Source organism: Aeromonas sp. QDB62, assembly GCF_027705695.1.
GTDB lineage: Bacteria > Pseudomonadota > Gammaproteobacteria > Enterobacterales > Aeromonadaceae > Aeromonas > Aeromonas allosaccharophila.
In genome coordinates this window covers 29655-83411 of record NZ_JAPDCD010000021.1, presented here as the reverse complement: position 1 = coordinate 83411, position 53757 = coordinate 29655, and the positions used below count along the sequence as shown (strand labels likewise).

Annotated in this window: 48 protein-coding genes and 2 tRNA genes; 29 read left to right on the top strand and 21 right to left on the bottom strand. The window is 60.3% G+C overall.

The features are described 5' to 3' along the window. Positions 1-117: 117 nt before the first annotated feature. The 3 genes from dksA to thpR all read right to left on the bottom strand — a co-directional run bounded on the left by dksA (position 118) and on the right by thpR (position 1984). Positions 118-567 (bottom strand): RNA polymerase-binding protein DksA, encoded by a 450-nt coding sequence (gene dksA / locus OKC27_RS12275; RefSeq protein WP_005335644.1) that lies wholly within the window; start codon positions 565-567, stop codon positions 118-120. A 119-nt stretch (positions 568-686) separates the two neighbouring features. After that, positions 687-1430, bottom strand: coding sequence for a DNA/RNA nuclease SfsA (gene sfsA, locus OKC27_RS12270; RefSeq protein ID WP_270806323.1), 744 nt, complete (start codon positions 1428-1430; stop codon positions 687-689). Further along, positions 1427-1984 (bottom strand): RNA 2',3'-cyclic phosphodiesterase, encoded by a 558-nt coding sequence (thpR, locus tag OKC27_RS12265; RefSeq protein ID WP_270806322.1) that lies wholly within the window; start codon positions 1982-1984, stop codon positions 1427-1429. Before thpR ends, sfsA begins: the two co-directional genes overlap by 4 nt. A gap of 174 nt (positions 1985-2158) precedes the next feature. On the opposite strand from thpR, the gene hrpB reads away from it, so the two are divergent. The 3 genes from hrpB (at position 2159) to gloA2 (ending at position 7506) form a co-directional block, all read left to right on the top strand. Continuing rightward, entirely contained in the window at positions 2159-4618 is a 2460-nt protein-coding gene (gene hrpB / locus OKC27_RS12260) for an ATP-dependent helicase HrpB (RefSeq protein ID WP_270806321.1), read from the top strand. 109 nt (positions 4619-4727) lie between these two features. Then, the gene (gene mrcB, locus OKC27_RS12255) at positions 4728-7046 is read left to right on the top strand and encodes a penicillin-binding protein 1B (RefSeq protein WP_042656628.1); all 2319 of its coding nucleotides are present in this window, start codon (positions 4728-4730) and stop codon (positions 7044-7046) included. A 58-nt stretch (positions 7047-7104) separates the two neighbouring features. Continuing rightward, positions 7105-7506, top strand: a complete 402-nt coding sequence (gloA2, locus tag OKC27_RS12250) for an SMU1112c/YaeR family gloxylase I-like metalloprotein (protein ID WP_270806320.1) — start codon at positions 7105-7107, stop codon at positions 7504-7506. Positions 7507-7584: 78 nt separating this feature from the next. Here the strand turns inward: gloA2 and OKC27_RS12245 are convergent, their stop codons facing one another. Both OKC27_RS12245 and OKC27_RS12240 read right to left on the bottom strand, forming a co-directional pair. After that, a complete protein-coding gene (locus tag OKC27_RS12245; RefSeq protein ID WP_058052527.1) occupies positions 7585-7905 on the bottom strand; it encodes an SMR family transporter in 321 nt (106 codons plus the stop codon). After that, positions 7893-8294: an SMR family transporter gene (locus OKC27_RS12240; protein WP_042063140.1), complete on the bottom strand. Its 402-nt coding sequence runs from the start codon at positions 8292-8294 to the stop codon at positions 7893-7895. The genes OKC27_RS12245 and OKC27_RS12240 overlap by 13 nt, the downstream gene beginning before the upstream one ends. A gap of 158 nt (positions 8295-8452) precedes the next feature. Between OKC27_RS12240 and OKC27_RS12235 the strand changes: the two genes are divergently transcribed. The 3 genes from OKC27_RS12235 to ppa all read left to right on the top strand — a co-directional run bounded on the left by OKC27_RS12235 (position 8453) and on the right by ppa (position 11776). After that, on the top strand, positions 8453-9334 hold the full coding sequence (locus OKC27_RS12235) for a LysR family transcriptional regulator (RefSeq protein ID WP_042079961.1): 882 nt from the start codon (positions 8453-8455) through the stop codon (positions 9332-9334). A gap of 110 nt (positions 9335-9444) precedes the next feature. Next, positions 9445-11025: a DUF3369 domain-containing protein gene (locus OKC27_RS12230; RefSeq protein WP_270806319.1), complete on the top strand. Its 1581-nt coding sequence runs from the start codon at positions 9445-9447 to the stop codon at positions 11023-11025. A 220-nt stretch (positions 11026-11245) separates the two neighbouring features. Beyond that, positions 11246-11776 carry an inorganic diphosphatase gene (ppa, locus tag OKC27_RS12225; RefSeq protein ID WP_033137821.1) on the top strand — a complete coding sequence of 177 codons (531 nt, stop codon included), beginning with the start codon at positions 11246-11248 and terminating at the stop codon, positions 11774-11776. A 27-nt stretch (positions 11777-11803) separates the two neighbouring features. Here the strand turns inward: ppa and OKC27_RS12220 are convergent, their stop codons facing one another. Then, positions 11804-12151 (bottom strand): hypothetical protein, encoded by a 348-nt coding sequence (locus OKC27_RS12220; protein ID WP_270806318.1) that lies wholly within the window; start codon positions 12149-12151, stop codon positions 11804-11806. 139 nt (positions 12152-12290) lie between these two features. On the opposite strand from OKC27_RS12220, the gene OKC27_RS12215 reads away from it, so the two are divergent. The 10 genes from OKC27_RS12215 (at position 12291) to OKC27_RS12170 (ending at position 21593) form a co-directional block, all read left to right on the top strand. Continuing rightward, entirely contained in the window at positions 12291-13181 is an 891-nt protein-coding gene (locus OKC27_RS12215; RefSeq protein ID WP_270806317.1) for a hypothetical protein, read from the top strand. Positions 13182-13401: 220 nt separating this feature from the next. Further along, entirely contained in the window at positions 13402-13944 is a 543-nt protein-coding gene (locus OKC27_RS12210; RefSeq protein WP_197927730.1) for a YtfJ family protein, read from the top strand. 44 nt (positions 13945-13988) lie between these two features. Beyond that, positions 13989-14288 carry a DUF2607 family protein gene (locus OKC27_RS12205; RefSeq protein WP_270806316.1) on the top strand — a complete coding sequence of 100 codons (300 nt, stop codon included), beginning with the start codon at positions 13989-13991 and terminating at the stop codon, positions 14286-14288. 31 nt (positions 14289-14319) lie between these two features. Further along, entirely contained in the window at positions 14320-14904 is a 585-nt protein-coding gene (locus OKC27_RS12200) for a DUF2796 domain-containing protein (RefSeq protein ID WP_270806315.1), read from the top strand. Positions 14905-14908: 4 nt separating this feature from the next. Next, positions 14909-15598 (top strand): ABC transporter ATP-binding protein, encoded by a 690-nt coding sequence (locus tag OKC27_RS12195; RefSeq protein ID WP_005354693.1) that lies wholly within the window; start codon positions 14909-14911, stop codon positions 15596-15598. Next, positions 15592-16839: an ABC transporter permease gene (locus OKC27_RS12190; protein ID WP_270806314.1), complete on the top strand. Its 1248-nt coding sequence runs from the start codon at positions 15592-15594 to the stop codon at positions 16837-16839. Before OKC27_RS12195 ends, OKC27_RS12190 begins: the two co-directional genes overlap by 7 nt. Positions 16840-16870: 31 nt before the next feature. Continuing rightward, positions 16871-17347, top strand: coding sequence for a DUF3299 domain-containing protein (locus OKC27_RS12185; RefSeq protein WP_111807076.1), 477 nt, complete (start codon positions 16871-16873; stop codon positions 17345-17347). A gap of 104 nt (positions 17348-17451) precedes the next feature. Continuing rightward, positions 17452-18312, top strand: coding sequence for a TIGR03899 family protein (locus OKC27_RS12180; protein ID WP_111807073.1), 861 nt, complete (start codon positions 17452-17454; stop codon positions 18310-18312). A 258-nt stretch (positions 18313-18570) separates the two neighbouring features. After that, a complete protein-coding gene (locus OKC27_RS12175) occupies positions 18571-20208 on the top strand; it encodes a methyl-accepting chemotaxis protein (RefSeq protein ID WP_270806313.1) in 1638 nt (545 codons plus the stop codon). Positions 20209-20777: 569 nt separating this feature from the next. Further along, positions 20778-21593, top strand: a complete 816-nt coding sequence (locus OKC27_RS12170) for a nucleotide-binding protein (protein ID WP_270806312.1) — start codon at positions 20778-20780, stop codon at positions 21591-21593. 425 nt (positions 21594-22018) lie between these two features. Here OKC27_RS12170 and cysC read toward each other — a convergent pair whose 3' ends face one another. The 5 genes from cysC to cysG form a co-directional block, all read right to left on the bottom strand. Beyond that, positions 22019-22609, bottom strand: coding sequence for an adenylyl-sulfate kinase (cysC, locus tag OKC27_RS12165; protein WP_270806311.1), 591 nt, complete (start codon positions 22607-22609; stop codon positions 22019-22021). Positions 22610-22856: 247 nt separating this feature from the next. Then, positions 22857-24581 carry an SLC13 family permease gene (locus tag OKC27_RS12160; protein WP_270806310.1) on the bottom strand — a complete coding sequence of 575 codons (1725 nt, stop codon included), beginning with the start codon at positions 24579-24581 and terminating at the stop codon, positions 22857-22859. 4 nt (positions 24582-24585) lie between these two features. Continuing rightward, the gene (cysN, locus tag OKC27_RS12155) at positions 24586-26013 is read right to left on the bottom strand and encodes a sulfate adenylyltransferase subunit CysN (RefSeq protein ID WP_270806309.1); all 1428 of its coding nucleotides are present in this window, start codon (positions 26011-26013) and stop codon (positions 24586-24588) included. A gap of 12 nt (positions 26014-26025) precedes the next feature. Then, the gene (gene cysD / locus OKC27_RS12150) at positions 26026-26958 is read right to left on the bottom strand and encodes a sulfate adenylyltransferase subunit CysD (RefSeq protein ID WP_320109984.1); all 933 of its coding nucleotides are present in this window, start codon (positions 26956-26958) and stop codon (positions 26026-26028) included. Positions 26959-27029: 71 nt separating this feature from the next. Continuing rightward, positions 27030-28478, bottom strand: coding sequence for a siroheme synthase CysG (gene cysG / locus OKC27_RS12145; RefSeq protein ID WP_270806307.1), 1449 nt, complete (start codon positions 28476-28478; stop codon positions 27030-27032). 197 nt (positions 28479-28675) lie between these two features. Here cysG and OKC27_RS12140 point away from each other — a divergent pair, with 197 nt between their 5' ends. Together OKC27_RS12140 and OKC27_RS12135 are read left to right on the top strand one after the other, a co-directional pair. After that, positions 28676-29599 (top strand): SPFH domain-containing protein, encoded by a 924-nt coding sequence (locus OKC27_RS12140; RefSeq protein WP_058052545.1) that lies wholly within the window; start codon positions 28676-28678, stop codon positions 29597-29599. Next, positions 29596-30051 (top strand): NfeD family protein, encoded by a 456-nt coding sequence (locus tag OKC27_RS12135; RefSeq protein WP_234664588.1) that lies wholly within the window; start codon positions 29596-29598, stop codon positions 30049-30051. The genes OKC27_RS12140 and OKC27_RS12135 overlap by 4 nt, the downstream gene beginning before the upstream one ends. 69 nt (positions 30052-30120) lie before the next feature. Here the strand turns inward: OKC27_RS12135 and OKC27_RS12130 are convergent, their stop codons facing one another. Next, positions 30121-32226: a methyl-accepting chemotaxis protein gene (locus OKC27_RS12130; protein WP_270806306.1), complete on the bottom strand. Its 2106-nt coding sequence runs from the start codon at positions 32224-32226 to the stop codon at positions 30121-30123. Positions 32227-32365: 139 nt separating this feature from the next. Here OKC27_RS12130 and nadA point away from each other — a divergent pair, with 139 nt between their 5' ends. Next, positions 32366-33439, top strand: coding sequence for a quinolinate synthase NadA (gene nadA / locus OKC27_RS12125; protein WP_270806305.1), 1074 nt, complete (start codon positions 32366-32368; stop codon positions 33437-33439). 70 nt (positions 33440-33509) lie between these two features. Here the strand turns inward: nadA and OKC27_RS12120 are convergent, their stop codons facing one another. Next, complete coding sequence (locus OKC27_RS12120) at positions 33510-34376, bottom strand: D-hexose-6-phosphate mutarotase (protein ID WP_163128957.1); 867 nt, start codon at positions 34374-34376, stop codon at positions 33510-33512. An 86-nt stretch (positions 34377-34462) separates the two neighbouring features. After that, on the bottom strand, positions 34463-35458 hold the full coding sequence (gap, locus tag OKC27_RS12115) for a type I glyceraldehyde-3-phosphate dehydrogenase (protein ID WP_040099300.1): 996 nt from the start codon (positions 35456-35458) through the stop codon (positions 34463-34465). A 346-nt stretch (positions 35459-35804) separates the two neighbouring features. Between gap and malQ the strand changes: the two genes are divergently transcribed. The 4 genes from malQ (at position 35805) to msrB (ending at position 42865) form a co-directional block, all read left to right on the top strand. Beyond that, the gene (gene malQ / locus OKC27_RS12110) at positions 35805-37994 is read left to right on the top strand and encodes a 4-alpha-glucanotransferase (RefSeq protein WP_270806304.1); all 2190 of its coding nucleotides are present in this window, start codon (positions 35805-35807) and stop codon (positions 37992-37994) included. Between the two features lie 82 nt (positions 37995-38076). Further along, positions 38077-40254 carry a 1,4-alpha-glucan branching protein GlgB gene (gene glgB / locus OKC27_RS12105; RefSeq protein WP_182938243.1) on the top strand — a complete coding sequence of 726 codons (2178 nt, stop codon included), beginning with the start codon at positions 38077-38079 and terminating at the stop codon, positions 40252-40254. Beyond that, the gene (gene glgX, locus OKC27_RS12100) at positions 40254-42410 is read left to right on the top strand and encodes a glycogen debranching protein GlgX (protein WP_270806303.1); all 2157 of its coding nucleotides are present in this window, start codon (positions 40254-40256) and stop codon (positions 42408-42410) included. Before glgB ends, glgX begins: the two co-directional genes overlap by 1 nt. A gap of 68 nt (positions 42411-42478) precedes the next feature. Further along, positions 42479-42865 carry a peptide-methionine (R)-S-oxide reductase MsrB gene (gene msrB / locus OKC27_RS12095; RefSeq protein WP_058052553.1) on the top strand — a complete coding sequence of 129 codons (387 nt, stop codon included), beginning with the start codon at positions 42479-42481 and terminating at the stop codon, positions 42863-42865. Between the two features lie 73 nt (positions 42866-42938). On the opposite strand, the gene chrA is transcribed toward msrB, so the two are convergent. Next, positions 42939-44108, bottom strand: a complete 1170-nt coding sequence (gene chrA, locus OKC27_RS12090) for a chromate efflux transporter (protein WP_410487635.1) — start codon at positions 44106-44108, stop codon at positions 42939-42941. Between the two features lie 64 nt (positions 44109-44172). Further along, positions 44173-44637: a nucleotide triphosphate diphosphatase NUDT15 gene (locus OKC27_RS12085; protein ID WP_270806301.1), complete on the bottom strand. Its 465-nt coding sequence runs from the start codon at positions 44635-44637 to the stop codon at positions 44173-44175. 210 nt (positions 44638-44847) lie between these two features. Here OKC27_RS12085 and OKC27_RS12080 point away from each other — a divergent pair, with 210 nt between their 5' ends. Continuing rightward, on the top strand, positions 44848-45075 hold the full coding sequence (locus OKC27_RS12080) for a hypothetical protein (RefSeq protein ID WP_270806300.1): 228 nt from the start codon (positions 44848-44850) through the stop codon (positions 45073-45075). A 160-nt stretch (positions 45076-45235) separates the two neighbouring features. Continuing rightward, positions 45236-45553, top strand: coding sequence for a hypothetical protein (locus tag OKC27_RS12075; RefSeq protein ID WP_042062015.1), 318 nt, complete (start codon positions 45236-45238; stop codon positions 45551-45553). Between the two features lie 203 nt (positions 45554-45756). Here the strand turns inward: OKC27_RS12075 and OKC27_RS12070 are convergent, their stop codons facing one another. After that, complete coding sequence (locus OKC27_RS12070; protein ID WP_005304871.1) at positions 45757-46233, bottom strand: Lrp/AsnC family transcriptional regulator; 477 nt, start codon at positions 46231-46233, stop codon at positions 45757-45759. Between the two features lie 489 nt (positions 46234-46722). Between OKC27_RS12070 and OKC27_RS12065 the strand changes: the two genes are divergently transcribed. Beyond that, complete coding sequence (locus tag OKC27_RS12065; protein ID WP_213392572.1) at positions 46723-47541, top strand: Cof-type HAD-IIB family hydrolase; 819 nt, start codon at positions 46723-46725, stop codon at positions 47539-47541. Positions 47542-47592: 51 nt separating this feature from the next. Here OKC27_RS12065 and OKC27_RS12060 read toward each other — a convergent pair whose 3' ends face one another. Next, positions 47593-48156: a DUF2799 domain-containing protein gene (locus tag OKC27_RS12060; protein WP_270806299.1), complete on the bottom strand. Its 564-nt coding sequence runs from the start codon at positions 48154-48156 to the stop codon at positions 47593-47595. 207 nt (positions 48157-48363) lie between these two features. Between OKC27_RS12060 and OKC27_RS12055 the strand changes: the two genes are divergently transcribed. Further along, entirely contained in the window at positions 48364-49203 is an 840-nt protein-coding gene (locus tag OKC27_RS12055) for an isopenicillin N synthase family dioxygenase (RefSeq protein WP_270806298.1), read from the top strand. Positions 49204-49414: 211 nt separating this feature from the next. Continuing rightward, the gene (locus OKC27_RS12050; protein WP_270806297.1) at positions 49415-50728 is read left to right on the top strand and encodes a sodium-dependent transporter; all 1314 of its coding nucleotides are present in this window, start codon (positions 49415-49417) and stop codon (positions 50726-50728) included. 3 nt (positions 50729-50731) lie between these two features. Here the strand turns inward: OKC27_RS12050 and OKC27_RS12045 are convergent, their stop codons facing one another. Next, a complete protein-coding gene (locus OKC27_RS12045; protein WP_270806296.1) occupies positions 50732-51451 on the bottom strand; it encodes a substrate-binding periplasmic protein in 720 nt (239 codons plus the stop codon). A gap of 429 nt (positions 51452-51880) precedes the next feature. Between OKC27_RS12045 and OKC27_RS12040 the strand changes: the two genes are divergently transcribed. Continuing rightward, the gene (locus OKC27_RS12040; RefSeq protein WP_111807032.1) at positions 51881-53194 is read left to right on the top strand and encodes a sodium-dependent transporter; all 1314 of its coding nucleotides are present in this window, start codon (positions 51881-51883) and stop codon (positions 53192-53194) included. 393 nt (positions 53195-53587) lie between these two features. On the opposite strand, the gene OKC27_RS12035 is transcribed toward OKC27_RS12040, so the two are convergent. Both OKC27_RS12035 and OKC27_RS12030 read right to left on the bottom strand, forming a co-directional pair. Continuing rightward, a tRNA-Val gene (locus tag OKC27_RS12035) sits at positions 53588-53663 on the bottom strand. 17 nt (positions 53664-53680) lie between these two features. Beyond that, positions 53681-53756: transfer RNA gene (locus tag OKC27_RS12030), tRNA-Lys, on the bottom strand. Position 53757: the final 1 nt, after the last annotated feature.

Below are 53757 nucleotides of genomic sequence, written 5' to 3'. Positions count from 1 at the left end.
TCCGAAACCAATCAACAGGTTTCGGATTTTTACACATCAGGAGGATCGGTCAATGGATCCTTAACTGATCGGCATTAAGCCCGCGAGCTCCCTTTTTCATATACCAGAGGGTCGGGATCAACCGGCCATCTGTTTTTCCTTGATCTCGGCCAGCGTCTTGCAATCGACACAGAGGTCGGCAGTCGGACGGGCTTCCAGACGACGGATACCGATCTCGATACCGCAGTGTTCGCAGTAACCGAAATCATCGTCTTCAAGCAGCTGCAAGGTCTTCTCGATCTTCTTGATCAGCTTGCGTTCACGGTCGCGGGTACGCAGTTCAAGAGCGAACTCTTCTTCTTGCGCGGCACGATCCACGGGATCCGGGAAGTTGGCAGCCTCGTCTTTCATATGGTCGACGGTACGATCAACTTCCTGCATCAGTTGGTTGCGCCAGGCACCCAGGATCTTGCGAAAATGCGCCTTTTGTTGGTCATTCATGTACTCCTCACCCGGCTTTTCCTGGTAAGGCGCGACACCCGCAATGGCCAGGGGGCCCAGAGATTTCCTGTTTTCGCCTGTTGGCATGCCCTGTCTCCTAATTCAGCACGCTACCCGTGCCATCCATAAATTGAGGGCGACATCTATAGCAGAAGGGTAACGGGTAAGCAAACGAGCCGTACCAATAATGTTACCCACTCCAATATTTATGCACTCCCCTCGGGTAACAGGTGACCAGATTCAAATGGGATGAAACCTTGGGCCACCATGCCATGCACCCCAACATGGGGCCGATAGCATAAAATTTCAACCCCCGCCGCAATTGACTGCTCAATTAGCAGACTATAGTGCGGATCTATATGGGTTGCAGGGCGCATCCGGCTTATTCCGGAGTGCAACACCATAAAGAGCAGCACGGCTCTGTGGCCCGCCGCTTTCATCGCCATCAGCTCGCGCAAGTGCTTGGCACCACGGGCGGTGACCGCATCGGGGAAGTAACCCATGCCCAGTTGATCACGCTCGTCGAGCAGGGTCACCGATTTTACCTCGATATAACAATTGCCCTTCTCGTCATCTTCCAGTAGCAGATCGATGCGACTGTTCTCTTCGCCATATTTCACCTCGGTGCGCAACCGGCTGTAACCCGCCAGCGAGGCGATGGCCTCCTGCTCGATAAGCTCGCGGGCGATCTGGTTGGCGCGCGCCGTATTGACGCAGATAAAGTGGCCCGCCGGGCTCTCGGCGATCTCCCAGCTGTTGGGCAGTTTGCGCTTGGGGTTGTCGGAGGTGGAGTACCAGACCCGGGTGCCCGGATCGGCGCAGCCGGTCATGGCACCGGTATTGGCGCAGTGGATGGTGATGACCTCGCCGTTATCGAGTTGCACATCGGTCAGAAAGCGCTTGTAGCGGGCCACCAGCTGGCCCGATTGCAGGGGGGGATCAAAGATCACGGGTTTGCCCTCCGTTGGTCTTCATTATCCAATCCCTCTTTGCTTCTTGCCCGCAGCGGCCAGCAGGCGAGCGGCTCGTAGCGTACCCCGTCCGGGGTCGAGATGGATTGATAGAGGCAGAACTCATCGGCCTGCAGCAGAAAATCGGGGGCAGGCAGGGATGCAGGAGCCTCGCCCGCCTTGCGCGACAGGGTGACATGGGGGCGATAACCCTGCTCGCCATTGCCAAGACGCAGCTTCTCACCGTGGCGGCGCAGCGCCCGGGCCAGCACGTTCAGCTCGTTTGGCCACTCCTTCGGGCCAATCCAGGCGGCCTTGGCCCGACTGAACCAGCCGGTCTCATCCAGCCTGATGGCAAGCGGCGGACAGTGCTGGCGCTCCACGGCGGCGATCAGGCGGCGGGTGGTCACCTCGTCCGCCTCCCCCAGAAAGGCCAGGGTCAGGTGGAGGTTGGCTTGCGGCACCGGCTGACCGGGCCAGGGCTGCTGATCGCGCCAGGCGATGAGCTCGGGAGCGAGCTCCTTGACGGGCAGGGCAAAGAAGAGTTTGGCCATGTGGTGATAATGCCTTTTTCACGCTCATTGGATGGGCCCATTCTATGGCAGCCATCCGGCCATGTCTCGCCAGCCGCCCGAGTGACCATCTCCGCACATCCACTCACGGTGGCGCGGGTGGCTGTGGCAGAATAGGCGCCGTTTTACCGGTTGCTACAGAAGGTGCTCATCGCTTTGTCCCAGCTCCCCATCGTTTCGGTATTGCCCGAACTCTTTGCCGCCCTCGACAGCCACAGCAGCGTGATCTTGCAGGCGCCCCCCGGTGCGGGCAAATCGACCCTGCTGCCGCTGGAGCTGGTGCGCCAGAACCGGCTGCCCGGCCGTATCATCATGCTGGAGCCAAGGCGGCTGGCAGCGCGCAATATCGCCAGCTTTCTGGCGCGCCAGCTGGGGGAGAAGGTGGGCGAGCGCATCGGCCTGCGGGTTCGCGGCGAGAGCCGCACCAGCGCAGCGACCCGGCTCGAGATCGTCACCGAAGGGGTGCTGACCCGGATGTTGCAGCAAGACCCTGAGCTGACCGGCGTCTCGCTGGTGATCTTCGATGAGTTCCACGAACGCAGTCTGCACGCCGATACCGCGCTCGCCTTCGCCATCGAGAGCCAGCAAGGGCTGCGCGATGACCTCAAGCTCTTGGTGATGTCCGCCACTCTGGATGGCATGGCACTCGAGACCTTGTTGCCGGATGCCCCTGTGGTTCGCTCCGAGGGGCGCGGTTTTCCCATCGACTACCACTACCGCCCCGCCAACCGCCAGCAGTGGCTGGAGCCGCAGGTCGGTGCCGTGGTGCTCGAAGCGCTGGCCGCCCACCGCGGCAGCCTGCTGGTCTTTCTGCCGGGACAGGGGGAGATCGAGCGACTGGCGCAATGGTTACAAGGGGGGCTGGCAGACAAACTGCCGGATGATGTGACCCTCGCCCCCCTCTACGGTCGCCTCGACATGGCGGCGCAGCAAGCGGCCATCGAACCGGCGCCTGCGGGCCGCCGTAAGCTGGTGCTCACCACCAATGTGGCGGAGACCTCCCTCACCATCGAGGGGATCTCGGTGGTGATCGACAGCGGGCTGGAGCGACGGGCCTCGTTCGCTCTGAAAAGCGGCGTCACTCGACTGGAGACCCGTCAGATAGCCAAATCCTCCGCCACCCAGCGGGCCGGTCGCGCCGGTCGTCTCGGCCCCGGCGTCTGCTACCGGCTCTGGAGCAGCGAGGTGCAGGAGCGGCTCGCCGAGCAGAGCCCACCAGACATTCTCACTCAGGAGCTGACCGGCCTGCTGCTGGACGCCGCCCAGTGGGGGGCAAAGGTGGAAGATCTGCCGCTATTGGACATGCCTCCCGCCGCCGCGGTGGCCAGCGCCCAGCGGCTGCTGGTGGCCCTTGGCGCCATAAAGCCGGAGGGTGAGCAACAACTCACTCCCGCTGGCCGTGCCATGGCCGCCTTCGGTACCCACCCTCGCCTCGCCCGCATGCTGCTGCGCGCCCGCGAGCTGGAGTCAGAGGGTCTGACAGGGATTGTCGCCGATGCCGCATATCTGGTGGCGTTGCAGGAAGAAGATCTGCGAGGATCGGAGCGCCTCTCGGTGTTGTTCCATCGCCGTCAAAGCGCCCTGCGCCAGAGCGCGGCCCGCTGGTTTGAACGGCTTGGCGCCCGCCCTGCCACTGCGCAGGGTCAGTGGCTCGGGCTGCTCTGCGCCCTCGCCTGGCCGGATCGCATCGGCAAACTGCGCAGCGGCAGTCGCTATCAACTCAGTGGTGGGGTGAGCTGCGATCTGGTAGAAGGTCATCCCTGTCAGGGACAAGCAGCCCTTATCGCCATCGAGATGGGGCAGAACGATCGCGGCAGCCGCATCTTTATCGCCGAACCGGTCGATCTGGACGAGCTGGTACGCCTGCTGCCGGAGCTGGTGAGCGAACGGCAGTGGTTCGACTGGGATGAACGGGAAGAGCGGGTGCGCGCCGAACGCCAGCAGGTGATCGGCGAGCTGGTGCTGAGCCAGCGACCGCTGACCGAACTCTCTGACGAGCAGAAAGGGCGCTGCCTGCTGCAAGGCATTCGCCGCAAGGGGCTGCATGTGCTGCCGTGGGACGAAAGCAGCGAAGGGCTGCTGGCCCGTCTGCGCTGCGCCCGCGACTGGCTGCCCGATGAGGGGTGGCCCGCAATGGACGAGGAAGACCTGCTGGCCACGCTGGAACAGTGGCTGCTGCCAACGGTGAGCGGCATGACCCGGCTGGAGCAGCTGAAGAAGCTCAACCTCGGTGACATCCTGCGCCAATCCCTGCCCTGGCCACTGCCCAAGCGGCTGGACGAGGCGCTGCCGAGCCACTTTGCGGCCCCCACCGGCAGCCGGGTGCGGATCCGTTATCAGCCGGGGCAGGCACCGGTGATCCCGGTGCGTATTCAGGAGATGTTCGGACAAGGTTCGACCCCCTGCGTGGCCGATGGCCGGGTGCCGCTGGTGGTGGAGCTGCTCTCCCCCGCCCAGCGGCCGCTGCAGATCACCGCCGATCTGGCCGCCTTCTGGGCAGGCTCTTACGAGCAGGTGAAAAAAGAGATGAAGGGGCGCTATCCCCGCCACTACTGGCCGGATAATCCGCTGGAGGCGATGCCGACCAGGGTCACCAAGAAGAAGATGGGGATATAGGTTCGATGAACGAAATCTCACCGACCATTTGATGGATAATCGGCCGCGATCGTTCGATTACGCCGCGATGGCAACACAACGAATAATGATGAACAGGTAAAGAGGAACCATGGCAACCCAACGACGCAAGAGCCCTCCCAAGAAGGCCGCTCCCAAACGCACCATCTGGCGCAAGCTGTTCTGGCTTGGCTTCAAGCTCTCCCTGGTGGTGGCGGCCTTTATGGTGGTGTTCGGCATCTATCTGGATACCAAGGTGCGCGAGCGCTTCGATGGCGAGAAGTGGCAGTTGCCGGTGATGGTCTACAGCCGCCCGCTGGAGCTCTACCCCAGCCAGCGCCTGTCGCGAGACCAGATGCTGCGCGAGCTCAACATGCTGAGCTACAAGCAGGTGCGCCAGCCTCACACGCCGGGTGAATACACCATCAACGGCAACCGCATCGAGCTTATTCGCCGTCCGTTCGAGTTCTATGACGGCGCCGACGGGGCCCGTGGCCTGCGCCTCACCTTCAACGGCCCGCGCCTTGAGGGGATCCAGTCGCTGGAGAACCAGCGCCAGCTCGGTTACGCCCAGATGGACCCGGTGCTGCTCGATCGCCTCAATACCGAGGATCGGGAAGATCGCCTGCTGGTGCGCATCGCCGAGGTGCCCGACAGCCTGCTGGTGACCCTGCTCACCACCGAAGATCGCGACTTCTACCAGCATGGCGGCGTCTCGCCGGTGGCCATCATGCGTGCCATGTTCGCCAACCTGATCGCGGGTCGCACCGTGCAGGGGGGCAGTACCCTCACCCAGCAGCTGGCCAAGAACTTCTTCCTGACCCGTGAACGCAGCCTGTGGCGAAAACTGCAGGAAGCCTATATGGCGGTGCTGATCGACTATCGCTACAGCAAGGACGAGATCCTCGAGTCCTATATCAACGAGGTCTATCTGGGGCAGAACTTCTCGCAAGGGGTCTACGGCTTCGGGCTTGCCTCCTACTTCTACTTCGGCATTCCGGTCAACGAGCTGGATATCGATCAGGTCGCCCTGCTGGTCGGTCTGGTGAAAGGCCCCTCCTATTACGATCCCTGGCGCTTCCCGGAGCGGGCCAAGACCCGCCGTGATCTGGTGTTGAAGCTGCTGATGGATCACGGCAGCCTGACCCAGGCCGAATATGAGCTGGCCAGCCGTCAGCCCCTTGGCATCATCGCCCGTGGCCAGATGAGCTATGGTCGCACCCCGGCCTTTATGGGGCTGCTCAAGCGGGAGATCCAGAGCCGCTTCGGCGCCGATCTGCTCAAGCAGTCTGGCCTGAAGATCTTCACCAGTCTCGACCCCATCGCCCAGCATGCCGCCGAGCGGGCGGTCGAATCGGGCCTCGCCGATATCGAAAAACTGCGCGGTAAGAAGAAGCTGGAGGCGGCCATGGTGGTCTCCGACTGGCACAAGGGCGAAGTAGTGGCACTGGTGGGTGGCCGCGATCCCCGCTATGCCGGGTTCAACCGGGCGCTGGATGCCCGCCGCCAGATCGGTTCTCTGGTCAAACCGGCGGTCTACCTCACCGGCCTCTCCAACGGCCTGACGTTGGCGACTCCGCTCAAAGATCAGCCGATCCGCATTCGCGGTCAGGATGGTCAGGTCTGGACGCCGCAAAACTACGATCGCAAGTTCCGCCAGAGCGTGCCGCTGATGGATGCGCTGGCCAGCTCCCTCAACGTGCCGACCGTTAATCTGGGTCTGCAGGTCGGGCTGGAAAAAGTGGTCGATACCCTGCACAAGCTGGGGGTCCAGCAGGAGATCCAGCCCTATCCGTCGCTGGTGTTGGGGGCGGTAGCCCTCTCGCCGATGGAGGTGAACCAGATGTATCTGCCCATCGCCAATCAGGGGCTGACCCAGCCGCTGTCGGCGATCCGCGCCGTGGTCAAGGGGGATGGCAGCCTGCTCTATCAGCATGATCAGACCGCCAAGCGGGTCACCGATCAGCAAGCAAGCTGGCTGACCCTGTTCGCCATGACCAAGACGGTGAGTCAGGGCACGGCCCGCGCGCTCAGTGCCAAGTTCCCCGGCGCCACCATGGCAGCCAAGACCGGCACCACCAACGAGCTGCGCGACTCCTGGTTTGCCGGGATGGACAACAACGAGCTGGTCAGTATCTGGGTCGGGCGCGACGACAACACCCCGGCGGGCTTGACCGGTGCCAGCGGCGCGCTGCAACTCTTTAGCGGCTACATGAGCCAGCGCGGCGTCAACAGTCTGGGATTGAAGATGCCGGAAGGGGTCACCTGGGCCAACTTCTCCCGCGCCAGCGGCACCCGTGTCACCAGCGACTGCCCGGGCAGCCTGCAGGTGCCGGCCAAGGCATCCACCATGGGCTCCCCGGCCGGTTGCGCCAGCAGCGCGACGCCACGCAGTGCGCTGGATGACTGGTTCGGCGGTTTCTTCAACTAGATCAACGACACGGGCAGCGCAGGCTGCCCGTTCACTATGCTGCTGACAAGGAAACACCATGACCTTTCCGCTGTTTGACGCCATCCACCATGTGGCCATCATCGCCAGTGATTACCCACGCTCGCGCCACTTCTACCACGAGGTGCTGGGGCTGCCCATCATCGCCGAGACCCTGCGCGAGGCGCGCCAGTCGTGGAAACTGGATCTGGCCCTGCCGGACGGCAGCCAGCTGGAGCTGTTCAGCTTCCCTGTCACCCCCAGCCGCCCCTCGACGCCCGAGGCGTGCGGCCTGCGCCATCTCGCCTTTCGGGTCAGCGACCTCGACCGGGTCATCGCCCACCTGCTGGCCCATCAGATCGCGGTAGAGCCGGTGCGGGTGGACGAGCTGACCGGCAAGCGCTTCACCTTCTTCGCCGACCCCGACGGTCTGCCGCTGGAGCTCTACGAAGCGCCGCGCTGAGCCTGCGTCGGCCAAACAATCGGCCAAACAAAAAGCCGCCCGGCGAAACCGGACGGCTTTGTCATCTATGAAGCGCTATCAGGCGGTGGTCAGCATGGCGACGGCCAGCGCCATCACCACCATCCCGGCCCAGCCGATGGGCTTGAGTCGCTCACGGAAGATGAGCAGACCGCCAAGTGCGGTACCCAGAATACCGATGGCGCCCCAGGTGGCGTAGGCCACGGCAAGGTCAATCTTGCCACTGCTCACCGCTTCGGAGAGCAGGGTGAAGGCGCCCAGCACCAGCATAATCCCCAACACGCCCCACCCTTTGTAGCGAAAACCCCGCGAGCGGTTGATCGCCATATTGGCACCGATATCCAGCAAAGCCGCGCCAAGCACGATAATTAACGGGTGCATACCGCCTCCTTGCTGTTACGGGTGACTCTCCTGCGCACCGGTTCATCCCCGGTTTCCCCCATGGTCACCATAACAATACCCACTATTGCCAGCGCCAGACCGCTCAGCTCCTGAGCGTTCAGGTCGTAATCGAGGAACAGCACGGAGACGATGGTGATCAGTGCAATCCCCAGCCCCTCCCACAACGCGAAGGCAATACCAATGGAGATTGTTTTGGCGGCTTGAGCCAGTAGTAGATAGGAGAGGGTGATCAGGGCCCACATCGGCAGATAGTTCAGCCATCCTGCGGCATCCTCGGGGATCATCGCCATACTGGATGTCCCCGCCACTTCGGTGAGGATGGCCCCCGTCAAGAATATGCGTGCTAAAAGCATGCGACTGATTAACATAGAATTTTCCTTCTGTTGCTGCGACGGGAGAGATGATAGCCGCAGTCGCGGCTCGGTCAGGAATCGCTGAGCGTCGAATTATCAGACGCTGACGGTTTGCCTTGTTATCCGCGGGCGGGCTAAGGTAATGCCAGAACACTCCGTCATGACCCATCTTCATGAAGCTCTATCAGATAGAACTCTTTGTAGAATCAGCAAACAGTGGTTCCCTCGCCAATACCGCCAGACGACTTGGCAAAAGCCGCAGCGCCGTCAGTACCGCCATCGCCTCCCTTGAGGTGGAGCTAGGCGTCGAACTTTTTGAACGCGGCGCCAATCAGAGTCGCCTGACCGAGATCGGCGAGCTGGTGCTGGATGACTGCAAACGGCTGCTGCAGGCGGCCAACAGCCTCAAGCTCAAGTGTGAACACTACGCCTCCGGCGCCGAGGTGGCACTGCGGGTTGCGCGCGATGACGCAATCCCCGAGCCGGTGTGGCGCGAGATGCTGGCCGCCTTGCGCAGCCAGTTCCCCGGTACCAGTATCTCGCTGGTGCTCGCCTCCCCACCCGAACTGCCTGCGCTGGTGGAAGAGGGTTTCGTCGATGCCGCCTTTGGCCTTATCACCGAGGATCAGGAGCGCAGCGGCCTCAATATCGACCTGCTCAACCCGATCCGCACTCTGATGGTGGTGGCCCCCAGCCATCCGCTGGCCAGCCTGAAGCGGGTGATGCAGCAGGATCTGACCGACCACACCCAGGTCACCCTCTCCTATGTGGATGAATTCTCGGTCAAAAGCCTGCTGCCCATCGGCGGCCAACACATCGGGCTCTCCAGTTTCGAACTGATGCGCGATGCGGTACTCGACGGACTTGGCTGGGCGGTGCTCCCCTCGCCGCTGATCCAGAGCCAGCTGCGGCAGGGCTCCCTACTGACCCTGAAACACAAGTTCAGCCTGCAGTGGCGAGACTACGGCGTCTATCTGGCGGAAAATGCCTACCACGGCAAGGTGCTGGCCTGGTTGAAAAAGTCGATCCAGGCGTATCTGGAGCCTTTTGAATAGAGTAAAAAGAGACAGAGCCCGCTCACGTTCTACAATTATCCGGGTGATCCGACCGGATGTGATCGTGCATACTGTTCACATACTCATTGAGCGCCGGAGGCGTAACCGATATGAGCAGTGCCCAAGACAAGGACGATATCTGGCTGGACGACGACATCATCGAACTCGATGATGAAGAGGTCGTGGTCCCCAAGGCACTCAACCCCTGGCAGGTGCTGATCGTCGATGACGAGCCTGACATTCATCACGCCACCCGCCTGGCCCTCTCCAATATTCACTACAAGTCGCGCCCGCTTGAACTGCTCAATGCTTACAGCGGCGCCGAAGCGGGTCGCATGCTGGAAGCCAATCCCAGAATTGCCCTGATCCTGCTCGATGTGGTGATGGAGACAGAAGATGCCGGTCTGCGACTGGTACACCGGATCCGCAACGAGATGCGCAACTCGCTGGTGCGGATCGTACTGCGTACCGGCCAGCCCGGTCAGGCCCCCGAACAGCGGGTGATCCTCGATTACGACATCAACGACTACAAGACCAAGACCGAGCTGACGGTGCAAAAGCTCTACACTACCGTCATCGCCTCCCTGCGCTCTTACGAAACCCTCAGCGCCATCGACAAGAGCCGCCAGGGGCTCGGCAAAATTCTGGAAGGGGCGGGCGATCTCTATCATCTTCATTCACTCAAGGAGTTCGCCTCCGGTGTGCTGAAACAGATCAGCGCCATTCTCGATGTGGGCACCGAAGGGGCCATCTGCGCCGAGCGGCGTCCCGATCAACATGGCCTGGAGATCCTGGCCGCGACCGGTGACTACGAAGGGCTGCTGGAAGAGCAGCTCCTTGAGGACTTTCCGGCACTGCACGAGTCGGTGATAAAGGCGTTGAACGAACGCTGCAACCGCTTCGAGCATCCGCAGGACTCCCTCTATATAGCCGCCCAGAACGGGCGCGAGTTCGTGCTGAGCTTCACTCCGACCCAGCCTCTCGACCCACTCGAATGCGATCTGCTGGATGTCTTCTGCCAGCGCATCTCGGCGGCCTACGACAACCTCTACCTCTATAACCAGCTGCTGCGCGCCCAGGAGGCCACCGTGGTGGCGCTGGCGGCGCTGGCGGAGTTTCGCGACTCCGATACCGGTGAGCATGTGCTGCGGGTGCAAAAACTCTCCGATGCACTGGTGGAAGAGCTGCAACAGATGGCTGTATATCCCGAGCAGCTGACCCCGGAGTTTGTCGAGATGATAGGCATGGCCTCCATCCTGCACGACGTGGGCAAGGTGGGCACCCCGGATCATATCCTGCACAAGCCCGGCCGTTTCGACCCGGAAGAGCGGGCCATCATGGAGCAACATGCCGATATCGGTGCCAATATTCTGTACAAGGCGGGCGAGATGGTGGAGGGAACCAGCTACCTCTCGCTGGGAGCCGAGATCGCCCGGGGCCACCATGAGCACTTCGATGGCAAGGGCTATCCGGAACAGCTGGCTGGCCAGCAGATCCCGCTGTCGGCGCGGATCGTGGCGGTGGTCGATGTGTTCGACGCCCTGCTCAGCAAGCGCCCCTACAAGGAGCCCTGGACGCTGGCGCAGACCATGGAGTATATCCAGTCCCGCTCCGGCACCCAGTTTGACCCTCAAGTGGTGGCAGCCCTGTCGCGGCTGGTCAATGAGTCGAGGCTCCCCTACTCGCTCTGATCCACCTGTTTCACTCGCCACTCACCATGCTCTGCCGATGACCAAGATCACCGGCAGGGCATCAAAACTGCCGCTTTGTTGCATCCAGAACACATCAAAGCACCGTAAACCGGAAACATATCTCTTCTTTGGCCGCGATATCCGCTGAAATATGGTCATTTAACATCACATCGCTATAATATCGGCCTGCAAACCTGATACTAACAACGAAGGAAATATCATGAGCCTGAACCTGGTACCGGCCGGCAAGAGCCTGCCCGACGATATCTATGTCATCATCGAAATCCCGCAGAATGCCGACCCGATCAAATACGAAGTAGACAAGGACAGCGGCGCAATTTTCGTCGATCGCTTCATGTCTACCCCGATGTTCTATCCGTGCAACTACGGCTACGTGAACGCGACGCTCTCTCTGGATGGTGACCCCGTCGACGTACTGGTTCCAACCCCCTACCCGCTGCTGGCAGGCTCCGTCATTCGCTGCCGCCCGGTTGGCGTGCTGAAGATGACCGACGAGTCTGGCGAAGATGCCAAGATCGTTGCCGTGCCGCACTCCAAGCTGACCAAGCAATACGACCACATCCAGGATGTGAACGATCTGCCGGAACTGCTGCGCGCCCAGATCCAGCACTTCTTCGAGCGCTACAAAGAGCTGGAAGCGGGCAAATGGGTCAAGGTGGAAGGTTGGGGCGACAAGGCCGCTGCCGAAGCCGAGATCAAGACCTCTGCCGAGCGTTACGCTGCCAAGTAAGCGTTATCCGGTATGCAAAAAGGCGCCTTATGGCGCCTTTTTTGTCGGTATTTGCGGCAGCTGACCGGCTGCATCTCCGGCAGGATTGCCCTGAATATATATTTCACGGCCATCTTTCTGGTAGGGACGATAGTAATCACCGCCACAGCGATAGCCGCCGCCCGGCTGGCTCATCAGTTCGCAGTTGACCGGCAACACCTCCAGCCACTTGATGGCCTGCTGGAAGCGCAGCCACTCCTGCCATTCGTGTTCGCGCGCCAGCTGATCGCGCAGGGCAAAGGTATCCGCAACGGACATCCCCTTGTTGACGATCACCTGACCCGCCATGGCTGGCAGGCTGAGCAGCCCAAACAGCATTATGATCCAAGGCTTCATAACCCCTCCAGAATGACTTAATTTCACAATTAAATTAAAAGTCACATCAATCTGTTATCCAGATCACAAAACGAAACATCACCAAAGTGGTGCCGGCTCACCTAGTTGTTAATTATCGTCCACGGCAGGAAGCACCACTATGAAGCCGATCCCCGCGCTGTTGCTCAGCCTCACTCTCTGCACCACCCTTGGCACCACAAGCAACGCCAGCGAAATCAACATGAGCTGGCAGTGGCAATCCACCGATGGCCAGCGCAAGCACTTCCAGCTGACCACCGACGATCAGGTGATGGCCGCCAGTCGCCACGAGATGAGCCTGCTGGAGGCCTCCCTCACCAATCCGCTGGAGACGCTCTACGCCTACATCAGCCCGCGCCTCTACAACAGCATCAACCTGATCAACCAGAGCAGCCCCGAGACCGCCACCAAGTTTCGCAATCTGGAGCAGGCCTTCACCCTGCGGGACAACAGCATGGAGTCGCTGCTGTTCTGGCAAGCCTACCAGCAGTATCAGGAGGATGCCTTCTACCAGATGAGGGTGGTGCCCTGCGTCCATCCGGCCAATCGCAAGCTGCCTTGCGTGCGACCCGATTACTCCCAGCTCTTCTACCACTTCAAGGGTCAGCTCAAGCCGCTGGCGCAGCAGTTTGCCGCCAAGGATCTCGCCACCAGCGTCAGCCTGCTGCAGGAGTGGTTGAATGCCATCCCTACCCAGCCGGAGCAGCTGGATCACTTCGCGCCGCCGCTGCAGGCACTACAGGATAACAAGGCCGACAGCGACGAGAAGGCGCTGTTGATGGCCAGCCTGCTGGCGGAGTTGGCCCCGCAATATGTGCTCAGCATCATCTATCCGGATATCAGCATCGGCAGCGTCTCCCCTGCCTGGCTGGCCATTACGGCAGATAGTGGCGTACCCGGTGATGTGGTGGTGATCAACAATCAGCGCCATGTGCTGCTGACCGGCTCGTCCCTGCTGGCCCAACAGATGACCATGGCCAAGATCCCTCTCATCAGCGAGTCGCTCTACTGACGCAGACAGCTCAGACCAGCAGCCAATTCATTGATTTTTATCGATGTCATGCCATCCTAGCCGCCCTTGCCAGCCAACCTCCTGACTGGCGGGGCGCCGACGCTTCTGAACCGCGATCTTATTTAACACTTTTTAAACAGATCCGATCAGTTTAGGATGAAGCTCGCCCATTCCCTCAATCCGAAACTCGTTATAACATAACAAATGGAGTGTCATCAGGATGAAACATCTGGTACTTACTTTGGCGCTGCTGCCATCTCTGGTCTTTGCTCACAACGTCAAGGATGGCAACCCGGTGCCGCTGGTCAATATCAGTGACAAGGGTGAGCTGGTACTGAACGGCAAGGATATCGGCTACCAACCGTGGCAGAGCACCTCGCTCACCGGCAAGGTATTCCTGATCCAGCATATTGCCGGTCGCTCCAGTGCCAAGGAGCTGAACGCCCCGATGATCGAGGCGATCAAGGCCGCCAAGCTGCCCCATGACAAGTATCAGACCGTCACCGTCATCAACAGCAATGACGCCATCTGGGGCACCTCCGGCTTCGTGAAGAGCAGCGCCGAGGACAGCAAGAAAGAGTTCCCCTGGTCCGCCATGGTGCTGGATGCCAAGGGCATGGCGCGCAACGCCTGGGATCTGACGCCGGAAAGCTCGGCGATCATTCTGCTGGATAAAGAGGGCAAGGTGCTGTTTGCCAAAGATGGCCAGCTCGATGCCAACAACATTGCTACCGTGATGGGGCTCATCAAGTCCCATCTCTAAGTCAGAGAGAAAGGGCGCTGATGGCGCCCTTTCCATAAGGGTCTATGGGTCGTATCAAGCTGAAAATCTGGATCTTGCTGCTGGGCTGGTTATGGCTGCAGCCTGCCCTTGCCCGGCATCAGCTTGAATCCGCCCTGCCCGGTCACGACGACCATCACTGCCTGATTTGCGCCCTCCATCTGGATGGCAAGCAGGTCATCACCGCCACCCCCTATTGTTTCCCCAGTGCGACTGCGGCTCTGCCCGCTGTTGCAACCATGCAACGATCGGCGGATACCGCCACGCTGCACAGCTATGTCATCCGGGCACCGCCAGCCTCTGCTTTTCTCTATCCCTTTGTTTAATTTCGCTATTTTTTTTGAAAAAGGATTAAAGATGAAAGCAGTTACTCTGTTGCTGGCCGCAGCGGCCTTTGGCGCACACGCAAATCACGACGAACACGAGAGCCACAGCCACGGTGCCCACGAGCATGGCCACGGTCACCTCAATCTGGTGGTCGATGGCGATCAGCTGATGATCGAGCTGCAGGCCCCTGCTGCCGATCTGGTGGGCTTCGAGCACGCCGCCAAGAGCGATGAAGAGAAGGCGCAGTATGCCAAGGCGGTCGCCCGCCTCCAGCAGCCTGACGCCCTGTTCCGCTTCGACCCGGCCGCTGGCTGCAAACTGACCCGGCAGGAGCTGCAAGCCGCCAAAGAAGAGCATGATCACGACCATGACCATGACCATGACAAGGCTGCCAGCGACGAGCATGAACACCACCATGATCATGACGAAGCGGGTCACGCCGACATGGGCGCCATGTACACCTACACCTGCGCCACGCCCGCCAAACTGACCGGCCTTGAGGCGACCCTGTTCAGCGTCTATCCGAGCCTTGAGAAGCTGAGCGTGCAGGGGATCCTGCCCACCGGCCAGACCGCAGGCGAGCTGACCCCATCCGCTAACAAGCTGAGCTGGTAACGCCATGAAAAAAGCCGTGGTTGAGATCCGCGATCTGGCCTTTGCCTGGCCAGGTGGCGACGCTGTACTCGATCTGCCCGCCCTCACCATCCGCGAGGGCGAGCGAGTCTTTATCAAGGGCCCGTCGGGCTCCGGCAAATCGACCCTGCTCGGGTTGCTGGCCGGGATCCAGACTGCCAACCACGGCACCCTGGAGGTGCTGGGCCAACCATTGGCCCGGCTCTCTGGCCGTGCCCGTGACCACTTCCGGGCGGCCAATCTGGGTTATATTTTCCAGCAGTTCAATCTGCTGCCCTTTCTCTCGGTGCAGGACAACGTCACCGCTGCCCTCACCTTTTCGCCCGCCAAACGGGCTCGCCTGCAAGGGAGTCCGGAGCAGGAGGCGCGCCGTCTGCTGGCGGAGCTGCAACTGCCGGACGAAGCGCTGCATCGTCCCGTGCATGCCCTCAGCATCGGCCAGCAGCAGCGGGTTGCCGCCGCGCGGGCGCTGATCGGCTCACCACCGCTGGTGATCGCCGACGAGCCCACCTCGGCCCTCGATACCGACAACCGGGCGGCCTTTATCAAGCTGTTGTTCGAGGAGTGCGACAAGCAGGGCTCGACCCTGATCTTCGTCAGTCACGACCCTTACCTCGAACCCCTGTTCCCACGGGTCGAAAACCTGCAACAACTTAACCGGAGGGCAACGTGCTAAAGCTCGCCCTGCAAAGTCTCTGGGCCCGCCGCCTCACCGCCGGGCTCACCCTGCTGGCCGTCGCCATCAGCGTCACCCTGCTGCTCGGGGTGGAGCGGGTGCGTACTCAGGCCCGCGAAAGCTTCTCCAACACCGTCTCGGGCACCGATCTCATCGTCGGCGCCCGCTCCGGTCAGGTGAACCTGCTGCTCTACTCGGTGTTTCGCATCGGCAACCCCACCAACAACGTGGGGTGGGACTCCTATCAGGCCATCAAGCAGAAACCGGGCGTCGCCTGGACCATCCCGCTTTCGCTTGGCGACTCCCACAAGGGATTTCGGGTGCTCGGCACCAATGGCGACTACTTCACCCACCTGAAGTACGGTCAGCAGCAGTCGCTGCAACTGCGCGAGGGGCGGCCGTTCGAGACACCGTTTGAAGCGGTGCTCGGCGCTCAGGTGGCCGAGAAGCTGGGTTATCGGCTTGATCAAGCCATCGTCATCGCCCACGGCGCGGGCAACACTTCGTTCAGCCAGCACGACAATCTGCCGTTCAAGGTGGTGGGAATTCTGGCACCGACCGGTACGCCCATCGATCGCACCATCCATGTGCCGCTGGCGGGGATCGAGGCGATCCATCTGGGCTGGGATACCGGCCGCCACAGCAAGAACGTGACGCCGGAGCAAGCGCTGGCGCAGGATCTCACCCCGAAAACTATCACCGCCTTTATGGTGGGGTTGAGCAACCGGATCCTGGCGTTCCAGCTGCAGCGCAGCGTCAACACCTATCCCAAAGAGCCGTTGATGGCGATCCTGCCGGGCGCCGCCCTGCAGGAGCTGTGGAGCCTGATGAGCGTGGCGGAAACTGCCCTGTCGGTCATCGCCGGTTTTGTGGTGGTAGCTGGCCTTATCGGCATGCTGACTACCTTGCTGGCGGGGCTTAACGAACGGCGCCGGGAGCTCGCTATTTTGCGATCCCTCGGCGCGGGTCCTGCCCACCTGTTCCTGCTGCTGGCGCTGGAGGCGATGGCGCTGACCACAGTCGGTATCGCTCTCGGGGTCGCCGTGCTCTATCTGGGGCAGGGGCTTGCCTCGCCCTGGCTGCTCAGCCACTATGGCCTGCAACTGAGTCTGGGGCTGCCGAGCACCTACGAGTGGCAGTTGCTGGGGGTAGTCTGGCTGGCAGGCATGGTAATTGGCCTGCTCCCTGCCGCCCGCGCTTACCGCTACAGCCTGAGCGATGGCATGAGCATTCGTGTCTAGCGAGACGCCCTAAATAGAAACAGAAGGACAGATGATGAAGTGGAAAATAGTGGCGCTGCTCGCCAGCCTGCTGGTGCTGCCCGCCCTGGCCGCCGATTACAAGACCATCGACTGGGATGTGCTCATCCCGGAAGGGGAAAAACTGCTGCCCCCCCCGCAGGTGAGCCACGATGGGGATCTCGCCTCCGTGCCGCAACCGGTGGGCGGGGTAAACAAGAAGCTGGACAACCAGGATGTGCGCATTCCGGGCTTCGTGGTGCCGCTGGAAGGGGATGCCAAGAAGATCACCGCCTTCCTGCTGGTGCCCTACTTCGGCGCCTGCATCCATGTGCCGCCGCCCCCCACCAATCAGGTGATCTATGTGAGCTACCCCAAGGGTGCGCCGGTGGATGATCTGTGGGATGCCATCTGGGTGAAAGGCAAGATGCGCACGGTCAGCTCCAGCCACGAGATGGCCACCGCCTCCTATTCGATGGAAGCGGTCGAGGTGAGCGTCTACGAGGAGTAATCCTCCCGTTGCAAAAAAAGCGGCCTCCACGGAGGCCGCTTTGTTATCTTGGCATCCCGGTTGGAGTAACATTCAGCTCCAGAACCTGTGCGAATGGAGTCAGCATGGCAGACCTCCCCCCCCCGAAAAAAGAGAGTTCGATCCTGAGCAGCCAGGAGCAGACCCTGCGTCTGGCCCGCAGTCGCGGCATCGACGGCATGCTCACCCGCAACAGCGACAGCACCTTCGAACAGCGCGCCACCTTTCGCCATCTGGCGGATCAAGCCGCCCGCCAGCGCAATCTGGAAGCCATCATGGTGATGGCCTCCCGCCACTGCGAAGAGACCGCGGCTGGCGGGGAGATGGACAGTGACTGGCTGACCCGCTTCCTGCAACTGGCGGAAGATATCAGCATGGTGCCGATGCAGCAGCTATGGGGCCGCATCTTCGCCATCGAGGTAGCCACGCCGGGCCGCTTCTCCATCCGGGCGCTCTCCACCCTCAAAGAGATGACCCAGCGCGAAGCCATGCTGTTCCAGCGAGTCTGCGCCCTCACCTGCCACTATGCGGGCAGCGACGAGCAACGGCTGCTGCTGGGGCTGCACAAGGGGGCCAGTTTGCTGAGCCGCGCCAAGGCGACGCGCCTCGGCCTTGGCAAATACCGGCTGCCCTACAACGCCCTGCTGCAGCTGTTTGAACTGGGGCTGCTACACCGCGCGGAACTGGAGTCCGGCCCGCTGCCCGCCGACGGGGTCGAGCTGGAGTTCGGCAACCAGCGCTGGCGGCTGCAGTGCAAGCAGCACAACATCACCCTGCTCTACTACCGCCTCACCCCGGTGGGCAACGAACTCGCCCAGCTGCTGCAAGAGTCGCCGCTGGAGGAGTACCTGCAGGATCTGAAAACCGTGCTGGTGCAGGGGATCCAGATCGAGGTCCAGCATCAGGTCAGCGAGACCACACCGCCCACCCCTGACGCCGCCCTCTGATCGTCGATGGGGGAACACGCCCACCGACGCACCACAGCTCCCGATCACTGCACCTCACTCAGCAAAGTGAGGTGCAAAATGCAGATCCCCTCGCCCCTTGCCGCTCGTTTTTTGCACATTGCAACGACAGCAGCGCCACATTCAGTGGCTGCGCCCCTTTATTGACACAAAAATCATTTAACGTAATTGATGGCCCGCCCTTTGCTTTGAAGCTTGATGCAGATCAAACTTCAACCACCACAGCTCGGAAGCATGGCCATGAGAATCAATCAACCGGTAACCCAAAGAGAACGCCTCTATCCAGACCACCAGAGCCTGATCTCCACCACGGATCTGGAGAGCCGCATCACCTATGCCAACGATGAGTTCTGCGAGATAGCAGGCTTCTCGCTCGACGAGCTGGTGGGGGAACACCACAATCTGGTGCGCCATCCTGACATGCCGAAACAGGCCTTTGCCGATCTGTGGAACCATATTCGCGAAGGCAAGAGCTGGATGGGACCAGTGAAAAATCGCTGCAAGAGTGGCGATCACTACTGGGTCAGCGCCTTTGTCACCCCCATCAAGGATGCCAGCGGCCGGGTGGTGGAGTATCAGTCGGTGCGCACCGCCCCGAGCGAAGAGATCAAACAGCGGGCCGAGAAGGTCTATGCCGACCTTCGCAACGACAAGCTGCCGCTGGCGCTCAAGCTGCCCACCTTCTCCCATGCCCTGACCATCAACCTCTGCCTGCTGCTGAGCCTGATCGCCATGTTGGCGCTGGGTTACAACCACGATATGAACTGGCAACTGGCGCTGGCCGCCCTGCCACTGGCGATAGCGGCCATCACCCTGAATGCCCTCTCCCGCCGCCTCGGCAAGCTCAACAAGCTGGCTCGCAGCCGCTTTGACAACCCGCTGATGCAGTTGCTCTACACCAACAAGGTGGACAACATCGCCGCCATCGAACTCTCGATGGTGATGAATCAGGCCGAGTTCAACGCCGTGCTGGCCCGCACCCAGCAGACCTGCAGCAAGATCCTGCTGGCCGCCGAGGGGGATCTGCGCAACGCCGAGTCCATCACCGACAACCTGCAACAGCAGCAGGCCGAAACCAATCAGGTAGCGACCGCCGTGACCGAGATGTCCGAGTCCATTCGCGAGGTGTCCCAGAGCTCCAGCGAATCCTCCAGCCTGCTGGACAAGACCGCCGACCTGTTCAAGAGCGGCAACCACAGCGTGGCCGAAACCGTGGCTGCCGTGGCGGGCATGAACAGCGAGCTGACCACCTCCAAGGTCGTCATCAGCGCGCTGGTCGGCCACTGCCGCGATATCGACGGCATCCTCGATGTGATCAACAACATCGCCAACCAGACCAACCTGCTGGCCCTCAACGCCGCCATCGAAGCGGCCCGGGCTGGCGAAGCGGGTCGCGGCTTCTCGGTGGTGGCCGACGAGATCCGCTCGCTCGCCATCAAGACCCAATCCTCGACCAGCGAAATCCAGAAGATGATCACCGAGCTGCAAACCAGCGCCGGGGATGCAGAGCAGGCGATGGAGAAGGGCTGCCAACTCTCCGAGAGCTGCCAGCAAAAAGCCTCGGCGACCGGCACCATACTCCAGCAGATCAACAATATGCTGCAGCAAGTAGCCTCCGGCAGCGGCCAGATTGCCCAGGCGGTGCAGGAGCAGTTCCACGTCACCGCCGAGATCAACCGCAACGTGCTCAGCATCAAGACCCTGGCCGATGACTCCAGCGTCGGCAGCCAGCATGCCGTGCACGGCATCACCCAGCTGGTAAACCAGTTGAGCGATCTCGACCGGCTGGTACGCCAGTTCCAGAAAACCGCCCCGGCGAGCCAAAGCCGCTACGAAGTGGCCACCACCCGCGCCGTGCCGGTTCGCCAAGCCAGATAACCACCACACAAACAATCACCGCAGAAAAACCCTATGGGCCAGCAGGCCCATAGGGTTTTTTAGTGTCCGCCAACAAGAGGGTGGCACACCCGCTTTCACCGTCCGATTTTCCCCTGCGTTGATGGCGCCCGCTGTTGAGCGGTTATATCGCCGTCCGTTATTTATTAATTTATTGATCTTGCTCAGAAAAACGCCCGCTTGTACTTCTCACCCCAGCCCCGTTCGGTAACATAGCCGCTTGGCAACCTCTCGCAGGAGTCAGCCATGAGCCAAACCAGTGCCAAAACGCAGGAAACAAGCAGCAGACTGGAGGCTGAAATTCAGGGGCGGTAGCGTGGTTTTTGCAGGTTGGTGCAGAGCGTAGCGAACTCCAACAGACGAGATAATCTGGCTGAACGAACGATAGTCATTGCACCGACTAGGCGGAATCAAGCAAGCAAAGCAGCATGTTACGCTGCAGTAAATTTTGAAGGGGTCTCCATCAGCTCAATATCTACATTCGCGCTGGATAGCCTAAAAGCAGATTCCGCCTTGCTTATAAAATTATTTAGGCCTCTAGGAGAAATAAAATGGATAGCCAGATAGCAGTTTTGGAACATCTAATAGAAGAGGGAAAAAAATTCAACTTTGGAAACTTTTGCTATCCAAACGAGAGTTTCCGAGGTGATTTCGGTGGTAAAGATAAGGCGGAGTGGTTAGAGTGGAAAACCCGCTCATTAAATATCGTAAACAAATTAATGGAAAGGAACAGTCCAGCGGCAAAGCTTGCTGCTGTTGCTAGCGACATTCCAACATCAGGTTTTAAACCTGAAAATTTTGAGAGAGCAAAATCATCCTTTTTAAAAGCCCTTGAAAATACCCGCGATGCATTACATGAAGACTTGTTTGGTGAACTAAACAAAACCGGAAGCGAAAATACATCACCAGCACTTTCCAACAAAGTTTTCATCGTTCACGGACATGATTCAGAGCTAAAAAATGATGTGGAGCGATTTATTCACGAGATTGGTTTGCAACCTATAGTGCTACACCGCCAAGTCGATGCTGGCGCAACAATCATAGAGAAGTTTGAAAAACACAGCGATGTTGGATATGCATTCATCCTCCTCACTCCAGATGAGATCGCCTATACGATAGATCAAGAAGCACTCCATGATGGAGACAGAAAAAAGGAGTCTCGTGCAAGGCCCAATGTCATTTTTGAGTTCGGTTATTTTGTTGGGAGACTCGGCCGAAAAAGAGTTAGCTGTCTACACAAAGGTGATGTTTCAATTCCCAGTGACCTAGCGGGTATCGTATACAAGAAAATAGACACATCTATCGAATCGCAGGCATACTCTATAATCCGAGAACTCAAAGCCGCAGGATACAAAATCCAAGTTTAACAACGCACAACCATACACACACATTATTATCAGGGATGGTCTCCATCCCTATTTCGTTTAATTTCACATACATCAACCTATGAATTATCTATTTTTCCACTAAAAAATTACGTTATAAATAAGGCTACCCCTCAAATTCATAGAATGAATGAAAACCTAGCCCGTAGGTTCGAATAGCGCAGCGTATTCGGACAATCTCGAATAACCCTGCCGCGATATAAGCAAGGATCGGAAGATCCCTTTGCGGGGTTGCTATCGACCGCCTTGGGGTGGCTCAAGGCTTGTCGGCGCCACTATCAGCTGGATTTATGGGTTTTCCGATAATGACCCAACTTTTGCTTATAGTGGCTGCCGCCAGCCCATCAGCGCCTGTGGTGGCCAACTTAACGGCTGCCGGGCGCTTGTTATACGTTCTTCCGATCCAACTACAGGTAGTTCCCCTGCCGCAGGGCGGTCAGCAGCTCATCCACCAGCGTATCTACCGGTTTACCGGCATTCAGCAGATGAATTTCCGGCTGCTCCGGTGCCTCGTAGGCGGAGTCGATACCGGTAAAGTTGCGAATTTCCCCTGCCCGCGCTTTTTTATAGAGCCCCTTGGGATCGCGCTCTTCACAGATGGCGAGTGGCGCATCGACAAAGACTTCGACAAACTCACCTTCGCCCAAGAGGCTGCGCACCAGCTCGCGCTCGGCACGAAACGGCGAGATAAAGGCGGTGAGCACGATAAGACCCGCGTCCACCATCAGTTTTGCCACCTCGCCGACCCGGCGGATATTCTCCTGCCGCGCAGCATCGTCGAAGCCGAGATCCCCGCACAGACCGTGGCGCACATTGTCGCCATCCAGCAGATAGGTGTGCTTGCCTTGTGCCGCCAGCGCCTGCTCCAGCGCCCCCGCCAGAGTCGATTTGCCCGCCCCCGAGAGCCCGGTAAACCAGATCACCAGCGGCTTTTGCCCTTTCAATTTGGCCCGGCTCTGTTTGTCCACGGCATGGTTGTGCCACACGATATTGCTCATCCAATACTCCTTGATTGGCGCTCACGCCTCAAAACTTAAACTGTCCGAACCACGGGGAGCCGCCTCAAACTATCAGCCGACAACTTACTGATGCCATGGCATTGCTCATCCCACACTCCTTGATTGGCGCTCACGCCTCAAAACTTAAACTGCTCGGAACCACGGGGAGCCGCCTCGGACTATCAGCCGACAACGTGCTGATGCCATGGTATTGCTCATCCAACACGCCTTGATTGGCGCTCACGCCTTAAAACGGAAACAGCAGGGGCACCATCACAATCACCCCGAGGCTATAGGCCAGCGAGACCGGCAGGGCCAGCTTGAGGTAGTCCGGCATCTTGTAGTTGCCCGCGGCATAGACCATCAGGTTGGTCTGGTAGCCGTAGGGCAGGATAAAGCTGGAGCTCGCCCCGAACAGCACCGCCAGAATAAACGGCATGGTCGAGACATCCATGCTGAGCGCCAGCTGGTAACCCATGGGGAAGGCCAGCGCGGCGGCAGCGTTGTTGCTCATCAGCTCGGTCAGCACCAGGGTAAACACATAGATACCGATAAAGGCGATGATGGGGCTGGCACCGTTGAACTCCCCCATCAGCCAGTCGGCGATGAGCCGCGCCAGTCCGCTCTTTTCCAGCTGATCGGCGATGGCGAGCGCCCCGCCCACCACCAGCCAGATATCCAGCGGAAAGCGGCGGCGGATCTCGTCCAGGGTCAGAATGCGGGTGAGCAGCAGCGCCACCAGCATCAGCAGCAACCCCTTGAACAGCGGCACCAGATCGAATACCGAGAGCGCCAGCACCCCGAGAAACCCCAGCACCACGGCGGCGCTGCGCTTGCCATCGAGACGGGTGGAGGCTTCCAGCCCGCTCACCACCACAAACTCCCGCCCCAGCGATTTGTTGCGGGCAAACTGGGGGCCGGGGGCCAGCAGCAGGGTATCACCGGCGTGCAGCTCAATCTGTCCGAGGCCACCGGTAAGCTGGGTTTCGCCGCGGCGTACCGCCAGCACCACCGCATCGAAGTGGGTACGAAACTCGGCATCCTTGATGGTCTGACCCACCAGCCGCGAGCTGTGGCTGACGATCACCTCCACCAGATGCTGGCCGTTGAGGCGGTGCTGGCCGTAGAGATCCAGCCCCTTCATCTCCTGCAATACGCCGACGCTTTCCACGTCGCCGCAGAACAGCAGCATGTCCCCTTCGTGCAGCTCGTGTTCCGGCTGCACCGGGCAGATCACCTGATCGCCGCGAATGATTTCCGCCAGATAGAGGCTTTTCAGGCTGCGCAGGCCGTTCTCCTTGACGCTGCGCCCCGCCAGCGGTGAACCGGCGCCCACCTTGGCTTCGAGAAAGTAGCCAGATTCCCGGCTCATCTCGGTATCCTGCACCGGCAGGTGACGGGCAAACAGCAGCACGGCCACCAGACCGGTCAGCAGGGTGCCCGCCCCCACCATAAAGAAGTCGAACATGCCGAGCGGCGGCGCCCCCATCTTGATGAGGAAGCTGTTGACGATAAGGTTGGTGGAGGTGCCGATCAGGGTCAGCACCCCGCCAAAGGTGGCCGCGAAGCACATGGGCAGCAGCAGTCGCGACGGCGCATGGTTGGGGTTGCGTTTGACCGCTCCCAGCATGGAGGCCACCACGGCGGTGTTGTTGACGAAGGCAGACAGGAAGGCGGTGGAGAACCACACCTTCACCAGCACCTTGTTGAATGAACCCGTGCCCACCAGATTGGCGAACCAGCTCATGATGCGGGTCTTCTCCACCGCCAGCGACACCAGCAGCAACAGCACCAGCGTCAGCAGGGCACTGTTGGTGTAGCCCGCCACCACGGCATTGATATCCGCCAGCCCGCTCAGGTAGGTGATGAGCACGGCGCCCGAGAAGAGCAGCGCCGGGCGGAGTTTGCCCTGGATCAGCAGGGCCACGAGAGCAGCCAGCAGACCCAGCACCAGGGATTGTTGCCAGGTCATGGGCTTATTCCTTGCTTGTGTCGTTACCGATGGCAAGGGCTTGCCAGTGCGGGAAGTGCTTGCGCACCAGCGCATTGAGCTCGATTTCGAACTCGCTGTAGTGCCCTTTTACCGCTTTCGCGGCCAAGCCCTCGACGATCATGCCGGCACCGACGGTGACGTTGGTCAGCCGGTCGATCAGGATAAAGCTGCCGGTATCGCGGATCTCCCGATACGGGTCGAACGCCACCGGGTCGGTAAGGCTCAGCTCGCACAGGCCGATCTCGTTGAGCTTGAGTTCGCTGGCAGGCAGCTCATCCAGCTTGTTGATCTCGATGCGGTGGCGGATCGCCTCCACCTGACCGCGACTCTTCTTGGTGGCCAGCTTGACGTCGTAGACCCGGCCCGGTTGCAGGGACTCCTCCCCCATCCAGACGATATGGGCCAGCAGGTTCTGGGTCACTTGCGGACGGTTGGCGGCATCCACCAGCAGGTCGCCGCGGCTGATGTCGATCTCGTCGGCGAAGGTGACCGTAATGGCCTGACCCGGCAGGGCGTACTCCAGATCCCCGTCGAAGGTGACGATGCGAGTCACCGTGCTCTCCTTGCCCGACGGCAGCACCGCCAGCTTGTCGCCGACCCGCAGAATGCCGGAGGCGAGCGTGCCCGCGAAACCACGAAAATCGAGGTTGGGGCGGTTCACATACTGCACCGGCAGGCGCACCGGATGACGCTCCAGCTCGCGCTCCACCTCGGCGGTTTCAAGCAAGGAGAGCAGGGTTTCGCCTTCGTACCAAGCCAGCTTGTCGCTTTGGTTGACCACGTTGTCACCGTCTAGCGCCGAGACCGGCACGATATGGATGGTGTCGACGCTGAGCTTCCTGGCGAATTCGCGGTAATCGGCACTGATGCGCTCGAACACCTCCTGGCTGAACTCCACCAGATCCATCTTGTTGACCGCCACCACGAACTGCTTGATGCCCAAGAGGCTCGCGATAAAGCTGTGACGACGAGTCTGATCCAGCACGCCTTTGCGGGCGTCGATCAGGATGATGGCGAGATCGCAGGTGGAAGCGCCGGTCGCCATGTTGCGGGTGTACTGCTCATGGCCCGGGGTATCCGAGATGATAAATTTGCGCTTGGCGGTAGAGAAATAGCGGTAGGCCACGTCGATGGTGATGCCCTGCTCGCGCTCCGCCTGCAAGCCGTCTACCAGCAGTGCTAGGTCCAGCTTCTCGCCGGTGGTGCCAAGCTTCTGGCTGTCGGACTCCAGCGCTTTCAACTGATCTTCATAAATCTGCTGGGAGTCGTGCAGCAGGCGGCCGATAAGGGTGCTCTTGCCGTCATCCACGCTGCCGCAGGTGAGAAAACGCAGCAGACTCTTGTGCTGCTGGGCATGCAGATAGGCTTCGATGCCCTGTTCGGTGATGGCGGTCTGAATATGGCTGTTCATGCTGACGACTCCTTAGAAATATCCCTGACGCTTCTTCTGCTCCATGGAGCCGGCCTGATCGTGGTCAATCAGCCGCCCTTGCCGCTCGCTCGAGGTGGTGAGCAGCATCTCTTCAATAATTTCCGGCAAGGTGGTGGCATCGGATTCGATGGCCCCGGTCAGCGGGTAGCAACCGAGGGTGCGGAAGCGCACCAGCTCCTGCTTCACCTCATCCTCGGCGGTCAGCGGCATGCGCTCGTCATCCACCATGATCTTGATGCCGTTGCGCTCCACCACCGGACGCATGGCCGCGAAGTAGAGCGGCACTATGTCGATGTTCTCGAGATAGATGTATTGCCAGATATCCAGCTCGGTCCAGTTGGAGAGCGGGAACACCCGGATGCTCTCCCCTTTGTTGACCTGGCTGTTGTAGACCCGCCACAGCTCCGGACGCTGGTTCTTCGGATCCCAGCGGTGGGACTTGTCACGGAAGGAGTAGACCCGCTCCTTGGCACGAGATTTCTCCTCGTCGCGGCGGGCGCCACCGAAGGCGGCATCGAAGCCATATTTGTTGAGCGCCTGCTTGAGCCCCTCGGTCTTCATGATGTCGGTGTGCTTGCCGCTGCCGTGCACGAAGGGGTTGATACCCATAGCAAGGCCCTCCGGGTTCTTGTGGACGATCAGATCCAACCCGTACTTCTTGGCGGTCTCGTCGCGGAATTTGATCATCTCCTTGAACTTCCAGTCGGTATCGACGTGGAGCAAGGGGAACGGGATCTTGCCCGGATAGAAGGCCTTGCGGGCCAGATGCAGCATGACGGAGGAGTCCTTGCCGATGGAGTACATCATCACCGGGTTTTCAAATTCGGCAGCCACCTCGCGGATGATATGGATGCTCTCGGCTTCCAGCTGCTGCAAGTGCGTCAATCTTTCACGGTCCATGTTGGTCCTCGGGTCATTGCTTATGCGCCTGCTCAAGGCGCTGGGTGGTTCAGTGCGCGGCCGCACTGGCAGCCGCATCAAATAGCTCTTTGCTCTCAGGCAAGCTGCACCAGCTTGAGGTCGCAGCCATCGAGATCCAGGTTAGCGCGCTGCTGCTCGCCGCTCTTTTCCCCGCTTTTTTCCCCAAACCAGGCGAGTCGCTCACGCAGGGCAACCACTTCGCCGATGACGATGAGCGATGGGCTCACCGCCTGTTTGGCCAGCTCCGCCAAATCAACCAGCGTGCCGGTCAGCACCCGCTGGCGAGCTGTGGTGCCACGCTCGATGATGGCGATGGGGGTGGCTTGGCTTCGGCCGTGATCCACCAGTTGCTGCTGGATATGCTCGGAGCGCATCAACCCCATGTAGATGACCAGGGTCTGACTGGTGGCGGCGAGCTGCTGCCAGTCGGGCTCCTTGCCCTCTTTCTGGCAATGCCCAGTGATAAAGACGGCGCTCTGGGCGTGGTCGCGGTGAGTCAGTGGGATACCTGCATAGGCGGTGGCACCGGCAGCCGCCGTGATACCGGGCACCACCGAGAAGGGGATGCCTTCATCGGCCAGCACTTCCAGCTCCTCGCCACCCCGGCCAAACATAAAGGGATCTCCCCCTTTCAGCCGCACTACCCGATTGCCCGCCTTGGCGTAGTCCACCAGCAGGCGATTGGTCTCCTCCTGCGGCACGCTGTGGGCGCCCGCCTTCTTGCCAACCGACACCAGAGTGGCATCACGGCGCACCAGATCGAGGATCTCGGCAGAGACCAGCTGGTCGTAGAGCACCACTTCAGCCTGTTGAATCTGTTGCAGCGCCTTGAGGGTCAACAGGCCCGGTTCGCCGGGGCCTGCACCGACCAATACCACCTCGCCCACTTCGCTTTTCGCTTGGTCGAGGCCATCGTTCAGCCACTGTTCGGCACCTTGCCAATCGGCTTTCTCAATCAGGCTGGCGAGGGTGTTGGAGGCAAAGGCGCGCTCCCAGAAGCGGCGACGGTCGGAGATAGAAGAGAGCACCCGCTTGGCCTTGTCACGAACCCGGCCGGAGAGCTCGGTCAGCCCGCCAAGATGGCGCGGCAGCAGGCTCTCCAGCCGCTCGCGCAACAGGCGCACCAGCACCGGCGCCTTGCCGCCGCTGGAGACCGCCACCATCAGCGGCGAGCGATCGATGATCGAGGGGAAGATAAAGCTGGAACGTTTGGGGTCATCCACCACATTGACGAACAGACCCAGCTGGTTGGCACTCTGATAAACCAGCGCGTTGACTTCGAGGTTGTCGGTCGCCGCCACAACTAAAATCTGACCTGCCAGATGGGCCGGGGTGAAGCGCTCTGCCAGATGGGTGAAACGACCGGTAAATTCCGAAAATTCCGGTTCAAGTTCCGGGGAGACCAGGGTCAGTCGGGCGCCGGCCGCCAGCAGCAGGCGCGCCTTGCGCAGGGCAACCTCGCCCCCGCCCACCAGCAGTACCGGGCGGCCTTCCAACTTGGCAAACATAGGTAAATAATCCATTTCGGCCCATCCCTCGGAACACGACTAATATGGGGCGACTATAGGCAGGGCAGCTTATCCCTCAAAATAATAAAAAATGCTTTTTAATGCGTTTTGGTAATTAGCAAAGCCAATTCATGACAAAGGCGTACGAAGTCACTTGTGGTACCTGACGCCAGACCATAGGCTATGGACTGTGTTTCATAAGGAGCTAAATGATGAATGAATCATTGATTGTGCTAGGGATTTTCGTGTTCCTGGTGCTCGCCACCCTGAGCGCGGGCATCAAGATCGTGCCCCAGGGCTACAACTGGACGGTGGAGCGCTTCGGCCGCTACACCCGCACCCTGACCCCGGGTCTCAACCTGTTGATCCCCTACGTGGATCGGGTCGGCCACAAGATCATCATGATGGAGCAGGTGCTGGACATACCGGCGCAAGAGGTGATCTCCCGCGATAACGCCAACGTCACCATCGACGCCATCAGCTTTGTGCAGGTGGTGGATGCCCGCAAAGCGGGTTACGAGGTCAACGATCTCACCAGCGCCATTCGCAATCTCACCATGACCAATATGCGGACCGTACTCGGTGCCATGGAGCTGGACGAGATGCTCTCCCAGCGCGACACCATCAACGAGAAGCTGCTGCGCACCATGGATGCCGCCACCGCCCCCTGGGGCATCAAGGTGACCCGTATCGAGATTAAAGATGTGCGCCCGCCACTGGCGCTGGTCGAAGCGATGAACGCCCAGATGAAGGCCGAGCGCCAGAAACGGGCCGAGGTACTAGAGGCCGAAGGGGTGCGCCAGTCCAAGATCCTCAAAGCCGAGGGCGAGAAGCAGTCCCAGATCCTCAAGGCCGAGGGTGAACGTCAGGCCGCCTTCCTCGCCGCCGAGGCGCGGGAGCGGGCTGCCGAGGCGGAAGCCAAGGCGACTCATATGGTCTCACAGGCCATCGCCGAGGGTGATATGCAGGCCATCAACTACTTCGTGGCCCAGAAATACACCGAGGCGCTGGCCCGCATCGGTGAAGGCCCCAACAGCAAGATCATCATGATGCCGCTGGAAGCGGGCAGCCTGATTGGCTCGGTGGCAGGCATGGCCGAGCTGTTCAACAAAGATGGCAAGGGCAGCAAGTCATGACAGCCCTGTTCGAGGGGCTGACCCACTGGCACTGGCTGGGGCTCGGCTTCATTCTGCTGGCCATCGAGGTGCTCGGCTCGGTGGGCTTCCTGCTCTGGACCGGCATCGCCGCGCTGGAGGTGGGCCTACTGCTGCTGGTCTGGCCCTTTGGTTGGCAGGCGCAGCTGCTGCTGTTTGCGGTGCAATCCCTGCTCACCACCTGGGCCTGGTGGCGCTGGCAGCACCAGCGTGACAACTCGGGTCAGGATGCCGCCAGCACCATCAACGAGCGGATGCAGAGCTATATGGGCCGCGAGCTGACCCTGCTGGATGATGTCGTGCAAGGCACCAGCCGGGTGCATCTGGACGATACGGTCTGGACGGTGCGCTGCGATGAGTCGCTACCTGCGGGCAGCAAGGTCAGGGTGGTGGGGGCCGACTCCCACATCCTGCTGGTTGAACCCCGCCACTGACGCCGCTCTGCCATCGAACCATAAAAAAGCCCGCGATCACTCGCGGGCTTTTTTCTCTCTGGCTGCCACTCAGGTACGCAGCCGATCGAGCTGACTGGCCAGCGCCGTGGCCGCTTGCTCCAGCGCCTCGCTCAGTTGATGGCTGGAGCTTGCCTCCTGCCCGATCACGTTGGCAGTATCGCCGATCCGCATCAGGTTCTGGTTGATGGTGTCGCTCACCGCACTCTGCTGCTCGGCGGCGGTGGCCACCTGACTGATGTGGTCGTGGATCTGCTGGATCTGGGCCACCACCCGATTGAGCGCCTCGAACGCCTGCTCGGTGCCCTGCACCGTGGTGGTGGAGCGCTCGATACCGGTATTCATCAGACGCTGACTGCTGCTCACTTCGGTCTGCAGGCTACCGATCAGCTGACCAATCTCGTCGGTCGACTCCCGGGTCTTGGTCGCCAGCGCCCGCACCTCGTCCGCCACCACCGCAAAGCCGCGGCCCATGTCACCCGCCCGTGCCGCCTCGATGGCGGCGTTCAGTGCCAGCAGATTAGTCTGCTCGGCAATGGCGCGGATCACATCAAGGATTCGGCTGATATTGGTGCTGCGCTGGGCCACCAACGCCACCGCTTTATCCGCCTCATGCATATCACCAACCAGGGTATGGATCTCGTTACGGGCATTGCTGAGGGTCTGCTGGGCGGTATTGATGTGGTGGGTCGCCGCTTCCGACTCCTGCGCCGCCTGCTCGGCATAACCCGCCACGCTGACTGCCGTGGTGCTCATCTGGTGCATGGCGCTCACCACGCTCTCCAGCTCCAGATTCTGCTCATCCAGACTGTTGCGCATGGTGTCGGCGGTATGTTTCATCTCCCGCGCCTGTTGGTAGACCTGCTGGCCGATCCCCTTGCTCATTTGCACCATACCCCGCAGCTTGCCGAGGAAGGCATTGAGCTGGGCGCCAAGATCGATCAGCTCCTGATGGGTGTCGATCTCCATCTGCTGGGTCAAGTCCCCCTCATTGCTGGAGAGGTGGCCCACATGGCGGCTGATAAGTGAAAGCGGCGCTGTGATGGTCTGGATAAACCAGACCAGCAGTCCCAGCACCAGCAGGGTGATCCCGCCCATGGCAACAATCTGTTGTTGCTGGGCATCCACCAACAGGGCGCCGAGCTCGCTGCTGATGGTGCGCGCCTTGTCGAGCGCCAACGCCTTGGGCACCTTGATCATCAACCACCACTGGGTATTGGCCGCCTCGATACGGATCGGTTGTTGCAAAATAAAATCGCTGTCGCTACTCACGGCCTGACCGGTGGGCAGGGTCAGGCCCACCTCCTTGAGCGGACGCCCCAGCTTGTCGGCATAGCGGTTGCTGCCCACAATCAGCCCCATCTTGCTGACGATGGTCACATCGGCCTTGTTGTCATAGAGGCTCTTGCCCAGCGTTTCGGCAAGCTGCTGGAAAATGGGCAGGTTCATGTCCACCCCGGCCAGCCCGACAAACTTGCCATCGTGAAGGATGGGCACCGTCAGACTGGTCATCAGCATCTTGTTGCCCGGGCTGATTTCGTAGAGATAGGGCTCCATCAGGCAGGGTTGGCGAGTATCGCGACCACAGAGATACCACTCGCTGTTGCGAATGCCGAACTCGTTGAGAGAGGTATCAAACTTGGCCTCGCTGGCGGCGGCATCCACCGGCTGCTGGGCCACGGCGCCCCCCTGATCCTTGGTGAAGTAGATCTCCATGCTCCCCTTGCCCGCCACCGAGTGACTGGCACCACCCAGCCAGTTGCCATCCTCGCCGTCATAACCATCCGGTTCAAACTGGGCGTAGATGGAGCTGATCCCACTCGCCTGCTGCAAGCTGCTGCCGAGCAGAGACTCGACTTGGGGCCGCGACAACCGCAGCGCTGGCTTGACCATCCCGGCTTCAATCTGGGCGGTCACGGTCAGGGGGATCTGATAGGAGTTCTGCATCAGCGAGGCAATCTGGATGGCATAGCGCTCAGCCTGATACTGCAGGCTGTGGGAGACCTCTTGCTCCAGCGCATCGCTGGTCTGGGTCATCACCATGCCACGGAGGGTACTGAAAGAGGCTGACTGCAACAGGGTCATGGCCAGCCCGGTCAGCAGAAACAGTCCCATGGTCAGGCACAACAATTTGAACTTGAGGGAACGTTGCTTCATGCGACAACTCCTTATGGCAGCGTGACAACGAATTAATTGAGTATATTCGTCAACTTGCAGCTCACCGGATTTGTGATGGGTTTGTCGTCGGCTTCTGGTTATAATTTTGGCCTTCCCGAGCGTTGATGGAACAGTCGCAATGAGCAATGCACTGAGCAGTGTCCCGCCGGTAGTCGCGATGGACTACCCCTTTCCGGCCAAACCTCTTCCCCTGAGTGCCGAGCAGAGAACGACCTTGACCACAGAAATCAAGGCGCTGCTCAAGGAGCGCAAGGCGGTACTGGTTGCCCACTACTACACGGATCCCGAGATCCAGGCGCTGGCCGAAGCCACCGGTGGTTTCGTTGGTGACTCGCTGGAGATGGCCCGCTTTGGCCGCGATCACGAGGCGCAGACCCTGATCGTTGCCGGGGTGCGCTTCATGGGCGAAACCTCCAAGATCCTGAGCCCCCACAAGCGGGTGCTGATGCCGACGCTGGAGGCCGAATGCTCCCTCGATCTGGGCTGCCCCATCGAGCAGTTCTCCGCCTTCTGCGATGCCAATCCCGACCATACCGTGGTGGTCTATGCCAATACTTCGGCCGCGGTCAAGGCGCGGGCTGACTGGGTGGTGACTTCCAGCATCGCGCTGGAGATCATCGAGCACCTCGACAGCCTGGGTCACAAGATCATCTGGGGCCCGGACCGTCATCTCGGTGCCTATATCGAGAAGAAGACCGGCGCCCAGATGCTGCGCTGGCAGGGCCACTGCATCGTCCATGACGAGTTCAAGGCCCGCGCCCTGCGCGAGCTGAAAGCGCAGAATCCGGACGCCGCCGTGCTGGTTCATCCGGAATCCCCCGCCTCGGTGATCGAGCTGGCCGATGCGGTGGGCTCCACCAGCCAGCTGATCAAGGCGGCCAAAGAGCTGCCCCAGCAGAAGCTGATCGTGGCGACCGATCGGGGCATCTTCTACAAGATGCAGCAAGCCTGTCCGGATAAAGAGATGGTTGAAGCACCGACCGGTGGCGATGGCGCGACCTGTCGCAGCTGCGCCCACTGCCCCTGGATGGCGATGAACGGTCTGGTGGCCATCAAGGAGGCCCTTACCGACGGGGCCGAGCGCCACGAGATCCATGTCGACGAGGAACTGCGGGTCAAAGCCTTGATCCCCCTCGATCGGATGCTCAACTTCGCCGCCGAACTCAAGCTCAAGACCCAGGGCAATGCCTGATTGCCGCCGTCACGAGATGCAAAGAGGGCTCCCGCGGGAGCCCTCTTTATTTATCTGAACGCTATGCTGCTCAGATGATCACGGTGGAGAGGCAATGCTCCTCATCCGGCGCAACGGTCACGCCCGCCTCGCCGGCGATAGCTGCCTCGACACACAACATGGTGCGATAGCCATCGTCGCTCATGTCGGCCATGGCGGTGGCCCCTTCCAACCAGGGAGTCCAGACCACCACGCTGTCGTGGTTGCCGCTCACCACCCGAGTCTCGCGCTCACCATCCTGCACGCTCACCAGCGCCTCTGGCTGCCAGTAGACCCGATCCAGCGGCCCGTTCAGGGTCAATGCACCCTGCTGTTTGGCATCCTGTCCGGTCAGCTTGTCGGCATAGGGCTCACCCAGACCGCTCACGCTCACCGCTTCCGGCGCACTGATGGTCAGATAGGTATGTAGCGCACCGCTATAAGTCAGCGGCTGTGCGCCGGTGTTGCGAGTGGTCAGCACCAGCGAGAGCTCTTTGCCCACCAGCACGTCCAGCTCCAGCTCGAAGGCGTGATCCCACAAGGCACGAGTGGCATCGCTGTCGCGCAGAGAGAGGTGAACGAGCGTGCCGTCGGCGTGATCAGAGACCCCGTCCAGCATCCAGAGGGTGGTGCGGGCAAAACCGTGGGAGGGCTTGCCACTGCCGACACGAGCTGGCGCCGGGCCAAACCAGGGCCAGCAGATCGGGATACCGCCACGAACAGGCTTGCTGCCATCCAGCACCGCCTTGTCACTCAACCAGATGGAGGCTGGCTCGCCATGACGCTGATAGCTCAGCACATGGGCGCCAAACAGGCTGATCTCGGCCTTGGCATAGTCGTTGTTGATGGTGAGAACCGGCAGACCGGCCGCATTGTTGGCAAGCTTGCAATTGGCTGTCAGGGGACGAATGGATTGCATGTGGACTCCTGTCATCAGGGGAAACCGAAAAACAAAAAGGCGGCCAATGGCCGCCTTTTTCAAGCTACGCGATTGCGCATCCCAAATTACTTGGAGATGTGAGCGATCAGGTCCAGAACTTTGCTGGAGTAGCCCATTTCGTTGTCGTACCAGGATACAACTTTAACGAATTTGTCGTTCAGCTGGATACCAGCCTTGGCGTCGAATACGGAGGTCTGACGCTCACCCAGGAAGTCGGTAGATACAACTTCGTCTTCGGTGTAGCCCAGAACGCCTTTCATCGCGCCTTCGGAAGCAGCTTTCATCGCTTCGCAGATTTCTGCGTAGGTGGCAGCTTTCTTCAGGTTAACGGTCAGGTCAACAACAGACACGTCCGGAGTCGGAACACGGAAAGCCATACCGGTCAGCAGGCCTTTCAGTTCCGGGATAACTACGCCAACAGCTTTGGCTGCACCGGTAGAGGACGGGATGATGTTCTGAGCCGCACCGCGGCCACCGCGCCAGTCTTTAGCAGACGGACCATCAACGGTCTTCTGGGTAGCAGTGGTAGCGTGAACAGTTGTCATCAGGCCAGACTCGATACCGAAGGTATCGTTCAGAACCTTGGCGATCGGAGCCAGGCAGTTGGTGGTGCAGGAAGCGTTGGAAACGATGTCCTGGCCAGCATAGGTAGAGTCGTTAACACCCATTACGAACATCGGGGTAGCGTCTTTGGACGGGCCAGTCAGAACAACTTTCTTGGCACCAGCAGCGATGTGCTTACGAGCAGTCTCGTCGGTCAGGAACAGACCGGTAGCTTCAGCAACAACGTCAACACCGATTTCGCCCCACTTCAGGTTGGCCGGGTCACGCTCAGCGGTAACACGTACGGTTTTGCCGTTTACAACCAGGTTGCCGTCTTTAACTTCAACGGTACCGTTGAAACGACCGTGAGTTGAATCGTACTTCAGCATGTAAGCCATGTAGTCAACATCGATCAGGTCGTTGATACCAACAACTTCGATGTCAGCACGCTCGGCGGCCAGACGGAATACGAAACGACCGATACGGCCAAAACCGTTAATACCTACTTTGATAGTCATATTTAGTTACCTAACTGTTCAGTAGTCAAAGAAAATTCCGCTTGTAAATTTACTAGAACTCTCCGGTGAGTCAACCAACATTCTGTCTGAAATTGCGCTATATCATGAAAAACTGTGAAATTAATTTTCTGTTTATGTAACTGATTACCACATTTTGACGAAAAAAGTGCCAGAACGTGGCATCGCGCAGATATCAACAATAGTGCCTACTCGGTCACACAACCGTGATGATAGATATGTAAAAATGTGCGCGGTTTAGCATGGCCAAAGAGCCACTGTTCAAGTACCACCCATAAAAATTAATCAAAATAGTATAGATAGAATCCACAGCGGGAATTCTCAAACTATGACCACCCTGATTGAACAGCTGGCTGCCGCAAAAGGTATCGCCAGCGAGTATGTCGATGCCTGGGGCCACCCGGCCCAGGTATCCGAAGAGAGCAAGGCCGCCATGCTGGGCGCCATGGGCTACCGCGTCGATGACGAGGCCGCACTGGTGCAGCAGCTGGAAGAGGAGCATCGCCAGCACTGGCTGCGGGCGCTGGATCCTGTGATGGTGGTTCGCACCGGCGACGCCGTTATCCTTGAAGTTCGCCTCCCCATCGAATTCGTCAACGATGCCCTCACCTGGCAGCTCCAGCAGGAGCAGGGTGCTGTGCTGTCCGGCCAATTCACCCCCATCGAAGGTGAGCTGGTCGGCGTGGCCGAATTTGAAGAGATGGAGTGCCAGGCCTATCGCGTCACTCTGGAGATGGCCCCGGAGCTGGGTTATCACCAGCTGGTGCTGCTGGAAGAGGGCAATGACGAGCCGCTGGCCGCCATGCGCCTGATCGTCGCGCCCAAAGCGTGCTACAAGCAGCCGCCGATTGCCGATGGTCGCAAGGTATGGGGCCCGAGCGTGCAGCTCTACTGCCTGCGCAGCCGCCACAACTGGGGCATCGGTGATTTCAGCGATCTGGGCCAGCTGGTCGAGAAAGCGGCCACCTGGGGTGCCCACTTCGTCGGCCTCAACCCCATTCACGCCCTCTATCCGGCCAATCCGGAGAGCGCCAGTCCCTACAGCCCCTCTTCCCGTCGCTGGCTCAACGTGGCCTATATCAACGTGGAGGCGGTGCCCGAATTCCAGCAGAACGATCGCCTGAAAGCGGAAGTGGCAAGCCCTGCCTTCCAGCAGCATCTGGCCGATCTGCGCGCCAAGGAGAACGTCGATTACACCGGCGTGATCCAGACCAAACTCGGCATGCTGCGTCAGGTGTTCGACGAAGCGAGCCTTGGCGCCGAGCGTCAGGCCGCCTTTGATGCCTTCGTAGCCGCCGGTGGCGACAGCCTGCAACAGCAAGCGGCCTTCGATGCCCTGCAAGCACACTTCTATGCCAAGGGCGAAAACGCCTGGGGCTGGCCGGTATGGCCGCAGGAGCTGCGCGATTACCACAATCCTGCCGTTGCCGCCTGGATGGCCGAGCACCCGCAAGATGTCAACTTCTACCTCTATCTGCAGTTCCTGGCAGATGAGCAACTGGCGCAAGCCGATGCCCGCGCCAAGGCCTCCGGCATGGTGATGGGGATCTACCGGGATCTGGCGGTGGGTGTCTCCGAAGGCTCCACCGAGATCTGGGCCAACCAGGATCTCTACTGCCCGAAAGCCTCGGTCGGCGCGCCGCCCGATGTGCTCGGCCCGCTCGGTCAGAACTGGGGCCTGCCCCCGATGAACCCGAACAAGCTGTTTGAAGCGGCCTACCAGCCGATGGTCGATCTGTTCCGTGCCAACATGCGCTCCTGCGGCGCACTGCGCATCGACCACGTGATGGCCTTGCTGCGCCTGTGGTGGGTACCGCCCGGAGAGTCAGCCGCCAAGGGCGCCTACATCTACTATCCGGTCAACGATCTGCTGGGCATTCTGGCGCTCGAATCCCACCGCAACCAGTGCCTGCTGATCGGCGAGGATCTCGGTACCGTGCCGGAAGGGATCGACGTGACGCTGAAAGAGAACGGCGTTCACTCCTACAAGGTGTTCTTCTTCGAACGCTCCAAGGCGGATGGCGGCTTTATCTCCCCGGCTCACTACACCGAGCAGGCGATGTCAGCCCTGACCACCCACGACATGCCAACCCTGAAAGGATTCTGGCACTGCGACGATCTGGCGCTCGGCCGTCAACTGGGTCTGTATCCAGATGAAGATGTCTTGAAGACCCTGTATGCTGATCGCCACCAGGCGAAACAGCGGATCCTCGACAGCTTGCATGCCCACAAGGTCATCTCTGACAACATCAGCCATGACGTGAACTGGGTCGGCATGAACACCGAACTCAATCACGGTCTGCAGATCCACATGTCCCGCGGCAGCTGCGCCCTGTTCAGTACCCAGCTGGAAGACTGGCTGGAGATGGACAAGCCGGTCAACGTACCGGGCACCAGTTACGAATACCCCAACTGGCGCCGCAAGCTCTCTGCCGATCTGGAAGATATTTTTGCCAATGAGGCACTCAAGGCACTGGCCGGCAAGATGAGCCAGGCCCGTGATGAGGCCAGTCGTTGAGACTCTGTCTCTCACAGCACTCTCACCTAAATCCACTCCGGCCCCGGCCGGAGTGGATGCTCTGTCATGAAAGGAAATCTCGATGCTCGTTGAACGTTTGGTTGCTGCCCGCTGTTCCGATCCCTTCTCTCACTTAGGCCTGCAGGCCAATCCGGATGGGCCCGGCCTCAAACTGACCGCCTGGTTGCCTGATGCCCTCGAAGTTCGCGTCAAGGATCTCAAGTCGGGCAAGGTTGTTGCCACCCTGGCGCCCACCGATGAATCGGGTCTTTTTGAAACTGTTTTCACCCGCCGCAAAAACCCCTTCCCCTATCAGCTGCTCGCCAGCTACCAAGATGCCACCACCGAGGTCATCGATCCCTATCAGTTTCAGGATGCCGCCTGGGCAGGCCTGGCCGAACTGACCGCCCAGCCGGAAAACCTCTACCACACCCTTGGCGCCCAGCTGCGCACCGTGGAGCATCTCGGCCAACAAGTGGAAGGGGTGCGCTTTGCTGTCTATGCGCCGAGCGCCACCGCCGTGAGCCTGATCGGCGATTTCAACTTCTGGGATGGCCGTCGCCACCCGATGCAGCGCAGTCTCTGCGGTCACTGGGTGCTGTTTGTGCCGGGCCTCAAGGCGGGGGATCGCTACAAGTTCGAACTGAAAGATCCCGCTGGTCATCGGCTGCCCCACAAGAGTGACCCGGTCGGCTTCTACTGCGAGCAGTATCCGTCGTTCGCCTCCGTGGTCTATGACCACGCCCAGTACCAGTGGCAGGATGCCGAGTGGATCGCCAGCCAGCACAACGACAAGCGCGAGCAGCCGCTCTCCATCTATGAGCTGCACGTCGGCTCCTGGAAGCGTCACCCCAATGGCGACAGCCTGAGCTGGCGTGAACTGGCGGTGGAGCTGGTCGCCTACGTCAAGGAGATGGCCTACACCCATATCGAGCTGCTGCCGGTCTCCGAGCACCCCTTTAGCGGTTCCTGGGGCTACCAGCCGGTGGGCATGTTCTCCCCCACCAGCCGCTACGGCACGGCTGATGATTTCAAATACTTCGTCGACCAGTGTCACCAGGCCGGCATCGGCATCATTCTGGACTGGGTGCCAGCCCACTTCCCGTCCGATGCTCACGGGCTGGCCCGTTTTGACGGCACCCCGCTCTACGAATATGAAGATCCGCGCCGTGGCTGGCACCCGGACTGGAACTCCTACATCTATGACTTCGGCCGCGACACCGTGCGCCAGTTCCTGGTGGCGAGCGCCCTGTTCTGGCTCGACAAGTTCCATATCGACGGCCTGCGGGTGGATGCGGTCGCCTCCATGCTCTATCTGGACTATTCGCGCAACGAGGGCGAATGGGTACCGAACGTCGATGGCGGCAACCACAACTATGAGGCGATCAGCCTGTTGAAGTGGACCAACGAAGAGGTCTACGGCAAGTATCCTCACGCCATGACCATCGCCGAAGAGTCCACCGCCTTTGCCGGTGTCTCCCGTCCGACCTTCCTCGGCGGCCTCGGCTTTGGCTTCAAGTGGAATATGGGTTGGATGCACGACACCCTCACCTATATGCAGAAAGAACCGATCCACCGTCGCTACCACCACAACGACATGACCTTCTCCATGGTGTATCACTATGACGAGAACTTCATCCTGTCGCTCTCTCACGACGAAGTGGTCCACGGCAAGCACTCCATGCTCTACAAGATGCCCGGTGACGAGTGGCAACAAGCCGCCAACCTGCGCGCCTACATGGGCTTCATGTACGCTCACCCGGGCAAGAAGCTCAACTTCATGGGCACCGAGATCGCCCAGAGCAACGAGTGGAACCACGATGCCCAGCTGCCGTGGCATCTGCTGCAATATCCCAAGCATGCCGGTCAGCAGCGGTTGATCCACGACCTCAACCATCTCTACCGTCATGAGCCTGCCTTGTATCAGGCCGATTATGATCAGACCGGCTTCCGCTGGCTCGATCACAACGATGCCGACAACAGCATCTTTGCCTGGCTGCGGGCGGACAAAGAGGGCAAGCAGGCCATAGTAGTAGCTTGCAACTTCACCCCGGTGCCTCGTCTCGAGTATCGGGTCGGCGTCCCTGCTGCGGGCCACTATCGGGTGGTGCTCAACACCGACAGCGAGTATTACTGGGGAAGCAACTATGATGTGGGTCTGGTGTTCGCTGCCGAGCCGACCCCCTGGCAGGGGATGGCGCACAGCATAGTGCTGGATCTGCCGCCGCTGGCGACCTTGTTCATCAAACAGGAGTCTTGATGCTTGTAATGGAAAAAGGGGTGGGCCACCCGCTGGGGGCCCGCCTTGACGAGAACGGTTGCCACTTCTGTGTCTGGGCCCCCCAGTCGGACAAGGTGGAGCTCTGCCTGTTCGATGAACAGGAGCAGGAGATAACCCGACTTGAGCTGCCCGGCCGCCGTGGCCAATATCGCTTTGGCTACGTGCGTGGCATGCAGGCGGGTCAGCGCTACGGCTATCGGGTCTATGGCGCCCCGCAGGAGGGGATGCTGTTCGATCCGCAAAAACTGCTGATCGACCCCTACGCCAAGGCACTCAGCCGTCCCACCTACTGGGATGAGGCCCTCTATCAGGGGGACAGTGCCGGGATGATTGCCAAGTCGGTGGTGGTGGATGACGGCTTTGACTGGCAAGGAATTGGCAAGCCCGGGATCAGCCCGGCCCGCACCATCCTCTACGAGACCCACGTCAAGGGCTTTACCAAGCAACACCCGGGGATCCCCAAAGCGCTGCAGGGCACCTACCTTGGCATCAGTCACCCGCTGGTCATCGAGCACATCAAGAGTCTCGGCGTCACCTCGGTGCAGCTGATGCCGGTGGCCGCCTTCATGTCGGAACCGCGACTGGAGCAGTTGGGACTGACCAACTACTGGGGCTACAACCCCATCGCCTTCTTCGCCCCAGAGCCGCGCTACAGCACCAAGCCGGACGAGGCGGTGATCGAGTTCAAGACCATGGTGCGCGAGCTGCACCGGGCCGGGCTCGAGGTGATCCTGGATGTGGTCTACAACCACACCGCCGCCTCGGGCTTCGACGGCCCCACCCTCTCGTTCAAGGGCTTTGACAACGCCGGTTACTACGCCTTCGAAGCGGGCCCCCACGGCCCCGATTACACCCGTCACGCCAACGTGACCGGCTGTGGCAACAGCGTCAATCTGGATCACCCCAACACCCTGCGGCTGGTGCTCGATGCCCTGCGCTACTGGGTCACCGAGATGCAGGTGGACGGCTTCCGTTTCGATCTGGCGGTGACACTGGCGCGGGAAGCGGGCGAGTTCGAGCCCATGGGTGCCTTCTTCAAGGCGGTGATGGCCGATCCTGTGCTGTCACAGGTCAAGCTGATCGCCGAACCCTGGGATATCGGCCCCTTTGGCTACCGGCTGGGTCAGTTCCCGAGCCAGTGGCAGGAGATCAACGACCGCTACCGCGATACTGTGCGCGCCTTCTGGCGTGGTGATGCGGGCAAGATGGGGGACTTTGCCACCCGTCTGGTGGGGTCGCGGGATATCTTCCCGAAAAACTGGCGCTCGCCCCACACCAGCGTCAACTACCTCTGCTATCACGACGGTTTCACCCTGGAGGATCTGGTCTCCTACAACCAGCGCCACAACCAGGCCAACGGTGAAGACAATCGGGACGGCCACGGCAACAACCTCTCCTATAACCACGGGGTAGAGGGGCCGACTCTGGATCCGCGGGTCAACAGCCTGCGCCAGCAGCAGAAGCGCAATCTGATTGCCACCCTGCTGCTGTCACAAGGCACCCCCCACTTCCTTGCCGGCGACGAGATGGGTCGCAGCCAGCTCGGCAACAACAACGCCTACTGTCAGGACAACCAGATCAGCTGGGTCAACTGGCAGTGGCGGCCGGAGGACGAGCGGCTGTTCGCCTTCACCCAGCAGATGATGGCGCTGCGGGCCGAATCCTGCGTCTTCTCCAATCTGCAGTTGAGCGATGACAGCTGGAACGGTGCGACGCCCAACTGCCATCAAGTCAACTGGTATCACCCGGATGGCCACCAGCTCACCGATCAGGATTGGCACGCCCCCATGGGTCAGGCATTTGCCATGGATATCGGTATGATCAACTGTGTCGGCGAGCGCTGGTACGTGCTGTTCAACGCCAGCGACTACGATATCCAGTTCCGCCTGCCGCCGCCGGGGGAAGGGCTGGAGTGGATCCAGACTATCGACACCGCCACCAACGACGGCTTGCCGTTCCTGCCCGATGATATCAAACGGCAGGTGGCGGTCGGTCGCGCCCACTCCCTCAAGCTGCTGGAGCGGGTGGCGCTGGCCAGCACGGCGCAGGATGCCCAACCACCGCAGCAGGCGCTTCTCCCTGCATCCAGTGCGGACATGGCTGCCACCTCGATCACAAATGCGGGCAAACCATAACAGGCATACTGGAGTCAGCTTTAGGGAGCCGCTATGCTGGGCCCCGTGATTGATGGCAAGGAGTCGGTATGAGCAGTAACAACCCGGAACAGTGGCGCAGCAAGCTAAGCGCCGAGCAGTTTCACGTCTGCTGGGAGAAGGGCACCGAGCGACCCTACAGCGGTGCCCTGCTCCACAATCGCAAAAGCGGTGACTACCTCTGCGTTTGCTGCAAGAGCGTGCTGTTTCACTCAGGCGCCAAGTTTGATTCCGGCTGCGGCTGGCCTTCGTTCGACAAGGCCATCGAGGGGACGGTGAACTACACCGAAGACAGCAGCCACGGCATGAAGCGGGTGGAGATCACCTGCCGCCAGTGCGGCTCTCACCTCGGCCACGTCTTCCCGGACGGCCCAACCGAGACTGGCCAACGCTACTGCGTCAACAGCCTGAGTCTGGATTTCGATCCCGACGCTTAAGCGGCTGACCCATCGCAATAAAAACGGCGCCTCCATCACGGAGGCGCCGTTTTTTATCGGGCTTTCACCGGCATCACGCCAGTAAGATGGTGGCCATCACCAACAGGGCCGCGATGGCCGGCACCGGCGACTTCACCACCCGCAGCAGATAAAAGCCGATGGCCGCCAGCGCCAGATCGGTCGGTGCCAGCACCGCGCTCTGCCACACCGGCTGATAGAGCGCCGCCAACAACAAGCCCACCACGGAGGCGTTGATGCCAATGACGGCCCCCGCCAGACGGGGTTGGGTCAGCCACTGTTGCCAGCAGGGACCCACCGCCCAGAGCAACAGAAAGCCGGGCGCAAAGAGCGCCAGGGTCGCAGACAGGGCCCCGATCAGCGGCATCTCGGGCAACAGCTGGGCGCCGAGATAGGTGGCGAGGGTAAACATGGGGCCCGGCACCAGTTGCGCCAGACTGTAACCGGTCAAAAACTGCTGCTGGCTGAGGGTGTGGCCCACGCTCTCTTGCAGCAACGGCAGCACCACATGACCACCGCCAAACACCAGACTACCGGCGCGATAGAAGTCGGCCATCAGCTGGCCAAGCGTGCCGAGAGGGCCGAGAGGGCCGCCGAGCAGCGGTAGGCCAATAAAGAGGGCGGCAAACAGCAGCAGGGTCGGCCTGTGAGGATGACGGATAGTGGCTGAAGACGGCTCGGCGGTAGCATGCAAACGACTCGCCCCCTGCTGGTTTCGAGCGCAGATCAGCGCCGCTCCCGCCAGCATCAGCAGCTGGGTCAGCAAGCCGGGCTGCCACCAGAGCGCGGCCGCGGTCGCTACCATGATCCCTTGGGTCAGCGGCGTGGCGCAGAACTGGCGACTCATGGTGAGCACCGCATCGGCCACCACAATAAGCGCCAGCAGCTTGAGGCCGTGCAGGGCTGCATCGAGCCAGAGGTTGTTGCCCAGCAAGCCCACTCCGACGGCTGCCGCCAGCAGCAACAGGAAGGAGGGCAAGGTAAAGCCGATAAAGGCACAAAGCGCCCCGCCCAGACCGGCGCGATGGCGACCGATGGCAAAGCCGAGCTGACTGGAGGCGGGCCCCGGCAGCAATTGGCACAGCGCCAGCAGCCGGGCAAACTCGGCCTGCGTCAGCCAGCCGAGCCGCTCGACGAAGGTGCGCTGGAAAAAGCCGATATGGGCAGCCGGGCCGCCAAAACTGATGCATCCGAGCCACAAAAACTGAATAAATACCTGTCCCACGCTCTTCTCCCTCATCCCTCTTCCCCCGATGGAGAGGAGATATTATGACAGCACGATGATCGTTTTATGACAGTCTGATTGATTCAGCCGACACCATTGGCACATCACTCGGCAAGTAGCAACGTCCCGCCAGCCAGCAAGCGATGGACTGACGGCTGGCGTCGAAATGGGGCTCGGGCAACTCGCGCGGATCGCACCAGACCCACCCTTCGCACTTTTCCGGCTCCAGCAGTTGCGGCTCGCCCTCAGCCTGTGCCAGCAAGGTGACCGAGATATAGTGCAACCCGCTCTCGCGCCAGGTCTCCAGATTGTTGGTCACCGCCACCACCTCGGGCCCGTGGATCTGCAATCCCGTCTCCTCGGCCACCTCGCGGATTGCCGCCGACTCGAAGCTCTCCCCCACTTCAAGATGACCGCCCGGGATCGACCAGTAGGGGGCGTGGCTCCCCTTGCGTTTGCCAAGCAGAACCTGGCCCTGAGCATTGGTCAGGATGACGCCGACACCGACGCGGGGATAGAGAGTGGACATGAAAACGCTCCTTCAATGAGGCAGTAAAAACGGCCTCACCTTAGGCCGAAGGAGGGCGCAGGGCAAGCCCCGGCTGAGCGGCTTCAACGCCCGTCAGTGACCCCTTGCCCATTAACCGTGAATCACAGAAGCTGGGGAGCGAAGCCCGGATGGCGAGGCCATCCCTATCCTCCCAACCCTCCATCGCCCCGAGACCCCGATGAGTTAGCCATGACAAAATTGCTCCCCCTGTGCAGCCTGCTGCTCACGGCTTGCCAAACCACGCCGCCGCCCAACTCGCTCACCATCGATGATGCCGACGCCTGGCAGGCCATATGCAAAGATGGCACCCGGGTTCGCGCCATCGTGGCAGAGGGGATCTGCCAGGATCATCGCGGGGTAGCCATGTGGACGAATAAGCCAAGAGCCGAACGGATGGCAGAAGAAGCCGCCAAATAGTGTGATCCAGACACCATAAAATGACACAACCGGCCAGTTGGCCGGATTTTTTCGCGATCTCGCCTGCACTTTGCCACCTTGTTCATGGTGCGCTCAGTTTTCTGTTCCCATACTGGCCCTACAGTTCCAACAGCACAGTTCCAAAAAGAGGAGAGACAAGATGCAGACATCACTCGTCGGGCTCTCCATTCTGTGGGGGCTAGCCAGTTTTGGTGTTCAGGGGGATTTCATCGAGAGCCGTGATTCCGTTGCGCCATCCTGGCAAGCCGAGTCCAGAGTGGAGATGGAAGGTTATCTGATTGAATCGCTGGGCGAAGATCGCTGGCTGTTCGACAACGGCAGCGAGAGCCTGCTAGTCTCCCTGCCCGAAGGGCAGTGGGTGCCGACCGGTGAGCGGTTGCGGGTCAGCGGCGAACCGCAGCAAGAGCAGACCGGCTGGCTGCTGCAGGTGGAAGACATCAGCCAGGTCAGCGTCTGACTACGGCAGTCGCCATACCCCGTCACAGCGACAAGTAATCCAGAACCGAATAACCAATACCGCATAACAGAAAGAGGAGGCCACCGGCCTCCTCTTTCTGTTTATATGGGCATTTGTACAAGCTGTTTGCGCGGGCTCAAATCCGCAAAGAGAAGCGGCAGCCAGTTATATGTCAGACCGACCACCATCCCGCGCAGGATGACTCACCCCAGATGGTTGAGCGGCAGCGCCGTCTTGTGCTTGATGCGGCGCAGCACGAAGCTGGAGCGCACCCCGGTCACCCCCGGAATATGGGTCAGCTTGTCCAGCAGGAAGTGCTGGTAGTGCTCCATGTCGCGCACCACCACCTTGAGCTGGTAGTCGGCATCGTTACCGGTGATGAGGTCACACTCCAGTACTTCCGGCAGTTCACTGATAGCGCGATCGAAATTCTCGAACCGCTCCGGCGTGTGCCGGTCCATGGAGATGTGAATGTAGGCGGTGAGAGTGAGACCAAGCTGGCGGGCGTTGAGCAGAGTAACGTGGGTGTCGATGAGACCGGCATCCTCCAGCGCCTTGACCCGGCGGGAGCAGGGGGACGGCGAAAGCCCTACCAGCTCGGCCAGCTCCAGATTGCTGATGCGACCATTTTCCTGCATCAGCTCGAGAATATGTCTGTCTATGCGATCAAGTTTCAGCATTTACCCTTCCTCGTTGCAATGACTAATCCACTTTTCCTAGATTAAGGGTGAACTATTGCAAAAACAACCGAAAAAAGTGGTTACTTTGCAACCACTCACCGGCACGGGAGGGATACTATGGTTACATCTTCCGGTGGCAAAGCAGATACCTGACCGGGTCTCTGCGGTGAAGGACCTTACCGGGTCAAGAGCCCCATCAGCCGTCTTACCTTATCGGGAAATGACGGACTGGAACGAGAGAACCCCCTCCCCGAAGGCAACAAAGCAGGCATCCCGGCGCCTGCTTTGTTGTTTTTGGTATCTGCCATGCACCTGCCATAACTCCGCGCCCGATCACAACCTGACGGCACGATGGCGCTTGGTCCTTGCATGCTATTGATAGTTTTGGGACTTTATCCATCTGCCCATGACTGTTGGGGTGACATGGATGACGGCTGCACGTATTAGCCTCACTGCCACCCCGCACTGCTCGACACCGCTGGAGGAGCTATGAGTGAGTACAAGGCCATCGCGCTCGATATGGATGGCACCCTGCTGACCCGGGATCACAAGATCTCGTCTGCCACCCGGGCGGCACTGGCGCAAGCCCGCGCCCATGGCATCAAGGTGCTGCTGGTCACGGGGCGCCACTACATGACGGCGCGCCCCTTCCACCATGAGCTGGCGCTCGATACCCCTCTCATCTGCAGCAACGGCGCCTATCTCTATGATCCGGTGCAGGACCGGATCCTCAGCGGCGACCCGCTGGCGGTTGCCCCGCTCGCCGAGCTGCTGGACGCGGTCGAGGCACAGCAGATGGGGGCCCTGTTCCACCTGAGCGAGGGGATCGGCTACATCGGCTGCGAGGAGCATGTCACCCGGATCCGCAGCTGGTCAGCCAATCAGCCAGCGCACCTCAAAATTGCGATCCACCCGGTCGAGGAGCTGGCTGGCTGGCTCGACAACCCGGTCTGGAAGCTGGAGTTGTTCAATCAGGATCCGGCTCGCCTGCATGCCTTTATGGGCGAAGTGGTCGAGCAGATGCCCTTTACCCGTGACTGGGCAGCCCCCTATGCGGTGGAGCTGGTGCAGCCGGGTTGCAGCAAGGGCAACCGGCTGGCCCAGTGGGCGGCCAGTGAAGGGATTGCGATGGAGCAGGTGGTGGCGTTTGGTGACAACAACAACGACATCAGCATGTTCGAACAGGTGGGGCTGGCGGTCGCCATGGGCAATGCGGCCCCGCAGATCCAGAGTCATGCCGACCAGGTCACCGCCGACCACAACGAGGATGGCATCGCACTGGCATTGCAGCGCTGGGTTCTGCCCTGATCTGACAAGATGCAACATGGCCAGCACGCTGGCTGGCCATGAATAGAGGGATTAACCGCCGAAGGAGAACTGGATCACCCGATCCGGGTAACGCAGACGGTTGTATTCGTAGCGCAGGGACTCGTAGTGGCGAATGGCGCGGTTGCGCTTGGACCGATAATAGTCGCGTTGTTCCGTGTTGGTTTCGCTGCGGATGCTGCGCTCCAGCGCATCGATATCCCGCTCGGTACGCTCCAGCTCTTCGCTGATCTCCCGCAAGCGGGCGGCCAGCTGGTACTCTTCATAGCCGCGCTGATACTGCTTGAGGAAGCTGGCATCGTTGGGGCACACCCCGCGGTACTCCTGCCCCTCCTTGCCCTTGCTGTAGGCCAGCTCGGGAATGCAATAAAGCTCCAGCCCCTTGTCGTAGCCCCGCTTCCACTCGGCCTCATCCACTCTGAGACCATACTCGCTGCAAGACGAAACATAATCGCGGGTCGCCTGACGGGTTTTGCCCTCCGATCCATCCTGATAACCCAGGTTGTACCAGCTCATGGTGCGGCACTCGTCTTCTGACAGGGAGCTGCATCCCGCCAGCAATACCGGCAGGGTCAGCAACAGGATTTTGGGGGACATGAACAGACTCCGGAAAAGACAGTGACCGGCATTCTAGAGAGGATAAAAGGCCATAACAAGGGATGTGCGTCCGCGCGGATTTGGGCTGTTTTTTTGATGTTTTTGTCACTATTTGAGGCTGTGCCAGGCGGGGCGGCCAACCCGCTTTCCTTGTTATCAGGCGCAAGGTAAACTGCGCCATCTTTTAACTGGCGCGCAACAAAAACAATGAAAGTCCTGACCGTCGATTACCGCTCACCCGATGCGGCCCAACGCTTCACCGAATCCCTGCGAACCACCGGCTTTGGCGTGCTGACCAACCACCCCATCCCGAAAGAGCTGGTGCAGTCCATCTACGACAACTGGTATCGCTTCTTCATGAGCGAGCAGAAGCAGGATTTCCTGTTCAACCGCGAGACTCAGGATGGCTACTTCCCGCCGTCGGTGTCGGAGGTGGCCAAGGGCCATAGCCAGAAAGACCTCAAGGAGTACTTCCACCTCTACCCCTGGGGCCAGATGCCGGACGAGCTGAAAGAGCAGGCGATGGAATACTACCGCCTCGCCAACGGTCTGGCCGCCGAGCTGCTGGGCTGGGTCGAGCAGTACACCCCGGACGATATCGCCGCTCACTACAGCTGCTCCCTCTCCTCGATGATCGACAATAGCCAGAAGACCCTGCTGCGAGTGCTGCACTACCCGCCGTTCGATGGCACCGAGGAGCCGGGCGCCATCCGCGCCGCAGCCCACGAAGATATCAACCTGCTCACCATTCTGCCCGCTGCCAACGAGCCAGGGCTGCAGGTGAAGGGTTCCGATGGCGAGTGGATGGATGTGCCGTGCGACTTTGGCACCCTCATCATCAACATCGGCGACATGCTGCAGGAGGCCTCTCGCGGCTACTACCCCTCCACCACCCACCGCGTCATCAACCCGACCGGGGGCAGTGCCAGCAAATCGCGCATCTCGCTGCCGCTGTTCCTCCATCCGCGCCCGGATGTGGTGCTCTCCGAGCGCCATACCGCCCACAGCTATCTGATGGAGCGGCTGCGGGAGCTGGGGGTGATCTAGCCAGCAGACGAGCAGTTGTCAGAGGCCAAACCGGAGCAATAGTGCTCCGGTTTTTATTTGGTGGCAGGATTGGGAAAAAATCAGAATAAAATTAGCCAATCATGCCAATAAATCGCATTTGTGCCTGATAACCGTCGTAGTGATTGCGCAGCGACCTCCGTAACATGAGCGCCATTCTGCCCCCGACAAGGGGCGCTCGATTGGAGTTCTTATGAAGCAGTCCCAATGGTCATCCCGACTCGGCTACATCCTCGCCGCTGCGGGTTCCGCTGTCGGTATAGGCGTAATCTGGAAATTCCCCTACGTCACCGCCGTCAACGGCGGCGGCGCCTTCCTGCTGGTCTTTCTGCTGTTCAGCTTCACGCTGGGGGTGGCGGTACTGATGGGGGAGACCCTGCTCGGCAGCATGAGCCGCCGCGGGGTAGTGGGTGCCTTCTCCGAGCTGCTCGGCAAACAGTGGCGCTGGGTTGGGGTAATGGGGGTGATCTCTACCCTGCTCATCTACTGCTTCTACAGCGTGGTGGGCGGCTGGACGCTCGGTTATACCAGCATGGCCATCTCCGGCGATCTCAACCATGGTGATGCGGCGGCCCTCACAGCCCGCTTCAATGACTATGTCAGCGGGGATGTCTGGCCCATCCTCACCCACCTGCTGTTTGCCGCCCTCACCTGGATGGTGGTGCAAGGGGGCATTCAAAAAGGGGTGGAACGCACCTTGCGCTGGATGATGCCCGCCCTGTTCCTGATGATCCTGATGCTGGTCGCCTTTGGCCTTACCCTGCCCAATGCGATGGAGGGGGTGCGTCACTTCCTGATGCCTGATTTCAGCAAGCTGGGGATGTCCGGGGTGCTCGATGCCATGGGGCTGGCCTTCTTCTCCCTCTCCATCGGTCTTGGCATTCACACCACCTACGGTGCCTATCTGCCGACCAGCGAAGGGGTCGGTCGCTCCAGCCTCTGGGTAGTGCTGCTGGCCAGCATGGTGGCGGTACTGGCGGGCCTGATGATCTTCCCGGTACTGGCCTCGACCGGTATCGACCCGGCCGCCGGCCCCGGCCTCACCTTTATGACCATGCCGGCGGTGTTCCAGCTGTTGCCGTTCGGTCAGGTGCTTGAGGTGATCTTCTTCGCCCTGCTGGTCTTTGCAGCACTCTCCTCGGCCATCTCGCTGCTGGAGCATTTGCAGTGCTTCCTGTGCGAAACCTGGGGCTGGTCACGCCGCACAGCCTGCAGCGCCATCACGGCGGTGGTGATGCTCAACGGCATTCCGGTCAGCCTGTCGTTTGGCCCGCTGCAACACGCCACCCTGTTTGGCAAAACCATCTTCGAGCTGCTGGACTTTGTCACCTCCAACCTGATGATGCCGCTGTTCGGCCTGATGGTGACGTTGCTGCTGGGCTGGAAGCTGGGACGCAAGGCATTGCCGCACGGGCTGTCGGCCCACTGGAATCACCTGCTGATGAACTGCTGGCGCTGGATTGCCCCCTTGCTGATCGGCGGGATCCTGGTGCGCGGTCTGGTGTGACGGTTACTCTTCGCGGGTGGGCCCACCGGCCCGCCCCTGTGCTGCTCTGACGGCATCCAGGGCATGCTGCCAGCGGGTGATCTCGGCATCATCCGTCCCCTTGGAGAAGACGATATAGAGACCGGCCTGATGAAGCAGCACGCCACTGCTGGCCACGCTGCGGCGGGATAGCCCCATCTTGTCGAGGGTGGCATCCATCACCAGCTCCGCCATCGGCAAGGCATCGATCTTGCCCAGCATCAGCCGATCTATCGCCTCGGCGACCGTCTGGTAGCGCACCAGATTGGTATACCCTTCGTGGGTCAACCGCACATCATCCGCATTGCCCAATACCACGCCCACTCTGGGCAGATCCCGCAGTTGGGCCAGCGAGGTCAGCGGGTGACGGTTCCCGGGTACCTGATAGATAAAGACCCGATTGATAAAAAGTGGCCCCACCCATTTGAAATGGGACTCCCGCTCCGGGAGTCGCTGAACCACGAACAGGCCATAGCCGGGCTCGACCCGCGCCAGCGCCAGCGCCCGCTTGAGCGGGTAAATCCGCACCGGATAACGGGTGCCAAGCTCCTGCTGCACCTCATCGATCAGGCGAATGGCGAATCCGTCGAGCTTGCCGTCGCGGTATTCGGTAAAAGGGGGTAAATCGTGGCTGAGCAGCGTGAGCCCGGGCTGCGCCGACACACTCAGGCAGGTCAGCAACCAGGGCAACACCATCCATCTCATACGACATCCTGTCATATTTTTTATCCCGTCAGCACCATGTGGTGGCCACTAGTTCCATAAGAAGCTTTGACGATTATCGCCCAGTAAATAGCCACTGGGTAGCAAAGATGTAGCCCGGCGACAGGCTTGTCCATCGAGTGGTACGCAGTGGAAGTGTGGTGATAGCTGCCCACATAAAAAAATTTTGATTTTATGTGTCAATTATTCTTTCCATGGTTTAGGCTGTTCCCTCACTCGTTTTCAGGCTGTCACCCCATGTCTTCCATCCTCGTGCTGTTTGGTCGATTTTTTAGCTCGCAAGAGAGGTGACCCTGCACGCACAGTTTTCTGAATGTTCATTGCAAAGGTCGCCTCGGGCGGCCTTTTTGTTGTCTGTCGTTTATTGCTACTCAGGAGTATTGCTTCGATGTCGTGTTACCCGGAGGTTGTATGAGCCAGGTTCAGTGGTCTTCCCGTCTTGGTCATGTGCTGGCCGCAGCAGGCACCGCGATTGGCCTTGGTGCCATCTGGAAGTTTCCCTATGTGACCGCCACCAATGGCGGTGGCGCCTTCCTGCTGGTGTTTCTGCTGTTCAGCTTCACCCTGGGGGTAGCGGTGCAGGTCGGGGAGACCCTGCTCGGCAGCCATAGCCAGCGCGGGGTGCTCGGCGCCTTCCGCAAGCTGGTGGGGCCGAACTGGCGCTGGATGGGGTATATGGGGATCCTCTGCGGCTTCTTTATCTACAGCTTCTACAGCGTGGTCGGTGGCTGGACTGTGGGCTACGCCGCGCTGGCAATGGCAGGCAAGCTCAACCTGAGCGAGGGAAGTGCGCTGACCGCCCTGTTCAACGGCTATGTCAGCAACCCCTGGTGGCCAGCGCTGACCCATCTGATCTTCGCAGGTCTCACCTGGTGGTTCGTACAGGGGGGCATTCAGAAGGGAGTGGAGCGGGCGCTGCGCTGGATGATGCCCGCGCTGTTCATCATGATGTTGCTGCTGGTGGGGGTCGGCCTCTCCATGCCGGGCTCCATGGCGGGCGTGCGCCAGCTGCTGCTGCCGGACTTCTCCATGCTGACCGGCCAGAGCGTACTGGATGCGCTGGGGCTGGCCTTCTTCTCCCTCTCCATCGGACTTGGGGTACACACCACCTATGGCGCCTACCTGCCCAATAGCGAAGGGGTGGTGCGCTCCGGGGTCTGGGTCGTCACCCTGGCGAGTATCATCTCGGTGCTGGCGGGCTTGATGATCTTCCCGGCGCTGGCCTCTACCGGCATCGATCCCACTGCAGGCCCCGGTCTCACCTTTATGACCATGCCCGCCGTGTTCAGTCATCTGCCGTTCGGTCAGGGGCTGGGTGTGGTCTTCTTCCTGCTGCTGCTGGTCGCCGCGCTCTCCTCCTCCATCTCCATGCTGGAGCATCTGGTGCGCTTCACCACCGAGGAGTGGGGTTGGTCGCGTCGTGGCGCCTGCCGGGTGCTGACTCTGCTCATCATGGCCTCCGGCATTCCGGTGAGCCTGTCGTTCGGTCCATGGAGCGATCTGACCCTGTTTGGCAAAACCATCTTCGAGCTGCTCGACTACCTCACCTCCAATCTGATGATGCCGCTGTTTGGGCTGGTACTGACCCTGCTGCTGGGCTGGCGACTGGGTGATGCCATATTGCCTGCGGGCCTGTCACCCGCCCTGCGTCTGGCACTGCTCTGGTGCTGGCGCGTGGTGGCGCCGCTGCTGATCAGCGGGATCCTGATCCGCGGGATCATGTAACCCCTTGCGCACCCTTGCGGGCAGGCCTTGGCCTGCCCTTTTTATTGCTGACGTTTATTTTATTGCTGGCATTCACATGGTCAGCATCACGCTGGACAGGAGTTCTATCGGTGGCCGTCGGGCAATCTCGGCAGAGCAGAGTTGAGGAGGCGCGGTGTGGCGGTGTGGCGGTGTGGCAGTGTGGCAGTGTGGCAGTGTGGCAGTGTGGCAGTGTGGCAGTGTGGCAGTGTGGCGGTGTGGCACGATAAGAGCTGGCGTTCGGCTCGTCACGACAGCAACAGAAGATGTTGAAGTACTGAATTGCGGGCAAAAAAAATCCCCACCTGAGTGGGGATTTTTCTCTGAAACATTGCTACAGATTTCAGCTTTTTCTTACGCTTTTTACTACAAATATGGTGGTCGTTACTGGGATCGAACCAGTGACCCCCTCCTTGTAAGGGAGGTGCTCTCCCAGCTGAGCTAAACGACCTGGGATTCTTGAAATGATGGTGGGTCGTGCTGGATTCGAACCAGCGACCAATTGATTAAAAGTCAACTGCTCTACCGACTGAGCTAACGACCCA

Excerpts from the sequence above, each read along its gene's own strand:
- OKC27_RS12050 (WP_270806297.1), top strand. The coding sequence starts at position 49,415 with ATGAAGCAGTCCCAATGGTCATCCCGACTCGGCTACATCCTCGCCGCT.
- OKC27_RS12045 (WP_270806296.1), bottom strand. The coding sequence starts at position 51,451 with ATGAGATGGATGGTGTTGCCCTGGTTGCTGACCTGCCTGAGTGTGTCG.
- thpR (WP_270806322.1), bottom strand. The coding sequence starts at position 1,984 with ATGGCCAAACTCTTCTTTGCCCTGCCCGTCAAGGAGCTCGCTCCCGAG.
- nadA (WP_270806305.1), top strand. The coding sequence starts at position 32,366 with ATGAGCAATGCACTGAGCAGTGTCCCGCCGGTAGTCGCGATGGACTAC.
- OKC27_RS12075 (WP_042062015.1), top strand. The coding sequence starts at position 45,236 with ATGCAGACATCACTCGTCGGGCTCTCCATTCTGTGGGGGCTAGCCAGT.
- OKC27_RS12135 (WP_234664588.1), top strand. The coding sequence starts at position 29,596 with ATGACAGCCCTGTTCGAGGGGCTGACCCACTGGCACTGGCTGGGGCTC.
- cysC (WP_270806311.1), bottom strand. The coding sequence starts at position 22,609 with ATGAGCAATATCGTGTGGCACAACCATGCCGTGGACAAACAGAGCCGG.
- OKC27_RS12170 (WP_270806312.1), top strand. The coding sequence starts at position 20,778 with ATGGATAGCCAGATAGCAGTTTTGGAACATCTAATAGAAGAGGGAAAA.
- malQ (WP_270806304.1), top strand. The coding sequence starts at position 35,805 with ATGACCACCCTGATTGAACAGCTGGCTGCCGCAAAAGGTATCGCCAGC.
- OKC27_RS12160 (WP_270806310.1), bottom strand. The coding sequence starts at position 24,581 with ATGACCTGGCAACAATCCCTGGTGCTGGGTCTGCTGGCTGCTCTCGTG.
- OKC27_RS12220 (WP_270806318.1), bottom strand. The coding sequence starts at position 12,151 with ATGAAGCCTTGGATCATAATGCTGTTTGGGCTGCTCAGCCTGCCAGCC.
- gap (WP_040099300.1), bottom strand. The coding sequence starts at position 35,458 with ATGACTATCAAAGTAGGTATTAACGGTTTTGGCCGTATCGGTCGTTTC.
- OKC27_RS12175 (WP_270806313.1), top strand. The coding sequence starts at position 18,571 with ATGAGAATCAATCAACCGGTAACCCAAAGAGAACGCCTCTATCCAGAC.
- OKC27_RS12215 (WP_270806317.1), top strand. The coding sequence starts at position 12,291 with ATGAAGCCGATCCCCGCGCTGTTGCTCAGCCTCACTCTCTGCACCACC.
- glgB (WP_182938243.1), top strand. The coding sequence starts at position 38,077 with ATGCTCGTTGAACGTTTGGTTGCTGCCCGCTGTTCCGATCCCTTCTCT.
- OKC27_RS12060 (WP_270806299.1), bottom strand. The coding sequence starts at position 48,156 with ATGTCCCCCAAAATCCTGTTGCTGACCCTGCCGGTATTGCTGGCGGGA.
- OKC27_RS12140 (WP_058052545.1), top strand. The coding sequence starts at position 28,676 with ATGAATGAATCATTGATTGTGCTAGGGATTTTCGTGTTCCTGGTGCTC.
- OKC27_RS12195 (WP_005354693.1), top strand. The coding sequence starts at position 14,909 with ATGAAAAAAGCCGTGGTTGAGATCCGCGATCTGGCCTTTGCCTGGCCA.
- OKC27_RS12085 (WP_270806301.1), bottom strand. The coding sequence starts at position 44,637 with ATGTCCACTCTCTATCCCCGCGTCGGTGTCGGCGTCATCCTGACCAAT.
- OKC27_RS12055 (WP_270806298.1), top strand. The coding sequence starts at position 48,364 with ATGAAAGTCCTGACCGTCGATTACCGCTCACCCGATGCGGCCCAACGC.
- OKC27_RS12065 (WP_213392572.1), top strand. The coding sequence starts at position 46,723 with ATGAGTGAGTACAAGGCCATCGCGCTCGATATGGATGGCACCCTGCTG.
- cysN (WP_270806309.1), bottom strand. The coding sequence starts at position 26,013 with ATGAACAGCCATATTCAGACCGCCATCACCGAACAGGGCATCGAAGCC.
- mrcB (WP_042656628.1), top strand. The coding sequence starts at position 4,728 with ATGGCAACCCAACGACGCAAGAGCCCTCCCAAGAAGGCCGCTCCCAAA.
- OKC27_RS12040 (WP_111807032.1), top strand. The coding sequence starts at position 51,881 with ATGAGCCAGGTTCAGTGGTCTTCCCGTCTTGGTCATGTGCTGGCCGCA.
- OKC27_RS12230 (WP_270806319.1), top strand. The coding sequence starts at position 9,445 with ATGAGCAGTGCCCAAGACAAGGACGATATCTGGCTGGACGACGACATC.
- OKC27_RS12185 (WP_111807076.1), top strand. The coding sequence starts at position 16,871 with ATGATGAAGTGGAAAATAGTGGCGCTGCTCGCCAGCCTGCTGGTGCTG.
- OKC27_RS12245 (WP_058052527.1), bottom strand. The coding sequence starts at position 7,905 with ATGCACCCGTTAATTATCGTGCTTGGCGCGGCTTTGCTGGATATCGGT.
- OKC27_RS12070 (WP_005304871.1), bottom strand. The coding sequence starts at position 46,233 with ATGCTGAAACTTGATCGCATAGACAGACATATTCTCGAGCTGATGCAG.
- dksA (WP_005335644.1), bottom strand. The coding sequence starts at position 567 with ATGCCAACAGGCGAAAACAGGAAATCTCTGGGCCCCCTGGCCATTGCG.
- cysG (WP_270806307.1), bottom strand. The coding sequence starts at position 28,478 with ATGGATTATTTACCTATGTTTGCCAAGTTGGAAGGCCGCCCGGTACTG.
- OKC27_RS12205 (WP_270806316.1), top strand. The coding sequence starts at position 13,989 with ATGGGTCGTATCAAGCTGAAAATCTGGATCTTGCTGCTGGGCTGGTTA.
- gloA2 (WP_270806320.1), top strand. The coding sequence starts at position 7,105 with ATGACCTTTCCGCTGTTTGACGCCATCCACCATGTGGCCATCATCGCC.
- OKC27_RS12240 (WP_042063140.1), bottom strand. The coding sequence starts at position 8,294 with ATGTTAATCAGTCGCATGCTTTTAGCACGCATATTCTTGACGGGGGCC.
- msrB (WP_058052553.1), top strand. The coding sequence starts at position 42,479 with ATGAGCAGTAACAACCCGGAACAGTGGCGCAGCAAGCTAAGCGCCGAG.
- OKC27_RS12130 (WP_270806306.1), bottom strand. The coding sequence starts at position 32,226 with ATGAAGCAACGTTCCCTCAAGTTCAAATTGTTGTGCCTGACCATGGGA.
- OKC27_RS12200 (WP_270806315.1), top strand. The coding sequence starts at position 14,320 with ATGAAAGCAGTTACTCTGTTGCTGGCCGCAGCGGCCTTTGGCGCACAC.
- OKC27_RS12235 (WP_042079961.1), top strand. The coding sequence starts at position 8,453 with ATGAAGCTCTATCAGATAGAACTCTTTGTAGAATCAGCAAACAGTGGT.
- glgX (WP_270806303.1), top strand. The coding sequence starts at position 40,254 with ATGCTTGTAATGGAAAAAGGGGTGGGCCACCCGCTGGGGGCCCGCCTT.
- ppa (WP_033137821.1), top strand. The coding sequence starts at position 11,246 with ATGAGCCTGAACCTGGTACCGGCCGGCAAGAGCCTGCCCGACGATATC.
- OKC27_RS12210 (WP_197927730.1), top strand. The coding sequence starts at position 13,402 with ATGAAACATCTGGTACTTACTTTGGCGCTGCTGCCATCTCTGGTCTTT.
- OKC27_RS12180 (WP_111807073.1), top strand. The coding sequence starts at position 17,452 with ATGGCAGACCTCCCCCCCCCGAAAAAAGAGAGTTCGATCCTGAGCAGC.
- OKC27_RS12120 (WP_163128957.1), bottom strand. The coding sequence starts at position 34,376 with ATGCAATCCATTCGTCCCCTGACAGCCAATTGCAAGCTTGCCAACAAT.
- OKC27_RS12080 (WP_270806300.1), top strand. The coding sequence starts at position 44,848 with ATGACAAAATTGCTCCCCCTGTGCAGCCTGCTGCTCACGGCTTGCCAA.